The organism is Amycolatopsis sp. NPDC033938, assembly GCF_055575975.1.
Map to the genome: position 1 here is coordinate 486782 of NZ_JBVIRO010000002.1, position 57671 is coordinate 544452.

Annotated in this window: 42 protein-coding genes (2 of these 42 running past the window's edge); 24 read left to right on the forward strand and 18 right to left on the reverse strand. The window is 69.9% G+C overall.

Annotated features, from left to right (window positions below; genetic code table 11):
• Window positions 1-287, forward strand: the 3' portion of a protein-coding gene (locus ACZ5ZX_RS09070) for a SigB/SigF/SigG family RNA polymerase sigma factor (RefSeq protein WP_465501450.1). Its footprint begins 577 nt before the window's first position; only the last 287 of its 864 coding nucleotides appear in the window; its start codon lies beyond the left edge, outside the window; its stop codon occupies window positions 285-287.
• Between the two features lie 46 nt (window positions 288-333).
• Here the strand turns inward: ACZ5ZX_RS09070 and ACZ5ZX_RS09075 are convergent, their stop codons facing one another.
• Entirely contained in the window at window positions 334-771 is a 438-nt protein-coding gene (locus ACZ5ZX_RS09075) for a DUF6292 family protein (RefSeq protein WP_465501451.1), read from the reverse strand.
• A 66-nt stretch (window positions 772-837) separates the two neighbouring features.
• Window positions 838-1278, reverse strand: coding sequence for an Hsp20/alpha crystallin family protein (locus ACZ5ZX_RS09080; protein ID WP_465501452.1), 441 nt, complete (start codon window positions 1276-1278; stop codon window positions 838-840).
• A 106-nt stretch (window positions 1279-1384) separates the two neighbouring features.
• Here ACZ5ZX_RS09080 and ACZ5ZX_RS09085 point away from each other — a divergent pair, with 106 nt between their 5' ends.
• On the forward strand, window positions 1385-1999 hold the full coding sequence (locus ACZ5ZX_RS09085; protein WP_465501453.1) for an HSP18 transcriptional regulator: 615 nt from the start codon (window positions 1385-1387) through the stop codon (window positions 1997-1999).
• A gap of 121 nt (window positions 2000-2120) precedes the next feature.
• Window positions 2121-2957 (forward strand): DUF4097 family beta strand repeat-containing protein, encoded by an 837-nt coding sequence (locus ACZ5ZX_RS09090; protein ID WP_465501454.1) that lies wholly within the window; start codon window positions 2121-2123, stop codon window positions 2955-2957.
• A 218-nt stretch (window positions 2958-3175) separates the two neighbouring features.
• On the opposite strand, the gene ACZ5ZX_RS09095 is transcribed toward ACZ5ZX_RS09090, so the two are convergent.
• Both ACZ5ZX_RS09095 and ACZ5ZX_RS09100 read right to left on the reverse strand, forming a co-directional pair.
• On the reverse strand, window positions 3176-3301 hold the full coding sequence (locus ACZ5ZX_RS09095; RefSeq protein ID WP_007031507.1) for a hypothetical protein: 126 nt from the start codon (window positions 3299-3301) through the stop codon (window positions 3176-3178).
• An 80-nt stretch (window positions 3302-3381) separates the two neighbouring features.
• Window positions 3382-4131, reverse strand: coding sequence for a nucleotidyltransferase domain-containing protein (locus tag ACZ5ZX_RS09100; RefSeq protein ID WP_465501455.1), 750 nt, complete (start codon window positions 4129-4131; stop codon window positions 3382-3384).
• A gap of 109 nt (window positions 4132-4240) precedes the next feature.
• Here ACZ5ZX_RS09100 and ACZ5ZX_RS09105 point away from each other — a divergent pair, with 109 nt between their 5' ends.
• A complete protein-coding gene (locus tag ACZ5ZX_RS09105) occupies window positions 4241-4717 on the forward strand; it encodes a TspO/MBR family protein (protein ID WP_465501456.1) in 477 nt (158 codons plus the stop codon).
• Here ACZ5ZX_RS09105 and ACZ5ZX_RS09110 read toward each other — a convergent pair.
• Window positions 4710-6026, reverse strand: coding sequence for a type VII secretion protein EccE (locus ACZ5ZX_RS09110; protein ID WP_465501457.1), 1317 nt, complete (start codon window positions 6024-6026; stop codon window positions 4710-4712). The two genes, ACZ5ZX_RS09105 and ACZ5ZX_RS09110, sit on opposite strands and share 8 nt — an antisense overlap.
• Before the next feature lie 128 nt (window positions 6027-6154).
• On the opposite strand from ACZ5ZX_RS09110, the gene ACZ5ZX_RS09115 reads away from it, so the two are divergent.
• From ACZ5ZX_RS09115 to ACZ5ZX_RS09130, 4 genes are read left to right on the forward strand one after another with little or no spacing between them, the layout of a single operon-like run.
• Window positions 6155-8305: a fibronectin type III domain-containing protein gene (locus tag ACZ5ZX_RS09115; protein ID WP_465501458.1), complete on the forward strand. Its 2151-nt coding sequence runs from the start codon at window positions 6155-6157 to the stop codon at window positions 8303-8305.
• Window positions 8302-9255, forward strand: coding sequence for an AAA family ATPase (locus ACZ5ZX_RS09120; RefSeq protein WP_465501459.1), 954 nt, complete (start codon window positions 8302-8304; stop codon window positions 9253-9255). Before ACZ5ZX_RS09115 ends, ACZ5ZX_RS09120 begins: the two co-directional genes overlap by 4 nt.
• Window positions 9256-9257: 2 nt before the next feature.
• Complete coding sequence (locus ACZ5ZX_RS09125) at window positions 9258-10400, forward strand: DUF58 domain-containing protein (protein ID WP_465501460.1); 1143 nt, start codon at window positions 9258-9260, stop codon at window positions 10398-10400.
• On the forward strand, window positions 10397-12574 hold the full coding sequence (locus tag ACZ5ZX_RS09130) for a transglutaminase TgpA family protein (RefSeq protein ID WP_465501461.1): 2178 nt from the start codon (window positions 10397-10399) through the stop codon (window positions 12572-12574). Before ACZ5ZX_RS09125 ends, ACZ5ZX_RS09130 begins: the two co-directional genes overlap by 4 nt.
• 66 nt (window positions 12575-12640) lie before the next feature.
• Here ACZ5ZX_RS09130 and ACZ5ZX_RS09135 read toward each other — a convergent pair whose 3' ends face one another.
• Window positions 12641-14062 (reverse strand): serine/threonine protein kinase, encoded by a 1422-nt coding sequence (locus tag ACZ5ZX_RS09135; protein ID WP_465501462.1) that lies wholly within the window; start codon window positions 14060-14062, stop codon window positions 12641-12643.
• 102 nt (window positions 14063-14164) lie between these two features.
• Here ACZ5ZX_RS09135 and eccD point away from each other — a divergent pair, with 102 nt between their 5' ends.
• Together eccD and eccB are read left to right on the forward strand one after the other, a co-directional pair.
• Window positions 14165-15547 (forward strand): type VII secretion integral membrane protein EccD, encoded by a 1383-nt coding sequence (gene eccD, locus ACZ5ZX_RS09140; protein WP_465501463.1) that lies wholly within the window; start codon window positions 14165-14167, stop codon window positions 15545-15547.
• 4 nt (window positions 15548-15551) lie between these two features.
• Window positions 15552-16985 (forward strand): type VII secretion protein EccB, encoded by a 1434-nt coding sequence (eccB, locus tag ACZ5ZX_RS09145; protein WP_465501464.1) that lies wholly within the window; start codon window positions 15552-15554, stop codon window positions 16983-16985.
• Between the two features lie 690 nt (window positions 16986-17675).
• Here the strand turns inward: eccB and ACZ5ZX_RS09150 are convergent.
• The 5 genes from ACZ5ZX_RS09150 to eccCa all read right to left on the reverse strand — a co-directional run bounded on the left by ACZ5ZX_RS09150 (window position 17676) and on the right by eccCa (window position 25208).
• Window positions 17676-18890: a hypothetical protein gene (locus ACZ5ZX_RS09150; protein ID WP_465501465.1), complete on the reverse strand. Its 1215-nt coding sequence runs from the start codon at window positions 18888-18890 to the stop codon at window positions 17676-17678.
• A gap of 9 nt (window positions 18891-18899) precedes the next feature.
• Window positions 18900-19316 carry a hypothetical protein gene (locus tag ACZ5ZX_RS09155; RefSeq protein WP_465501466.1) on the reverse strand — a complete coding sequence of 139 codons (417 nt, stop codon included), beginning with the start codon at window positions 19314-19316 and terminating at the stop codon, window positions 18900-18902.
• A gap of 12 nt (window positions 19317-19328) precedes the next feature.
• The gene (locus tag ACZ5ZX_RS09160) at window positions 19329-20762 is read right to left on the reverse strand and encodes a hypothetical protein (protein ID WP_465501467.1); all 1434 of its coding nucleotides are present in this window, start codon (window positions 20760-20762) and stop codon (window positions 19329-19331) included.
• 11 nt (window positions 20763-20773) lie between these two features.
• Window positions 20774-21151 (reverse strand): hypothetical protein, encoded by a 378-nt coding sequence (locus ACZ5ZX_RS09165; RefSeq protein WP_465501468.1) that lies wholly within the window; start codon window positions 21149-21151, stop codon window positions 20774-20776.
• Window positions 21152-21236: 85 nt separating this feature from the next.
• The gene (gene eccCa / locus ACZ5ZX_RS09170) at window positions 21237-25208 is read right to left on the reverse strand and encodes a type VII secretion protein EccCa (RefSeq protein WP_465501469.1); all 3972 of its coding nucleotides are present in this window, start codon (window positions 25206-25208) and stop codon (window positions 21237-21239) included.
• A 129-nt stretch (window positions 25209-25337) separates the two neighbouring features.
• Between eccCa and ACZ5ZX_RS09175 the strand changes: the two genes are divergently transcribed.
• Both ACZ5ZX_RS09175 and ACZ5ZX_RS09180 read left to right on the forward strand, forming a co-directional pair.
• Window positions 25338-25667 (forward strand): hypothetical protein, encoded by a 330-nt coding sequence (locus ACZ5ZX_RS09175; protein WP_465501470.1) that lies wholly within the window; start codon window positions 25338-25340, stop codon window positions 25665-25667.
• Window positions 25668-25689: 22 nt separating this feature from the next.
• A complete protein-coding gene (locus tag ACZ5ZX_RS09180) occupies window positions 25690-25995 on the forward strand; it encodes a hypothetical protein (protein ID WP_465501471.1) in 306 nt (101 codons plus the stop codon).
• A gap of 74 nt (window positions 25996-26069) precedes the next feature.
• On the opposite strand, the gene mycP is transcribed toward ACZ5ZX_RS09180, so the two are convergent.
• Window positions 26070-27335: a type VII secretion-associated serine protease mycosin gene (gene mycP / locus ACZ5ZX_RS09185; RefSeq protein WP_465501637.1), complete on the reverse strand. Its 1266-nt coding sequence runs from the start codon at window positions 27333-27335 to the stop codon at window positions 26070-26072.
• Window positions 27336-27466: 131 nt separating this feature from the next.
• Here mycP and ACZ5ZX_RS09190 point away from each other — a divergent pair, with 131 nt between their 5' ends.
• Genes ACZ5ZX_RS09190 through ACZ5ZX_RS09205 form a run of 4 tightly spaced genes read left to right on the forward strand, consistent with a single transcriptional unit; the run spans window position 27467 to window position 42860 of the window.
• Window positions 27467-27838 (forward strand): YbaB/EbfC family nucleoid-associated protein, encoded by a 372-nt coding sequence (locus tag ACZ5ZX_RS09190; protein WP_465501472.1) that lies wholly within the window; start codon window positions 27467-27469, stop codon window positions 27836-27838.
• A complete protein-coding gene (locus tag ACZ5ZX_RS09195) occupies window positions 27835-28191 on the forward strand; it encodes a hypothetical protein (protein WP_465501473.1) in 357 nt (118 codons plus the stop codon). The genes ACZ5ZX_RS09190 and ACZ5ZX_RS09195 overlap by 4 nt, the downstream gene beginning before the upstream one ends.
• A 15-nt stretch (window positions 28192-28206) precedes the next feature.
• The gene (locus ACZ5ZX_RS09200; RefSeq protein ID WP_465501474.1) at window positions 28207-40665 is read left to right on the forward strand and encodes a toxin glutamine deamidase domain-containing protein; all 12459 of its coding nucleotides are present in this window, start codon (window positions 28207-28209) and stop codon (window positions 40663-40665) included.
• Window positions 40666-40688: 23 nt separating this feature from the next.
• Window positions 40689-42860, forward strand: a complete 2172-nt coding sequence (locus ACZ5ZX_RS09205; protein ID WP_465501475.1) for an ADP-ribosylglycohydrolase family protein — start codon at window positions 40689-40691, stop codon at window positions 42858-42860.
• A gap of 76 nt (window positions 42861-42936) precedes the next feature.
• Here the strand turns inward: ACZ5ZX_RS09205 and ACZ5ZX_RS09210 are convergent, their stop codons facing one another.
• From ACZ5ZX_RS09210 to ACZ5ZX_RS09225, 4 genes are read right to left on the reverse strand one after another with little or no spacing between them, the layout of a single operon-like run.
• Window positions 42937-43854 carry a DUF6177 family protein gene (locus ACZ5ZX_RS09210; RefSeq protein ID WP_465501476.1) on the reverse strand — a complete coding sequence of 306 codons (918 nt, stop codon included), beginning with the start codon at window positions 43852-43854 and terminating at the stop codon, window positions 42937-42939.
• Window positions 43839-44195, reverse strand: a complete 357-nt coding sequence (locus ACZ5ZX_RS09215) for a hypothetical protein (protein ID WP_465501477.1) — start codon at window positions 44193-44195, stop codon at window positions 43839-43841. Before ACZ5ZX_RS09215 ends, ACZ5ZX_RS09210 begins: the two co-directional genes overlap by 16 nt.
• 10 nt (window positions 44196-44205) lie before the next feature.
• Window positions 44206-45459: a sensor histidine kinase gene (locus ACZ5ZX_RS09220; protein ID WP_465501478.1), complete on the reverse strand. Its 1254-nt coding sequence runs from the start codon at window positions 45457-45459 to the stop codon at window positions 44206-44208.
• Window positions 45456-46121 (reverse strand): response regulator transcription factor, encoded by a 666-nt coding sequence (locus tag ACZ5ZX_RS09225; RefSeq protein ID WP_465501479.1) that lies wholly within the window; start codon window positions 46119-46121, stop codon window positions 45456-45458. The genes ACZ5ZX_RS09220 and ACZ5ZX_RS09225 overlap by 4 nt, the downstream gene beginning before the upstream one ends.
• Window positions 46122-46301: 180 nt before the next feature.
• Between ACZ5ZX_RS09225 and ACZ5ZX_RS09230 the strand changes: the two genes are divergently transcribed.
• The 4 genes from ACZ5ZX_RS09230 (at window position 46302) to ACZ5ZX_RS09245 (ending at window position 50406) form a co-directional block, all read left to right on the forward strand.
• On the forward strand, window positions 46302-46955 hold the full coding sequence (locus ACZ5ZX_RS09230) for a LuxR C-terminal-related transcriptional regulator (protein ID WP_465501480.1): 654 nt from the start codon (window positions 46302-46304) through the stop codon (window positions 46953-46955).
• Window positions 46955-48604: a right-handed parallel beta-helix repeat-containing protein gene (locus tag ACZ5ZX_RS09235; protein WP_465501481.1), complete on the forward strand. Its 1650-nt coding sequence runs from the start codon at window positions 46955-46957 to the stop codon at window positions 48602-48604. The genes ACZ5ZX_RS09230 and ACZ5ZX_RS09235 overlap by 1 nt, the downstream gene beginning before the upstream one ends.
• Window positions 48605-48711: 107 nt before the next feature.
• Window positions 48712-49374, forward strand: coding sequence for a winged helix-turn-helix domain-containing protein (locus ACZ5ZX_RS09240; RefSeq protein ID WP_465501482.1), 663 nt, complete (start codon window positions 48712-48714; stop codon window positions 49372-49374).
• Between the two features lie 639 nt (window positions 49375-50013).
• Window positions 50014-50406: a hypothetical protein gene (locus ACZ5ZX_RS09245; protein ID WP_465501483.1), complete on the forward strand. Its 393-nt coding sequence runs from the start codon at window positions 50014-50016 to the stop codon at window positions 50404-50406.
• 94 nt (window positions 50407-50500) lie between these two features.
• On the opposite strand, the gene ACZ5ZX_RS09250 is transcribed toward ACZ5ZX_RS09245, so the two are convergent.
• Window positions 50501-51202, reverse strand: coding sequence for an IclR family transcriptional regulator (locus ACZ5ZX_RS09250; protein ID WP_005158149.1), 702 nt, complete (start codon window positions 51200-51202; stop codon window positions 50501-50503).
• 79 nt (window positions 51203-51281) lie between these two features.
• On the opposite strand from ACZ5ZX_RS09250, the gene leuC reads away from it, so the two are divergent.
• From leuC to ACZ5ZX_RS09270, 4 genes are all read left to right on the forward strand, one after another.
• Entirely contained in the window at window positions 51282-52700 is a 1419-nt protein-coding gene (gene leuC / locus ACZ5ZX_RS09255; RefSeq protein ID WP_465501484.1) for a 3-isopropylmalate dehydratase large subunit, read from the forward strand.
• Window positions 52701-52741: 41 nt separating this feature from the next.
• A complete protein-coding gene (leuD, locus tag ACZ5ZX_RS09260) occupies window positions 52742-53344 on the forward strand; it encodes a 3-isopropylmalate dehydratase small subunit (RefSeq protein WP_465501485.1) in 603 nt (200 codons plus the stop codon).
• 253 nt (window positions 53345-53597) lie between these two features.
• The gene (locus tag ACZ5ZX_RS09265; protein ID WP_465501486.1) at window positions 53598-54266 is read left to right on the forward strand and encodes an HU family DNA-binding protein; all 669 of its coding nucleotides are present in this window, start codon (window positions 53598-53600) and stop codon (window positions 54264-54266) included.
• 175 nt (window positions 54267-54441) lie between these two features.
• Window positions 54442-57195 (forward strand): AfsR/SARP family transcriptional regulator, encoded by a 2754-nt coding sequence (locus ACZ5ZX_RS09270; protein ID WP_465501487.1) that lies wholly within the window; start codon window positions 54442-54444, stop codon window positions 57193-57195.
• Window positions 57196-57279: 84 nt separating this feature from the next.
• Here ACZ5ZX_RS09270 and ACZ5ZX_RS09275 read toward each other — a convergent pair whose 3' ends face one another.
• Window positions 57280-57671, reverse strand: the end of a protein-coding gene (locus ACZ5ZX_RS09275) for an NUDIX hydrolase (protein ID WP_465501488.1). 544 nt of this gene lie beyond the right edge of the window; 392 of the gene's 936 nt are visible here — the last part of the coding sequence; its start codon lies beyond the right edge, outside the window; the stop codon is at window positions 57280-57282.

Sequence of the window (57671 nt, forward strand, 5' to 3'; positions counted from 1 at the left end):
CGTCGCTGGACCGGCCCGTCAACGACGGCGAAGGTTCGGTTCCGCTGTCCGACGTGGTGGGGGAGCTGGATTCGCGCTTCGAACTCATCGAGGATCGCCACACCGTGGTCCCGCTGCTGAACCGGCTGCCGGAACGGGAGCGGGCGATCGTCACGATGCGCTTCTTCGACGGTCTGACCCAGTCGCAGATCGCCGAGCGGATCGGCATTTCCCAGATGCACGTCTCCCGGTTGCTCACGAAGACCCTGCACGAGCTGCGCCGTCGGCTCGACGGCTCCGAGGCTTGAGCCTCGCTTATCCACGCCCGCCCGCGAACAGGTCATCCGGCCACCTCTACACCGGGCATGCGCGCCTGTCGAGAACGGTTTGGAGGTCGGCCAGACCGGACGCCGTGCGCAGCGACGGCGGTGTGAGCTGACCGAGGCCGTGGTCGTCTTCGCGCAAGGCCTTGACGAACCTCGAGATCCGCGCGGGCGGCGGGACGACGGTCTTCCCGCCGAGGTAGCGGAGGATGATCAGGTCCTCGCCGGAGTGGGTCTCGATCGCCGCGGCCCAGCCGCGGATTTCGTCCCACAGCAGGGCGACGTCGCGGTCGGGGTGGCCGGGGAGCCGCTCGTCGAGCGCGACGTAGGCCGAGACGGGGCTGTCGTGGTCGACGGTGCAGGATTCGAGGCCGACACCGAGTGCGCCGGTGACTTCGGCGAGGTATCCCCACACGGCGTCGAGGGCGGGGTGGGGGTTGCGGACCGGCATGGTGAGCGTGGCGGTCAACGAGCTGCCCTTTCCTTCCTCGGCCGTCCGGTCCGGGGCGCGGCGGCCCCGGACCGGACGGCATGCTCAGGCCTGGATCTCCTTGCGGTCGGTGTCGGCGCCGGTGATCTCGATGCGCCGGGGCTTGGCCTTCTCGGCGATCGGGATGCGCAGGGTCAGCACACCTGCCTGGTAGTCGGCCGCGATGCGCTCGGTGTCGAGGGCGTCGCCGAGGAACAGCTGACGGGAGAACACACCCAGCGGGCGTTCGGAAACCTGCATCTGCACGTCTTTGCCGGGGGTCGGCCGCCGTTCCGCCTTGACCGTCAGGACGTTGCGTTCGATGTCCAGCTCGATCGCGTCGGCGGTGACGCCGGGAAGGTCGAAGCAGACGACGAACTCTTCCCCGTCGCGGTAGGCGTCCATCGGCATCGTGGCCGGCTTGGACCACGTTCCCGGGGTAGCGGCGCCGAACATCTGCTGGGTCAGGCGGTCCAGCTCACGGAACGGGTCGGTGCGCATCAACATCGGGTTCCACCTCCTGGAGTCACTGTCTCTGGTGTCAACACGCACTACTGTTCTAACATGTCATCGAAACGATGACAACCATCGAGTCGTCGATTGGATGACAACTATGGACGCAGACCCGGCACGGATGGTGCGCACCGTGCACGACGTCGTCGCCGACGCCCGATCCGGCCCCACGGAACCGGACCGGCTGCTGGCGGCCTTGACCACGTTGCGCGCGGTGCGCGAAGAACTGGCCGCGTGGGAGCCGGAGCTGATCGCGGCCGCCAGGGCGAGCGGGACCAGCTGGACCGCGATCGCGCCCGCGCTCGGAGTCGCCAGCCGTCAGGCGGCGGAGCGCCGTTTCCTGCGGTTGCGGCCGTCGGCGACCGGGGAGAACACGGGCGAGGCCCGGGTCGACGCCGAACGTGAGCGGCGGGCGGGCGATCGCGCGGTGGCGGAGTGGGCCCGGCGTAACTCGGCCATCCTGCGGCAACTGGCCGGGCAGGCGGGCGCGCTGGACGGGTTGAACGGCCGGGCCAGGGAGAGCGCCGACAGGCTCAGCACGGCACTCGGCGAGAACGACGTGACCGGTCTCCTGGCGCCGCTGGCCGATCTGCGCGCCCATCTTCCCCGCGAGCACACCGGCTTCGCCGAACGGCTCGGGGAAATCGGCGCGCATACCGATCAGGTCCGGCGGAACGCCGTCGACAGCCGGCGGGATCGCCAGTCCTCGCCGTGAGTCCCCGGTGTCAGTGTCGTGTCAGCCCGGTGTCAGTCCGGTCGGCGAATGTGGTCACAACGAACCGCCGCACAGGAATTCCTTGAGCGGCAAAGGGATCACACGACAAGGGGACACCGTCATGACCGTTTTCACCACGCCGGAACCGATCACCGCCACCCTGACCACCGCCGGGGCGCGGGTCCGCGTCGCCGCGAGCGAGCGATCGGACACGGTGGTGCACGTCGAGCCCGTCGACGGCACGAACAAGTCGAACGTGAAGGTCGCCGAGGGCACCAAGGTCGCCTTCTCCGACGGCGAACTTTCGATCAAGACGACCAAATCGGGCGACAAGAACGGTTCCGTCGCCATCACGATCGAGGTGCCAGCCGGTTCCAGGCTGATCCTGAACTCGGCGACCACCGACGTACACGCCGAGGGCCTGCTCGGCGACTGCGAGCTGAACACCTCGTCCGGCCGGATCCGGCTCGACCGCGTCTCCGCGCTGCGGGCGCACCTCGCCACCGGAGAGGTCGAGATCGGGCACATCGCCGGAACCGCCGACATCGAAGGCGGCTCGGCCGGGGTGCGGATCGGCGAGGTCGGCGGCGTCGTCAAGTACGAAGGCTCGACCGGAAAGGTCTGGATCGGCCACGCCTTCTCCGACGTCGAACTCGGCGGCTCCGGCGGCGGCTTCGACATCGATCACGCCGAGGGCGACGTCCTCGCCACCACAGGCGATTGCCCGATCCGGATCGGCAGGCTGACCCGCGGGCAGGCGAACCTGACGAACGCCGGAGGCGGCATCGAGGTCGGCGTCAGCGAAGGCAGCTCCGCCTTGGTGGACGCGAAGAGCACGAAGGGGACCGTGCGCAGCACCCTGCCCGTCCAGGACCACGGCCGGTTCGACGAGCAGGTGAAGATCCACGCCCGTACGCGGCTCGACGACATCGTGATCCACCCGGTCGCCGTTTCTTAAGGGCGGCTGGCGATCCCTACGCGCGTGAAGGCCCCCTTCCCTCGGCTCAGCCGAGGGAAGGGGGCCTTCACGCGCGTCCGGGCGGGACGGGTGTGACCCCGCGTCCATGAAGGAATTGGGACACTCAACGTCCCAATTCCTTCATGGACGTCGGCCTGCGCCCTGACGAAGAGGTGCGATGCCGGTAGGGGAGGGGCCTTCACGAACTTCCGTGGGACTTACTGGCAGGCTTCGCAGTCGGGGTCGTCGATGCGGCAAGCGGCGCCGTCGGTGAGCGGGAAGTCGAAGTCGTCGAGTGCGGGGACGGCCAGAGCGGTTTCTTCCGGCGTGGCGGTGGCGGACATGTCACTCCCTTGGGTAAGAACGGGTCTCATCTCTCTGTAGCGCTGAAGATCGCCGGTCATTCCGTGACGCGCGCCACAGCTCAGCTGACGGCCTGGAACAGCGCTTCCGCCTCGTCCACCGCTCGGGCGAGCACGCCGGGGTCAGGCCGCAGGCCTGCGACGATCGCGTCGATCTCGCGCAAACCCGCCCTTCGCAGCAGCCGTTTCTCGTTGGTGACCCATTCGCCGCGAGCCGCCAGTACCGCGTGCGCCGTTTCCATGGCGGCGGTGGCCAGCGCTCCCGCGACCTCCGTGGCCTGCCCTCGCGGGACGAAGGCGCCCCGGGCGTAGCGCAGTGTCAGTTCCGCTCGGCCCCGCCACATCGCCGGAGCCGTCGCGCGTAACGCGTCCGGGTAGCCGGGTCGCGGCAGGTCACCGCGCAGCACCCGGTTGACGGCGAGTTCGGCGACCACCAGGTAACTCGGGATACCCGCGAGGTGGAACATCAACGGCTCCCAGTGGAACCGGCCCTGCCGGGCTTCGGCGAGCTGGTGTTCGACGACGTCGAGGTCACGGTAGTGGACGTCGGCGTGCCTGCCGTCGATCGTCAGCCAGGCGCCGCCGTTGAACACCCCGCCACCCCAGGCGCCGATTTCGGAGACCTCGCCGTCCCAGCCGACGGCGCGCAGCTCCGCCGGGTCGAAGTCACCGCGGTAGTAGACGGCGAAATCCCAGTCGCTGCCGGGATCATGCGTGTTCTGTGCCCGTGAGCCGCCGAGGGTGACGGCGTGTACGGAGGGCAGCGCGGCCAGTCTGTCGGCCACGTGGGCAAGGAAGGTGTCGTCGCTCATCGCGAAAAGACCTTAGTGACGGCCACGGGGCGAACGCGACCAGTTTTGAGCGCGCGAGACCCTGTCCGCCGCCGTACGCTCGAAAACACGTCTGAGACGGGAGCCGAGGATGACCACGATCCCCCAGCGATTCCGCGCGCCACTGGCGTTCCTGCCGTTCCTGGCCGCGGTCGCGGTGGCCGCGCTCGTCGGCGGGCTGGCCGCGGCCGACGCGCGTACTGTCTACAGTGGACTTGACCTGCCGTCGTTCGCGCCGCCCGCTTGGCTGTTCGGTCCGGTGTGGACGGTCCTGTACGTCGGTATCGCGGTGTCCGGCTGGCTGTACTGGAAATCCGGCGGTGAGCGCCGGGGCCTGGTCTGGTACGTGGTGCAACTGGTCCTGAACGCCGTGTGGACCCCGCTGTTCTTCGCCGCCGGTGCGTACGGCCTCGCGGTGGCCGACATCGTCCTGCTCGACGTCGCCATCGTCGTCACCGCGCTCCACTTCCGCCGGTCTTCCCGGGTTTCGGCCGTGCTGCTGCTGCCTTATCTCGCTTGGACGTGCTACGCGACCGCGCTCAACGTCGCGATCGTCATCCTCAACTGACCCCGATCGGCAACGTGGCGGCCACCCCCCTGGCGTGCCTGCCGTCGAGCCGGTCCAGGGTGAGCCCGGCCCGGCGGGCGGCGAGTTCCAGGTCCCGCACCGCGTGGTCCACCGCGCGGTCCCCCGCGGCGGCGACCCGGATCGTCGCGCTGATCCGGGGTTCGGTCTCGGCGGCACCCCGGCGCGCGGTTACGGCGAGGGTCACCGCGGCACCCGGGGCGGCGGCGAGCAGGCGGCGCGACAGTTGTGCCGCGAGCACGGGTGACAACGAGGCCCAGCCCTCGATCCGGAACGTCGCCTGGCAGATCGGGCCGCTGTACCAGAACCGCCATTCCTCCCGGATCCGCGCCCGGCCCGCCGTGACGTGTGCCAGCGACGCGAGCGCGCCGAGGACCTCGTTCTCGGCGAGCGCCCGCACCGGCAGCCCGTCGCGACGGAGCTGCCGCCGCACGCGCCGGACCGTGTTCCCGAGTGCCTGCCGCACATCGGCGTCACGGTGGACGTCGACCGTGCGCAGCGCCTGCAGCGCGACCCAGCCGCGCGGTGGTCGCGAGCGGTCCGCGCCGGCGTGCTGGATGACCTGCGCGGCGGCGTCCAAAGCCTGTTCGCCGGGCGGCAGCAAGGTTTCCGGCGACGGCAGCTGCCGATCGCGAGCGGCGGATTTCGGTTGCAGCACCGCGGTGATCCCGTCGGCGCGGCTGACCATGAACACCGTCTCGCCGCCGATCTCGCCGGTGGTCCCTGCCGCTTCGGGCGACAACAGGCGCAGCAACGCCCGGCCGGCCTCGCCCGCGTTCCGGAGATCCCGGTCGCGGTCGCGCGTCAGGTATCCCGACGCCGAACCGAGCCATTCGTAGAGCCAGCGTCCGCGAATCCGCACCGCCGTCAGCGCCACGGTCACCACCGCCGCGGTGATCACCGCCGCCGCCAGCGGCCATGGCCGCCCCGCCACCAGGACGAGCGCGACGAGGACGAGTTGCCAGCAGACGATCTGCGGTACGCCGATACCGCCGAAGTGGCCGGGACGCCGTACCGGGGCGGGCGCGGGTGGATTCGGGTGCGGAGCCGGGGGTGGCGCGCCGTGCGCCGGAGCGGGAGCGGCCTGCCAGGGCGGCCGTTGCCCGGTCTGGCGAGCGGCCGTCAGCGCGGCGAGCGCGGCCTCACGCGCCGCGGCCCGTGCGTCGGGCGCGGCGTAGGCGAGCGGGTCCGGCAGGGTGACGGGCCGCGGTGCGGCCGGTGCCGGCCGGGGAAGCGGCGGGGGCGGCGCGGTGAACCGCCCGCCCGTCCTGGCCGCGCCGGGATCGGACATCGTCGAGCCTCCTCAAACAGTGTCCGCCTGAGCGTGCCGGGCGAACATGAGGTTTCGATGACACGCGCCGCCAAGGCCGGGACGGGCGGTTTCATCGAAATTTCATGGTCGGTCTCTAGCTTGATCGCGTGAACACCGAGGAGCAGGGCACGAAGCGGTTCAGCGTGGTGGCGCGGACCCGGGCGGCCGTGGCGCTGGTGGTCGCGGGCTGCCTGGCGCTGGTCGGCCTGGCCGTGACGGGACAGGCGTCGACCACGGACGGGCTGGAGTTCGTCCAGGTCGGTCACTGGGTCTACAACGACGCCGCCCAGTCGGCGTTCCACGTCGACGGCTCGACCAACCGCGTCGACGCGCGCGCGAGCGTGCCCGGCGCCGAACGCGACAGCCAGGTCGTGCAGGGGGACGATTCGGGTTACGTCGTCGAGCGGAACCGCATCACGGAGTTCGACAAGGCGACCTTGAGCGTGGAGGAGTCCACTCCGCCGCCCGCGCCGGAGACGCCGTTCGTGCTGGAGATCGCGGGCGGCCCGTACCTGGTCTACCGCAACGCCGGCCAGATCGTGCGGCTCGGCGACCCGACCGCGACGGTGCCCGCAGGGGGGCCACTGTCCCGGCCGGTCGCGACCGCCGACGGCACGGTGTGGGTGCACCGCGTCGACAACGGCTCCCTCTGCGAACTGCCGAAGGGCGCCGCCGTGCTGACCTGCACCGCGCATCTCCCGCAAGGACACACCGGCGGGCTCACACTGGTCGGTGACCGGCCCGTCGTGCTCGACACCACCGGCGACAGCCTCCACCGCGTCGGCCCGGGAGGGCTCGGGGAGGGCCTTCCCCTCGGCATCAAGCTTTCGCCCTCGGCGCAGGTGGCCAACAGCGCGGTCGGTGACCGGCTGGCCATCGCCGACCCGGAGCGCAACCAGCTCCACCTGATCGACATCAGCGGCCTCGACCAGGACCGCCCGTCCGCCAAACCGATTTCGGTCGAGCTGACCAAGGGCAGCCGGTTCAACGGCCCGCTCTCGTCGTCGAACGTCGTGGCCATGGTCGACGAAACCCGCGGCGAGGTGCTGACCTACGACGGCGGCGGCACGCTCAAGGCCACCACGAAGGTGCCCGGCCAGGGCACGCCACCGCGGTTGGCCAAGGGTGAGGACAACCGGATCTACGTCGACAGCTCCGACGGCTCGCACGTGCTGGTCGTCAACGGCGAGGACGGCAGGGTGCTCGACGTCGACGTCGACAAGGCCGCCAACAGCCAGACCGCGGGCGAGCCGACGGCCGATCCGGAGCCGCAGCCCGGCAACGAAGCACCGCCTCAGCAGCCGCAACAACCCCAGCAGCCCCAGCAGCCGCCGCCGAACACGAAGAAGGTGCTCCCGCCACCGGTGGCCAAGGCGACCCCGCCAGGAGCCCCGCGGAACGTGGGCGCGACCGCCGGGGACGGTTCGATCAAGGTCTCGTGGAGCCCGGCCGCCGACAACGGCGCGCGGGTCACCGGCTACCGGCTCACCTGGCCCGGCGGCTCCATGCGGGTCGGTGGATCGGCGCGTGCCGCCACCGTTTCCGGGCTGGCGAACGGAACCGCGTACGTGATCACCGTGGTCGCGGAGAATTCGGCCGGGATCGGAGCGGGTGCCAGCGCCAGGGCCACCCCGGTGCCGGCGGGCAAACCGGCAGGCGCCCCGGTGGTCACCGCGAACGCCGGTGCCGACGGGAAGGTTTCGGTGAGCTGGACCAAACCCGACCTCCGTGGCGGCACGCTGGTGCACTACCTGGTGAGCGCCACGGGCAAGGGAGAGCGCACGCTTTCGACCACGTCCACGGAATTCACCGGGATCACCGGGACGGCCACCGTCACGGTCCGCGCGGTCACGAAGTTCGGTTCGGGACCCACGCTCACCGGAGCCGCCGGCAGCAAGAAGGTCACCGTGGCGGTGGCCACGGGACCGCCGACGATCACCATCACCGGTGTACGGAGCAAGGACGGCTCGCTGCTCGTTTCCGTGAAAGCCGACGGCAAGGGCGGGTCCGCGACCTGTCAGGCGGAATTCTTGGGCACGAAGTCCGAGGCGACGGCCTGCTCCGGAGCCGCGACCCTGACCATCCAGAACGTCAACTGGATCGGCTCCATCCCGGTCTCGGCCACCATCAAGACCTCCGCGGGCACCGCGTCTGACAACTGGCAGGGAGTGCCGACGATGAACGGCGGCGCGCTGTTCTGGTTCGGCCCGCTAGCGTTGGTCGGCTTGCGCCGACGGAAGGACAAGGAAGTTCTGTGACACTCACACCCAGGGTCGCCTACGAGCAGATCGCCGAGAACGTGCAATCGGTGGTGCGCGGCAAGCCCGAAGTCGTCCGCCTCACCGTCGCGGCGCTCTTCGCCGAGGGGCATCTGCTGATGGAGGACGTGCCCGGTGTCGGGAAGACGACGATCGCGCGCTGCCTCGCCGCCAGCATCGGCGGCCGCTGGAACCGCATCCAGTTCACCCCCGACCTGCTGCCCGGCGACATCACCGGCGTGATGGTCTATCACCAGAACAACGAGCGGTTCCAGTTCCACCCCGGCGGGATCTTCGCCAACGTCGTGCTGGCCGACGAGATCAACCGCGGTACCCCGAAAACGCAGGCCGCGCTGCTGGAGGTGATGGCCGAGCGCCGGGTGACCGTCGATTCGGTCGGCCAGGCCGTGCCGCGGCCGTTCCTCGTGGTGGCCACGCAGAACCCGATCGAGCTCGAAGGCACCTACCGGCTGCCCGAAGCGCAGCTGGACCGCTTCCTCATGCGGATTTCCGTCGGCTACCCGGATCTCGAGTCCGAGATGCGGGTGGTGATGGGGGACTGCGCCGGGGTGACCCCGGACGAACTGAAGCCGGTGCTGAGCATCGGCGACGTCCAGCGGGTGATCGACGAGGTCCGGAAGTCCCATCTGGCACCGGAGATCGTCAACTACGCGGTCCGCCTCGCCGCGGCGAGCCGGTCGCATCCGGACGTCCGTTACGGCGCGAGCCCGCGCGGCAGTATCGCGCTGATCCGGGCGGCACAGGCACTCGGCGCCACCTACGGCCGCGATTTCGTCACCCCGGACGACGTCAAGGACGTCGCGCATCCGGTACTCGACCATCGTCTCGTGCTGACGCCCGACGCGGAACTCAACCAGCGGCGGACCGCCGAGATCGTCGACGAAATCCTGGGTGCGACAGCGGCTCCCATGGCCGCGATGGGGCGGTAGGCGTGCGGCTCACCCGCCGCGGCGTCATCGTGCTCGCCTTCGCCGCCGGGTTCTACGCCGTCGGCGAGCTGGCCGGGTACACCTTCTTCCGTGCCTTCGCGGGGATCGCGGCGGGCGCGGTGCTGATCGCCTTGGCCACCACCAGGTTCCGGCCGAAGGTGGAGATCGGCCGGACCGTCCAGCCGGACCGCGTCGAACGCGGGAAGCCCGCGCTGGCTTCGCTCGTCGTGCGCAACACGGGTCCGCGACGGCATGGCGGATTCGCCGCGGGGGACGGGATCGGTGCCGAAACGCATCGGCTGCGTGTCCGCCCGCTCGCCCCCGGTACGGAAGCGACGTACCACTACGAGCTGCCGACGACGGTTCGCGGAAAGCTGCGGGTCGGCCCGCTCGTGGTGCACCGGCCGGATCTGTTCGACCTCGCGCGCGGTGATCAGACCGTCGGCGGAACCGCGTGGTTGTGGGTCCACCCGCGACGGCACGCCGTGCGCCCGGCGCAGGCAGGCCATCCGCGGCATCACCACGAAGGCCCGATCACCGACCCACCGCTGCGTGGATCGGCCGATCTGCGCGCGGTACGCGAGTACGTGGTCGGCGACGAGGTCCGGCATCTGCACTGGAAGGCGAGCGCCCGGACCGGACGGCTCATGGTGCGCGAATACGCCGATCCGGCTCAGCCGCGATTCACCGCCGTGCTCGACACGCGGCGTTCGGCGATGAGCCCGGCCGTTTTCGAGGAGGCCGTGGAGGTGGCCGCATCGCTGTTCTACGCGTCGGCGTCCGCCGGGCAGCACTGCAGGTTCATCACCGCGACGGGCGCCGACACCCTGACCGACAGCGGGGTGCGCGCGGCGAGGACGTTGCTGGACGAACTCGCGCTCGTCACCCAGGACGCCGCCGACAACGCGCCGCTGCTGCCCTCGGCGCTGGCCGCGGCTCAACGCCCCGGTGGGGTGCTGGTCGTGATCACCGGCCCGGACGCCGACCTCGGCCACGCCGCGCGCTGGCAGCCCGACACGGTGGTCCGGCTCGGTGACCTCAGGCCGTCGGCCGGTTCCAGCGGTCTGATCATCGCGGTCGACGCCGCCGGTGCCGCAGCACAGTGGAACTCGACCAAGGGGAATTCCTTGGCGGGGACGGCATGAGCGCGGGATTCGACCGGCTCGCGGTCGCCGGGCTCCTCGGCGCGACCGCGGTCGCCGGGCTGCTGTTCGCGCCGGTGTTCGGCATCAAGTCGTTGCTCGTGCCGGTACTCGTGGTCGCCGTCGTCGGCTACGGCTGCGTCGAACTGACCGCGAAGCTCCCGAAACTGGCCCCCTACCGGCCTTTGCTCGTGGCGCTGCTCGGCATTCTCGGCTTGATCGAGACGGTGCTGACCTCGACCACGTTCGCCTTCCTGCCCACGGCGGCTTCGTTGCGGGGGGTGGCGCGCGGATTCACCGAGGGCTGGCAGCTCACCCTGCAGTCCACCTGGCCGGCGCGGCCGGTTCCGGAACAACTGCTGTTCGTCCCGCTGACGGTGCTGCTCGCCGTCGTACTCGGCGTGGAATTGGTGCTGCGCCTGAAGAAACCGCTGGTGGCGTTGGTGCCGAGCCTGGCGGTCGCCGGGCTCGCGCAGGCGTATCAGGCGTTGACCGGCGTCGTCGCGGTGGCGGCGGCACTGGGCTACGCGGTACCCGCCGGGCTTCTGCTGTGGACGAGCCGTCGCACCTCGGCGGTGCACAAGGCACCCGGCGGACCGCGGTTCTCGTGGCGGATGACGGGATCGGCGGTCTGGCCCGCACTGTCCACTGTGGTCGCCCTCGTCGTGGGGGCCGTCGCGCTCGCCGGACTCGATCCGGCCGGCCGCGATCCGCTGACGCTCAAGGACACCCAGGCCGCGCCGCCACCGCGGAGCAGGCTCGGCAATCCGCTCGACGAAATCGCCCAGCGGCTCACCCGGCCGGACGAGGAAGTGTTCCGCTACCGCAGCGACCTCCCTGTCGATCAGTGGCGGTTGGTCGTGCTGAACGGGTTCGACGGCGCGAACTGGCTGGCCGATTCCCGGTTCCGGCGGCTCGGCGCCGGCCTCGACGGCGCGCCGGACGGTGCGGTGGGCACCGCCGAACTGCGGGTGCGCGGGCTGCCGGGACCCTGGCTGCCGAGCCACGCGGATCTCACCGGTGTCGACGGCCTGACGCCGTTGGTGAACCAGGACGCGGGCACGTTGCTGATGGACTCGCCGTCGGCGGGTCCGGCGCGGAACTACCGGCTCAACTGGTCCTCGCCCGAGGTCGACCTCGGCGCGGGGGAGGTCGACGCGCGGGCTCCGGGTGGTCTCGACGGACTCGGTGCGGTGCCGCCGGAGGTCGAGCAGGTGGCCAAGGACGCCGTGCGTGGGCTGCGCCCGACGTTCCAGTCCGCGTTGCAGCTGGAGCGTTTCCTCAGCAAGAACTATCAGGTCGCGGTGGGCAAGGAGGAGCTGCCGACCGGGCACGGCTGGCCGCAGTTGCGGAATTTCCTGCTGGAGAGCAAACGGGGGACGAGCGAACAGTTCGCCGCCGCGTACGTGGTCTTGGCACGGATGAGCGGTATCCCGGCGCGGCTGGTCGTCGGGTTCCGCGGTTCGGCGGAGACCGACGGCGGGATGAACGTCGTCCGCAACCGCGATGTCCTGGCGTGGCCCGAAGTCGCGGTCGACGGCGCCGGCTGGGTGGCGCTCGACCCGACCGCCGGCGCGGGCAGGGCGGGGCAGGAGCAGGCCGGTCCCGGCAAGGCGGTCGCCAAAGCGAGGGCACAGCTGCCCGCCGAGCAGGAACTGCGGCCGCCGCAGCTGCCGCCGGGCACCCCGCCGGACGCGCCCGAAGACCAGAGCGCCGACGCCGGCGCGGCCTGGTGGTGGGTGGCGCTCGCCGCCGCGATCGTCCTTTTAGGACTCGGCTGGCTCGCCGGCGTCCCGATGGCCAAGGCCGTCCGCGCTCGCCGACGTCGCCGCCGGACCGGCGAGGAGGGCGTGCTCGGCGCCTGGGACGAGATCCGCGACCGGTTGCGCGCACACGGCGTGCCGTTCCGGATCGGGATGACCCCGCGCGATCTCGCGGAATCGGCGGGTTCGCTCGCCGGCGAAGGGATCCGCGAGCCGGTCGCCAGGCTGGCCAAGGTGCTGGACGTGACGCTGTGGTCCGGGGTCCCGGTCGGCGACGGCGCCGTCCGGCGGGCCTGGCAGGAGGTCGGCGAGGTGCGCAAGGGGCTGGCCACCAGACCGTTCGCGGCTCGGGTGCTGGCGGCACTCGAGCCGCGGACCCTGGTGCCGGTCAAAGGCAAGGGAACGCGCGAGTAAGTCCGTGAAGGCCTCCTTCCCTACTTTGAGGGTAGGGAAGGAGGCCTTCACGGACTTACCGACGTGTCAGGGATTGCAGCGGGCGCCGCGGATCGGGACCGGGTCGGTGGTGTAGACGTGACGGCCGTCGGTCGCCCTGAGCTGGAAGCAGTACCGGCGCGCCGGGTCGACCGGAACGTCCATGCCGCGCTGGCGGTGCGCGACGAGCTGTTTCGTCTCGAGCCGCTCGCCCGCCATGATCACGACGAAGTCCAGTTCCCCTTCCGCCGTCCAGGTCAGCTGGACGTGATCGCTCTGATCCTGCGGCGGGGCGAGCGCCAGCTTGACGTCCGGCGCCGGTGCGGAAGCCGGTGACGGCGGCGGGATCGCGGCCGCCAGCGGGACGGCCTGTCCGCCGATCTCCGCCGGGCCGAGGACCAAGGGCACCACGGCCAGTCCGGCGAGCAGCACTCCGGCGCCTGCCATCGCGACGGGCCGCCAGGGGATTTGGCGTTCCCGCTTGAGTGGGCCGCTGAACTCGCGGATCAGGGTCCGGCCACCCGCCGGTGGGGCCTGCACCACCCGCACGGGCTGGAGTTGAGGGGCCGGTGCGGCGGCGACCGGCCGGGAAACCTCGGCGAAGTCGTCGAATTCGACGTCGGCTTCCTCTTCTTCGCCTGGCAGGTCAGCGGATTCTCCGGTGACGACCTCGCCACCCGGCTGACGCAGCTTCGTGAACAGCCGGGCCAGCGACGCCACGTCCTGCGGCCGGTCGGCCGGTTCCTTGGCCAGCAACCGGAGGATGGTGCCGGAAAGTTCCCTCGGGACGCTCGGGTCCTGGATCGGTGCCACCGGTTCCCGCAGTACCTGAAGGATCCGTTCGCCTGGCTGCTGCCCGGTGTGCCGGGGGAACGGCGGCGCGCCGGTCAAGGCGGTGTAGAGCACCGCACCGAGTCCATAAAGGTCGGAGGCGGCGGAAAGCGTGTCGTCGCGCAGGGTTTCCGGCGCGGTGTACTCGACCGCGTGCATCGGGTCGCGCGGGAACCGCCGCCGCAGCGCCACCGAGAAATCGGCGAGCACGAACTCGCCGGAAGCGCGGTACAGCACGTTGTGCGGGCTGATCCCGCCGTGCAGGACGTCCGCTCCGTGCGCCGCGGCGAGCGCCGACGCGATCGCGGCGCCGAGGGCCAGCACGTCGGAAACCCCCAGCCGGGTACCGGAATCCAGCAGTCCGGCGAGTGAACCCGGGCACAGTTCGCGGCGGACACCGCTGCGGCCGTCGGGATAGGCCATGACGTCGTCGATCTGCAGGATCGACCGCGTCGACCGCACGGCGGCCAGCGCCTTGCGTTCGCGTTCGAGCCACGCCGAGGTCTCGCGGTCGAAGGAACCGGGGAACATCTTGATCGCGAAGTCGTTGCCCGTAGCGGGATCCCGCCCCGCGTAGACGGTCGCGACGGGGCCCTGCGCGAGCAGCCGCGGTCCGCCGACTCCTGTCTCGATGCTCATGGCTCCATTGTCGCGCAAGAAGGCCGCTTTCGGCGTACTTTCCCGGCGGCAGGTTCCTGCCGAAGCGGCCCGCCGGAGCGGTCGCTGGCAGACCCTTTTCCCATGCAGACTGCCGGCCTGGTCAGGGTCACCATCACCACTCCGCACCGGCGCGTCGACATGGCGCTGCCGGAACACGCGTCCGTCGCCGAAATCCTTCCGGGCCTGCTCGCGCGAGCGGGCGAAGGGATGGCGGACGACGGCGTCGCCGTCGGCGGCTGGCAGTTGCGCCGCGCCGACGGTACCGCTTTCGATCCGGACCGGACGCTGGGCGCGCACCGGGTCCGGGACGGGGAGATCCTCCATCTGACACCGCGCCGTGCCGAGTGGCCGGAGCCCGAGTACGACGATCTCGTGGACGCGATCGCCACCGGTTCCGGCCGCACCGGCAAGGCCTGGGGGCCGCGGCATACGCGGCAGGCCGGGCTGGCTGCCGGTGCGCTCGCGGTGCTCTTCGGTCTGGTCGCGGTGCTGCGCGCCGGTCCGCCCTGGACGACCCCGGCGGCGTGGGCGCTCGCCGTTTCCGCGCTGTTGCTGGCCGCGGGTGTACTGCTCGCGCGAGCGCTCCGCGACGCGGGCGCCGGTGCGGTACTCGCCGCCGTCGCGCTTCCGTTCGCCTTCACCGGTGGCGGTCTGCTGCTCGCGGGCGATGACCCCCTCGGCGCGCTGTCCGCCGGTCACCTGCTGCTGGCGAGCGCGGCGCTGCTGCTCGCGGCCGTCGTCGGCCACCTCGGGGTGACCGCCGCGCCGGAACTGTTCGCGGGCGCGGCGACGGTGGGCCTGCTCGGCGTGCTCGGCGGCTGGCTGGCCACGTTCGACGATCTGGCGGGCTATCGTTCGGCGGCCGTGATCGGCGGCGGCGTGCTCGTGCTCTCGACCACGTTCGCGCCGCTGGCCCTGCGGCTCGGCCGGGTGCCGATGCCGGTGCTGCCGCGCTCGACCGCCGACCTCGTCCGAGACGATCCCCAGCCACCGCTCGATCTGGTGCACGCCGCCGTGGCGAGGGCGGACGCGCTGCTCACCGGGATGCTGGGCGGTGCGGCCATCGTCGTCATGTACTGCCAGCTGCAGTTGATCCGCAGCGACAGCGAGGCCGCGGTCGCCCTCGTGGCCCTGCTCGCGGCCGGATTCCTGGTACGGGCGAGGTTGTATCCGATCCTGCGGCAACGGCTGCTGGTGCTGGTGACCGGGGTCTTCGGCGCCGGATGCCTGCTGGCCGGGCCGCTCATGGCGGACCGCTCGCTGCTGCTCGTCCTGGCGGGACCGCTGTCGCTGGCGGTGGCCGCCATCGTGGTCGCGTCCGGTGTCCTGCTGAGCACGCGCGCCGCGAACCCGTATCTCGGCCGGATCGCCGAGTACTTCGAAATCCTGGTGACGATCGCCATCGTGCCGGTGGCGTGTTCGGTGCTCGGCCTGTACGGCTACGTGCGCGGACTGGGGGGCTGAAACCATGGCGTCCAAAAGGGACCAACTGCAGGCGTACCAGTTCATGGTGCAGCGCGCGATTTCCGCGCTCGTCACCAGGGAGACCGATCCGGAGCAGCCGCCGTTCCGCCGTCCGTCCGGCGCCGCTTTCGCCAGTGTCGCGCTGGCGATCGTGGCGCTGGCGTGCGTCGGGGTGTACGGGATGATCGTGCCGGGCGGGAACAACGCCTGGCGCAAGGATTCCGCGGTGATCGTGGAAAAGGAGACCGGGACCCGCTACGTCTACCTCGGCGAGCGGCTGCATCCCGTCGCGAACTACGCGTCCGCGCTGCTTCTGCTCGGCGATCACGGCACCACGGAACGGGTTTCACGCGATTCACTCGCCGGAGTCCCGCGGGGGCCCCGGATCGGCATCGCCGACGCGCCGGACGCCTTGCCCGGACCCGAAAAACTGCTCACCGGCCCGTGGTCGCTGTGCTCCGCGCCCGCGAGCGATCTGGCAGGCAGCCGGATCGAGGAGTCGGTCCTGCTGGCGGGCGCCTCGCCGTCCGGCGGTGCGGAGCTGGGAGACCAGGCGTTGCTGGTGGAATCGACGTCGACCGGCGACCGGTTCGTCGTATGGCGCGGGCATCGGCACCGGATCAACGACTACGGCGCCGTCGGCACCGGTCTCGCGCTCACCGCCGAACCGTGGGCGCGCGTCGGCCGGGCGTGGCTCGACGTGCTCCCGGAAGGCGCGCCCATCGGCCCGCTTCCCGTCGCCGCGGCGGGTGAGGCGTCCACGGCGGTGCCGGGCCGGACCGACATCCGGAACGGGATGCTGCTGATGGTGCAGACCTCCGGCGATGGACGGCAGTACTACCTCGCCGAACGAGACGCCCTGCGGCCCATCACCGAACTGCAGTACGACGTCCAGCGCGCGAGCGCCCAGATGATGGCCGCCTATCCCGGCACCGAACCGAAAACCGTGCCGCTGCCGCCCTCGCTCGCGACCATGTCGCGGCAACTGGACCCGATCCAGGCCGATGCGGGCGCGGCGCCGCCCGCCCGGCCCGCGATCGCGCGCCTGCGCGACCAGGACGCCACCGTGTGCGCCACTTTCGGCGACAACGCCGCCGCGCCTTCGCTGACCGTCGATCCCGCACTGCCGCCCGCGGATCCGATGTCCACCACCGCCCGCCGGACCGCGTCCGGGACCCCGCTGGCGGACCGCGTCCACGTGCCACCGGGCAGCGCGATCGTCGTCGAGGCGATGCCTTCGTCTTCGGCACCCGCCGGGACGCTCACCGTGGTGACCGACATGGGGCGCCGCTATCCGCTGGCTTCGCCGGACGTACTGAAGATGCTCGGGTACCCCTCGGCGCGTCCCGTCCGGCTTCCTGCCGGGTTGGTGGCGCGGTTGCCTGAGGGACCGAGCCTGGACCCCGCCGCCGCGCGGCGCCAGACCCTGGGTGGCTGAGGACCTGGGCAGCGTCCGAAAGCCGTGAAGGCCTCCTTCCCTACCTTGAGAGCAGGGTCCCGGCAAAGTCGAGGTAGAGCTTGATCAACGGAAGATCAGGGACACTCAACGTCCCTGATCTTCCGTTGATCAAGGGCGAGCCGAGGTAGGGCAGGCCTGATTCTGGATGCCGCGGGGCTACAGGTGCGGTTTCGGAGGAATGGCGTGAGTGGCGATTCGGGTGAGGGCCACTGGTGTCTTGGGTACCTGCCATCGGGCGACACGCGTGATCCGACGGAGGGCACGCGTGAGTGAACGGAGAACACGCGTGTCGAAACCTGCCGCTCCCGCGTGTCATCCATCCAGTCACACGTGTCCTCCGTCTGATCACACGCGCCATCCATCCAGCCACGCGAAACCACCGACTCGGCCCGAGTCGTGAGTGGCGATTCGGGCTAGAACACGAAACGCCACTCACGACCCCCTCGCGAAACCGTGCAAGATGCCCAAATCGGGCATTTTTGTCTCGGAAAGTGTCCCTTATGGACAGTCCGGACCCGGGTGAGGCCCCTTGCGTTGGCCCGCTCCCGCTGTGTCCACCACGACGCGTTCGTCTTGTCCCGCTCTAGAGGTGCAGCCAACCAGCACTTATGCGACTTTGCCGGAACCCTACCTTGAGAGTAGGGAAGGAGGCCTTCACGGCGTTGGGGCTCAGCGGGAGTTCGGTCGCCAGAGGTCTTCGTCGAGCATCTGCACCGAGCCCGACTCCGACTCAGCGGACTGGCGACCCCTCGCGAGGGTGAACCCGGCATCCGGATTGCCGTTGGCGGCCCGGCCGCGCAACTTCGCCGGAACGCCGTCGCTCTTCCCGGACGACGCCCTGCGGGTCGATCCGTTGCGTCCCGTCGGCTGTTCGCGCGAGCCGGGTCGCAGCGTGCCCGCCGTGGCCTGCCCGCCACCGCCGTGGGGCGACATCATCGGCGGGACCCCCGTCCCGGCGGCCTTCGCTCCCGCCTGGGTCGCCGCACCAGGCTGGATTTCCGATGCCAGGCTGGGCGCCCGCTTCCCCGCGACCGGCTTCGCACCCGTCGGCATACCGCCGAAGCCCCCTGCCGCGCCGATGCCTCCGAGGAGGCCCGACGGCATCGGTGGAACACCGGAACCGCCAGGCAACCCGCCGAGCGAGGGGAGTGAGCCGGCTGTGGAGGGAAGAGGAGCGAGCCCGGCCAGCGATATCCCGGAGGACGGGTCTTGCCCGTTCACCCCGTTCAGGCCCTCGAGAGCCGGGAGTTCGGAGCCCGTTCCACCGCCCAGGGAACCCGCCGTCTCGGCGAGGCTCTGCAATTCGGTGAGCGCGGTCATCCCGGCCTCGGCGGCGGCGAGGAAATCGGTCGGGGAGTTCCCCTCCGTCGACCCGGTTTCCTGCGATGTCACCAGGTCGGCGGGGGACTCAATGCCCGCGGCCGCGCAAACGGTGAGCATCGAGGTGTCGAAGTGCCCGCCCAGTTCGGTCATTTTCATACCTGACGCCTGCTGGAGAGCGAAGGCCGCCGGTGCGCCGAACGGGGTGAGCATGGCGACGCGGTAGTCCGCGTAGAAACCTGCCACCGCCGCCGCGGTCGTCGTGACGTGGGAAGCGAGCGTCGTCAGCGTCTCCGCGGGTTTGGCCAGATCGATCCGGTCACCCCAGAACTTCAGCTCGGCGAGGGTCCGCTGAGCCTGCTCTTCGTGCAGCCGCCCGGCTTCATCTGTCCAATAAGGAGTGAGTTCGCGGACACGGGTGCTGAGCTCCGCCGTGGTCGTGTCGATCCAGCGGCGCACGTCAGTCCACATGTTCGCCGCCTCGAGCAGAGACCGGGCCTTGCCTGCCTCGGCGCGAGCCATCTCGAAATGCATCTCGATGGGAAGAAGCTGATAGGGAATCATCGTCGGCTCCTAGACACTCGCCTGCGAGCCGTCGGCTCCAGGTGCCTCAGTGGGTTCGTTCGTGGACTTCGGGGCCTGGCTTATGGAGCTCGATGCCTGTTGCAGCAGGCTCAACCCCTGTTGTGCGATCTTGAAGGACGACGAGGCCAGTGTCAGCGCGCTCGCCGCGTCGGCGGCCGTGTAGCCACCGGCGATGGCCTTGACCTTCGTCGAATCCGTCGCGAGATCCGTGGTGATCTTCGTCAGGAAGGCTGTCATCTCGGCGGTCGCGGCCATGTCCAGCAGGGACATCGCGATCCCCTCGAACAATCCGGTCGCGTTCAGGCCGTTCCCCAGCCTGCCGAGCGAACCGGGCATGTCCGGTGCTTTGAGCTGTCCCGAGTAGGCGGCCATCGCTTCGGTATCACCGTCGACGTAATCGGGCATGAGCCCCCTCCTTTACTGTCCGGTGCGGTATTTCGGTTCGTCGTGCCCGGTCGGGCCGACCTGCCACAGTTCCTCGTCAAGCAACTGGACGGTGTTCTCGCCGTCCCAGCGCCGTTCGGCGGCGGGTGGCGGCGTGACGGCGTTGGCCCGCCCTGTCCGGCCCCTCAGCGACACACCCGGCGTGCTGTCGGGTTTCCGTGATCGGACGGCGTTGACCTGTTCGGCGGCTCCCGGCCGGATCCCGCTCGACGAATTCGCGCCACCTGCGTGCGGCGAGTGCATCGCGGGCATCATCCCCGGACTCGCCATCCCGCCCGGCGCCGCGCGTGACGCGCCTGCGGCCCCTGCCGTCGTTCCGACGCCGGGAAGTGGTGCTCCCGGCATCGAAGCACCAAGGCCTGCCGTGCCGGACATCGGCACCGAGCCTGGCGCCGACGGAACGCCGCCGCCCCCGCCACCGATTCCGGCCGCGCCCGCGTCGAGACCCGCCAGACTGGGAAGTCCCGAAGAATCACTCGGCAGGCCAACGGAACCCAGGGGATCGGGCAAGGGGGCCAGCGGGGACAACTTGCCTGGTTCGAGACGGCCGAGTTCACCGCCGATATCCGTGCCGCCGACCTGTTGCAGTAGCCCGCTCGCCGCCTCCAATGCCTGGGAACCGCTGTCCAGCAGTGAGGACGCGGCGTTCATGAGGGACTGCGGGGTTTCCTTGTTCTCAGGGGTTTCCGGCGTGGCGGGGGTTTCGGGTTCGACCGGAGTCGCGGGTTCGGCGGGAGTCCCTGCGCCCGCCCCGGTTCCGTTCGTGCCGGTTCCCGTAGGGCCGATGCCGTCGCCGGTCGAGGACGGGGTGTCCGTGGGCATGGCCCGCGGGCCGGTCCACGCCGCGCCGTGCGCGTTGGTAAGCACCAGGGCTTTCATGGTGAAGTATTCGCCGTCGAGCGCGGTGAGCTGGGCGACCATCCTCTCGCGGTAGAGCGGTTCGTTCTGGCCTTTCAGCTTGGGGTCGGCGTCGTATTTCTGATGGAAATCATCGTGGAGCAGCTTCACGTTGTTGTACGTGGTCCGGATGTTCCCTGCCAGCACGCGCAAGGAGCCGGCCACACCCGAGCGAACGATTCCGCTGCCGTAACCGACGAACGATACTTCCTGTCCGTTGGCGACGCCCTTGATCGGCCGTGAGCCGCTGATGACCTCCGTGGTCGCCTGGGTCCATGTACGCAACGATTCGAGGTCCTTTTCGGCCCGTCCGACGAAGAGATCACCCGCGTCGTCAGGCCATTCATCGCGGAGAGCCTGTAGTTCACCCCGGAATCGGGCGATCTTGTCGTCGATCCATTCGCGCCCCTTGTCCCACATCGTGGCCGCGTCTTCGAGCCTGGTGCTGTGCGGGAGTTCCGCTTCGATCTTCCGGAACAGGTCGTCGACCGACAAGCCTTCGTACGCCATGTGAACACTCCCTACTTCGAACCGTCCATCGGCGGCAGCAACTCACGCGCGATTTCGGGAAGTCCGGTCGTCTGCCTGACGGCGATTCCATCGAGGATCTTCTTCTTGGCGTCTTCGCTGGCCTCGCAGTATTCTTTGCCGCGTTCGCGGACGAAATAAGCGTAGGCGGTGAGCCCGTACTTGACATCCGTGATGAACTTCTGGAGCTCCTTGGTCATCACGGTGTCCATGTTGACCAGGTCGTCGCAGTAGTCCAGGCCATTGGCGCACGGCGGGTCCACGGCACGCCGTAGCGCGGAATCGACGGGTTCGGCCGCGATCGCCTGAACCCGTTGTGAGAACACCTCCATCGCCGCCGTATCGGCATCGGTCAGATCGCCGAGTCCCATTTTCCACTCCCGAATTCGAGGCTTTGTCGAAAAGGCAATCACTTCCCCTGCCGCGGCGGGCCGCCGCGACAGGAACCGGCAGGTCCTACGCCGTCGGTGGCAGCCAGCCAAGCTGGACCAGGCCCTTGGTGCCGCGCCGGTCGATCAGCCAGCCCCGGCCAGGCGGCAGCACCTGCGCCCGCATCCCGCCGAGCAACGGGCCTTCGTCCCGGTCCCCGGACATCATCAGACCGGGTGCCCCGACTTCCCTGACCCGGCCGAAGAACGGTTCGAAGATCCCCCGGCCGGCACCACCCGTCCGGCGGGCGAGCACCAGGTGCAGTCCGACGTCCGAGCCGTGCGCGACCAGATTCAGCAGAGGGAGCAGCGGATGTTCCTTGTGCGTGGCCACCATGTCGTAGTCGTCGACGAGCACGAAGATCTCCGGGCCCTGCCACCAGTCGCGCGCCCGCAGTTGCTCCGGCGTGATGTCGGGGCCGGGCAGCCGTTGTTCGAAGATCCCCGCCAGTTCGGTCATGAGACCGCGGCTGTGCGTGTCGCTGGTGCCGTAGGCGAGCAGGTGTTCGTCCCCGACTTCGCCGAGCAGACCCCGCCGGTGGTCGATGAGCACGATCTTCGCCTGCTCCGGAGTGTAGGCGCCGGTGATCCGTCGGGCGAGCAAGCGCAGGAACGCGGTCTTGCCGGACTCCGTGTCGGCCAGCAGGAGGAAATGCGGGTCCGCGGCGAAGTCGAGCCGGAACGGCGAGAGGTCCTTTTCATGGATCCCGACGGTGAGCCCGGCGTTCGCGCCGGTGAGTTCGTCGGTCTCGGGGAGTTCCTCGTACCCCAAGACAGGGGGCAGGAGGCGGACCGAGGGCGCGGGTTCACCCGGCCAGGCCTCGCGGATCGCCTCGACCAAGGCCGCCAGGCCATCGGCGAGGTCGTCCGGATCGGCCTTACCGTCGATCCGGGGCAGGGCGATCAGCATCTGGTGCCCCTGCGTCGCGAGCCCACGGCCCGGCGCGCCGGAGGGCACGCTCATCGCGGCGCGGCGGTCGATGGCCGAGTCGATCGGGTCGCCGATCTTCAGTTCGAGCCTGCTGGCGAACAGGTCCCGCACGTTCATCCGCAGATCGAACGAGCGGGTGCACGTGGCCACCACGTGCACGCCGAAGGACAGGCCGCGCGCGGTGACGTCGTTCACGATGTCCTCCAGTTCCGGGAAGTCGTTGCGCAGCGTCAGCCAGCCGTCGACGATCAGGAACACGTCGCCGTGCGGGTCTTCGGGGAACTTGCCCTCGGCCCGGAGCCGCCGATAGGTGACGATGCCGTCGATCCGCTGTTCGGCGAACATCCGTTCCCGCTCGGACAGCAGGGCGGCCACCTCGGCGACCGTGCGGCGGACCGCGCCGGTGTCGAGCCGTCCGGACACGCCGGAGACGTGAGGCAGGCCGCTGATCGAAGCGAGCGTGCCGCCACCGAAGTCCAGGCAGTAGAACTGCACCTCACGCGGGGTGTGGGTGAGGGCGAGGCTGGTGATCAGGGTGCGCAGGGCGGTACTCTTGCCGGTCTGCGGCGAACCGAGCACCATCAAGTGGCCCGCTGCCCCGGAAAGGTCGAGGACCAGCGGATCGCGCCGCTGCTCGAACGGCCGGTCGACGATGCCGAGTGTCGGCCGGAGCGCGCCCGCCTGCTCGGGTGAGCCCGCGGTCAGCCCGCGCCGGGGGTGGACGAGCAGACCGGGCAGCAGCCCGTCGAGGGTCGGCGATTCGTCCAGCGGCGGCAGCCAAACCTGGTGCGCGGGAGTGCCCTGGCCTTCCAGCCGGTCGACCAGGATGTCGAGGAGCGTCTCGCCGACGGCCGTGTCATCTTCCTCCGGGGTGGCTTCCACCTCTTCGTCGAAGCCGACCTCTGGAGCGACATACGACGTCGTGTACTCGTGCAGTTCCAGCTGTTCCCGTCCGGTCGACGGCATCGGAACCCCGGTGTCGCGCTGGTAGACGCCGGACACGTAGGCGGCGCGGAACCGATCCATCGGCTCGGTGCCGACCTTGAGGAAGCCGTGCCCCGGTGCTCGGGGCAGATGGAACGCGTCGGCGACGCCGAGTACCGCACGACTGTCCATTTCGGAGAAGGTCCGCAAGCCGACGCGATAGGACAGATGGGCCTCAAGGCCGCGCAGCCTGCCCTCGTCGAGCCGTTGCGAGGCGAGCAGCAGGTGTACCCCCAGCGAACGGCCCACGCGGCCGATCTGGACGAACATGTCGATGAAATCGGGCTTGGCGGACAGCAGTTCCGAGAATTCGTCGCAGATCACCAGCAGGGTCGGCACTTCGGGCAGCGGAGCTCCGGCGGCCCGCGCCTTCTCGTAGTCGCGCAACGAGGCGAAACTCCCCGCCGCGCGCAACAATTCCTGGCGGCGGATGAGCTCACCGTTGATCGCGTCGGTCATCCTGTCGACCAGATGCAGTTCGTCGGCCAGGTTGGTGATCACCGCGCTGGTGTGCGGGAGCGCGTCCAGCCGGGCGAAGGTGGCTCCACCCTTGAAGTCGACCAGTGCGAAGTTCAGCGAGTTCGGCGGGTGCGTGACCGCCAGCGCCAGCACCAGCGTCCGCAACAGCTCGGATTTACCGGAACCGGTGGCGCCGATAAGGAGCCCGTGCGGCCCCATCCCTTCCTGGGCCGACTCCTTCAGGTCGATTTCGATCGGGGTGCCGTCCTCCTGGATACCGAGTTTCACCCGCAGCCGGTCCCGGTTCGGCCGGGGCAGCCAGGTGTCGGCCGGGTCGAAGTCGTAGGGGTCCCCGAGTTGCAGCAGTTCGGCAAGGCCCAGTTCCGAGGTCAGTGGGGCTTCGCCCCGTAGGCCCGCCGTCAGGCGAAGGGGAGCCAGTTGCCTGGCCAGGCCTTCCGTCGCTACTTCGCCGAGCGTATCCGCCTGCCCGAGCGGGGCTTCGCCGTCGATGGTTTCGCTGACCAGCGCGCCGTCGGTGTCCACCGCCAGCACCACCGAGGTCCGGTCCAGTGCGCGCGGCGGCATCGTGGTGAGGTCGACCACTGTCACCCCTTCGACGCCACCGCCGGTCATCAGGTGGTCTGAGCCCGCGACCGATCCGCCGTCCAGCACGACGACCACGTGCGGACCGGGAACGCGAACGTCCACCTCCGGGTCGAAGCGTGGACGTTTGACAAGTTCCTCCTCCAGCATCGCTTCCAGACCCTGGATGCCGGCCGCGACCAGGCGCAGCGGGCCGAGCGCGTCGGTACGTTCCGGATGCAGCGCGTGCGGCAGCCATTTGACCCAGTCCCAGTCGGCGCGCCGGTCTTCGCCGACGCAGACCGCGACGCGCAGGTCGTCGGGCGAGTGCAAGGTGACCAGCTGCGCCAGCAGCGCACGCAGGACGCCGAGTGACGCTGTGCGGTCGCCGCGAAGGAAGATCCGGCTGAAGCCGTTGACCGCGATCGCGATCGGCAACCTGCCCACCGTGGTGTAGGTGGTGATGAACCGGCGCAACGCCAGCGCCGACAACGGTTCCAGCTCTTCGAGCGGTTTGGTGTCGGGCGCGATCAGGGCGAGCGTCGGAGCCTGCGGGCCTCGACCGATCCGGGCGACGCCGAAGTCCTGGTCGTTCTTGCGCCGCTCCCACAGCCGATAACTCGAAGCCAACGACCACAACGTGGCGGGATCCGGATGCAGGTACTCCATCGCCTCGCGCTGCCGTCGCACCGAACGCCGCAGCCGCAACCGATGCTGAGACAGATGGCGCAGGTACTTTCGCCGCGCGTAGGCCATTTCCCGTTTGCTCGGACCACCGCCTTGCAGGAGTCCGGTGACGACCATGCCGAGCATGCCGACGCCCATCAGACCGTAGATGACGAACCGGAGCTGCCCGGTCATGCTGCCGGAGTACATCAGCAGCATCGCCGCCATCATCGCCACCATCGGCAGCACCATGAAGATCTGCGTCCACTGCCGCGCGGGCGGCGGCGGGATCTCCGGCGGTGGCTGCAGGATCAGCTCGCCGGCAGGCATTTCCGGAGCGGGCCGACGGCTCGGCCGTTTCACCATGATTGTCGCCACGTCACCGATAGTCCGCGAAGACCGGCCCCGTCCGGTGGTGATGGCAGGAACTTGCCGCGGACCGGAATACGGCGGTAAGGCGACCTAGCCTCTGGGAAGAGTGCGAGAGCACGGAAAGGAGAACCGAGCATGTCGTATTGGGATTTGATCGACGACAACACCGCCGCGTTGCGCGCCCAGTCGTCGCGTTTCTCGGAATTCGGCCAGACCATGGCCGACGGCTCCAAGCGGGTCGCGAACGCGGTCGACGAGGGAGCGGCCGCGTGCAGCGGGACATTCGTACCCGCCATGTGTGACGTCGATTCGTCGCGGCGCGGGGAGACCGGTGTCCACGTCGGGCAGACGACCGACACTTCGGACGGGATGATGACCGCGGCGGGCATCATCGTCGACCACGACTCGGAAGCGTCGCGGTTGGCTCAGGGATCGGCGACCTACGGCCTCGCGGCCAGGATGTAATCCGGAAAGGAGACTGGTAACAGTGCAGAATTCCCAAACCGTCACCGCGCACCGGGAAACCGGTGAAATGATGGTGGACGCTCTCACCAGCGACGCGAACCACCAGATCGACAACGTCAGCCAGCAGCGGAACGAATTCGGCTTCCTGTACGACTCGGAGGTTCGTTCGGGGTACGGTCACGAGCTGATGCAGCAGGTGCAGGGTGACATGGCGAAGGCCAGCGAAACCTTCCACACCCAGATCGGGCAGGCGCGCGGTACGCGTGACGCGTTCGAAACCGTGCTCGACGCCCCTCGTCAAGCGGCGCAGTTGCTCAGGGGTCTCTGAACAAGCGTCCACTGAGGACTGAAGGTCCCGGCGAGCTCGGCTCGCCGGGACCTTTCGCGTGACCGGCCGGACGGTCAGTGCTCGGAGAGCAGGAACATCTGCTCCGGCGGTTCCACCGTGGCCGGTTCGGCGGGCAGCGGTGCGGCCCGGCCGGGCCGCCAGCGACGCCGCCTTCCGCGCACCACGAGGGCCACTCCCAGCGCGGCGACCAGGATTCCGGCGATCGCGGCGGCGGTCAGCCATTTCGCGGCCGTCCCGGTTTCCCTGAGCCGGTCGGCCCGGTCGAGGGCCGCCTGGTCGACCGGGCCCGGAACATACACCGGCAGGGCGGCGGGTTTCGCCGGGTCGAGTCCGTCGGTCACCGCGCGGTAGGGGTCGGCCAGTCCCGCGCCGTACGCGTCGCTCGCCCGGCCGCCCCGTGCCGGGTTCGCCGTCGCCTTCAGCCGCTGGACGACTTGCGCGGCGGACAATTCCGGCCACGCGGACCGCACCAGCGCGGCCGTCGCGGAGACGAACGGCGCGGCGAAACTGGTTCCGTCGACGTAGGCGTGGCCCGCCACGCGGGTCGTCGCGAGCACCTTCGCACCCGGTGCCATGATCCCGACGTACGGGCCGATCTGCGAAGCGGGCATCCGGGCACCGTCGATGTCCACCGCGCCCACCCCGAGCACGCCGGGGTAGCCTGCCGGAAAGGACGGAAGTCCGGAGTTGGCGTCCCGCTGGGAGTTGCCCGCGGCGGCGACCACCACCGCGTCCTTCCCGACGGCGTACGCGACCGCGTCGCGGATGACCGCGAAGTCGCTCAGCCCTGCCAGGGAAAGGTTGATCACCTTGGCGTTCTGGTCGGCCGCGTACCGGATTCCGTTGGCCACCACCTGAGGGTCGATCCGCAGTGAATCGCCCTGGTCGCTCAGATCCCGGTCGGTGATCCGGACCGGGAGGATCTCCGCGTCCGGGGCGATCCCGTGGAAACCGATGCCCGGAACCGGATCGGCGGCGATGAGACCGGCCACCCCGGTGCCGTGCGAGACACAGTCGAACGACCCCGGCAGTCCACCCGGCAGGTAGAAATCCCTGCCCTGGCGTACTTTCCCCGGTCTGCTGAGCTGAGGGTGGTCGGCGTCGACCCCGGAGTCCACCACCGCCACCACGATCCCGGCGCCACGGCTCCACGGCCACACCCGTTCCGGGGAGAGCTGGCGCTGCGCCCAGGGTTCCGCCTGGACCTCCGCATGCGCCGGCTCCGGATCACGGCAGGCCCCCGCGGGCGGGGCCGCGTACGCCGGTGCCGAGACGGTGCCGCAGTGGAGAGCGGCCAGCGCCGTCACGGCGGCGAGCATCCGATGTCTTTTCACCCTGGCGATCATCGGACGACGACCGGCGTCCCGGTGCCGGCTGGCCGCAACCTGCCACGGCGCTGTCACCGCGTTCTGACGGCCGCAGACTTGCCTGGAGACAGGTGGGAGGCACCGTGGAGACGTCCGTCAACAGGTACGACGATTACCGGCGAATGGCCGAGGAACTCCGTGCCGCTCAAGACCGGATCGCGGGACTACGGGTCACCGCCGAATCCGACGACGGGTTGATCAGCGCGACCGTCGGTGGCTACGGCGAACTGGTGGAGCTGCGCCTGGATCCACGCGTCTACCGCGTCCCCGACTCCGCCGAACTGTCGCGGTCCATAACGGACACGATCCACCGCGCCCATGAACGCGCCCAGGCGCAGTGTGCCGCGCTCGTCGCGGGCCACCTGCCGGACAAGCCCGACTCCGGTGTGGCCGATCTGCGGTTCGGGCCCGCTTTGCACGTACTCGACCGGCAGATCGCGGGGGAGCACCGATGACCTGGCTGAGCCTGAACGGTGACGACGTCGCGGACATGGACCCGGACGCGACGAACACCTTCATGGGGAACCTGCGTGGCGCTTCCGCGGATCTCCGTGACGCCTGGACCCGCGACAACAATCGGATCGTCGCCGCCACGCGGGTCGGGGGAGGGCTGCTGGGCAAGACGTTCCATGAACTGCTGACGGACGAGAAGACGGGGGAATTCGCGCCGGAGAAGGCCAGGTCGGCCGTGGGCACGGTTCCCGGCTTCTATGCCAATGTCGCGGAAATCGGCGGATTGCTGGTGCCGGTCTATCTCGCCCATGACGCAGAGGCCGCCAGGGCCATCTGGGCGTCGGTCAACCGCTGATCGGCGCTCGCGGTCATGGAGGACAAAGCCCCGCCGTCGGGTGATTTCTGGAACCTGATCCTGTCGGAAGGCGGCGGGACCGTAGACGACTACTACCCCCCGGACAGCGCGGTCCACGCGCAGGAGAGGGCCGTGGGGTTCAAGGACGCCGGACGGCATGTGCAGCAGGCCGTGACGAGCACGAACGACATCGTGACCCGCCTGCACAGCACCGCGTGGCGGGACAGGGGCGGCGCGAGCATGCGCGACCTCGTCCAGAACAACAACAACGGCGAGAACGGCATCCACCAGATCGCCGTCGGTCTGGACTCCATCGGCGGTGCGTACGAGTCGTACGCGAACCTCCTGGTCGACGTCAAGGACAAGATCCACGACACCTATGACCGCAACCACCTGATCTACATCGCGCTGGGCTGCAATCTTCCAGGGGTGCGGGGCTACTACCGGCGGAAGCTGGCGGAAGGGGTGGCCAAGGACATCAAGGACATGATCAGCGAAACCGCGGCGAACATGCGGAACCCCAAGGAGGCGGATCCGACACCGCACGACGGATTCTGGGGTGGTCTTTGGGATTCGGCCGTGGTGCAGTTCCAGGCGTTCATCGGGCTCGCCGGATTCGGCGAGGGCGGCTGGTCGCTCTACAACATCGAGAAGTCCTGGGGAAACCTGGGCATGCTGGTCGGCGGAGCGGTGTTGTACGGCCTGGACCCGGAGCTGGGAGAGTTCCTGGACGACAAGCTGTTCAAGGGCGTGCTCGGTGACACGCTCGTCGAATTCGGCAAGAACTTCGTCGACCACGGTGCCTGGGGAAAAGACTGGTGGCATGTCGCCGGCTACACCACCGGCAACGTCATCGGCCTGATCGGCACCCGCGGCGCCGGGGCGGGTATCGCCCGCGGTGCGCGCGCACTGGGGAAAGGCGCGAAAGCGGCCGACCTCACCGGATTCCCGAAGGGTCTCCACAAGGTCGGGGAAATCCTCGGCAAGGCGAATCTCACGGGTGCGGCCAAGTACGGCTTGGGCAAGGCCGCTCACGTCGTCGACGGCCTCCGCCCTCTCCACCGGGGCGAAGAGGGCGCGCCCAAGGTGCCCCACGGCAACGACGCCACGCCTGCGACACGGCCGGTCGAACCGGGGCCATCGGGTGCCGGCCCCGAACCACCGAAGCAGGGACCACCGCGCGACGGAGAGCCATCGCTCCCCACCCCGCGCGAAAAGGAGTCGCTCCGGCAGGGCATCGAAAAGAACTTCGTCGACGCGCACAAGCGTACTGGCGGCGAATTCGTTCCTTCTCCCCACGATCTCGTGCGGCCGCCCGAAGTCACGCCCACTCCGTCGCACGGTGGAACGCCTGCCGAACACGGCGCCGCCCCGAATCGGCACGGTGGACCCGATCCTGCACAGCAAGCGGATCGCCAGCCGTCCGCGGCCGAGCCGAAGGCGCCGTCGGAGTCCCACCGTGGCGCCGACGCTTCCCCGTCCCGTGACGGCCTCGAAGGCCAGGCCGGGCACGCGCAGCCAAGCGCGGACGCGCCACCGCACGGACTCCGGGATCAGCTCGGCCCCGGGCAAACCGGCCTGTTCGACAAGGCGTGGCAGGAGTCCGCTCAGTCCGGCTACCCGCCGAGGGTGCGGGAGGAATTCGCTTTCTGGCGGGCGACGGGGCACGTTTCGCCCAACCTCGGCCACGGCATCCGCATGGAGATCATCGACTCGATCCGCAAGGCGGACGTCGATCCCCCGCCGTCGAAGCTGTCTCGGGACTCCGTCACGAAGGAAGATGTCCGCGACGGCGCCATCGGGCGTGACGCCGCGGACATGGCCCGGAACGACCTGAAGAACCTCGGACGCGAGGGACCGGCGCCCGCGAAGGTCCTTGATGGACTCCGCGACCGCGGAACCGGACAGCCAGGAGAGACCCGCGCCGGTAAGCACGGGGAAGACGGGCCGGTCGATCGCCGGAATCCGGCCGCCGAAGAGGCAGGCCGCGGCTCGAAAGACGGTACCGCCGGTGACCGGGATGGGACGAGAGGCGAGCGGCACGGAGAGGACGGCGGTCCAGCCGATCGCGTCAAGGACGACGAACTGGCTCTCCGAGAACGGCGTGAGCGGTTCGAAACGCCGATCGACCAGTTCGCGAAGAAGCACATGCCGGAGGAGTACGCCAAACGTCACGGGGAAGACGGCCCCGGCGACGTCGTGGGGCCGGGTGGTGGCAAACCGATAGAACCACCACCGCGACCGACTGGCGGCACTGGTGGGTCGGCGGCCGCGCCGCGTCCGTCGACGGTCGGCCTCCTCGATGACGCCGCCCCTGCGGCCGCGCACGAAGGCGCGCCCGCACGGGGCGCCGCCGAGCACGCGGGATCGGGCACCGTGAAGCCCAAGCCGTTGCCTCAGGGGCCTGTCGCCGGGCTTCACGAAGCCGAACCCATGAGTGTCAGGGAGCGCGCCGCGAAGCAGGAAGACGCGGTGGACCTTGCTCGGCCGGAAGAACTGAAATTCTGGCGAGAGGAGCGGCTACCGGAAGGGGATTCGGCCCGTCTTCCCGCTGAGCCACCGGTTTCGCCGCCTCCACGCCCGCCGGGGCGGATCGCCCCGGAGCCGGATGCCCCGTCGCGGCAGCACGCTCGCGGGGCCGACGGTCCGGCCGCGGGTCCGCTGTCGCGCGCCACCGACGAGACGGTGACTCCGCGCGAGGCCGTCCGGACGCGCCCTCCCGCGGCGTTTCCCTCGGTGCGGCAACCCGACGTCGTACCCCGCCCTCCCGACGGATTCCCGGCGGTGCGGCCCGCGGAGTTCCCCGAGCCGAAGCATCTGGACCACCGGCTCACCCGTCCACTGGACCCCGCGCCGCTTCCCGGACTGCCCACCGTTCCCGCGACTTACCTGCCGCCTGGCGACTTTCCCCGCCCCGCACCGGGGAGGCCGCCTGCTCCCGATCTTCCCCTCCACCGGCCGCCGCGGCCCGAAAAGCCGACGCCGATCGAGCTTCCCGCGCGTCCGGAGCGTGAGCCCGTCGCACCGGGTGTTCCGCGGCCGTCGGTTCCCGGGTGGCCCGACGGGTTCCCGCTCCGGATCGACCGGCCGGGTCCACTCGCGCCGGAAATCCCCGCCTGGCCCGGCCTGGACGACGGCGGCGTCGACCCGGAAGCCGATCCCCTCGCCGAAGTCCCGCCCGAGGTACTGGAACAGCTGACCGACGCGGAGCGTGAGGCGCTGCGGAACCTGGCCGCCGGACTCGGCTGGAACGCCGCGCAGGTGCTGCACCGCGTTCTCGACGAGATCATCGACCGGCTCATCCTGCATCCCCGGCCCGGTGAGCCGCGCCGGATGATCTCCCGTGACGCCGATCTGGCCGAAAAGCTGAAGTTCCTGGAGGAGTACGAAGAGCGCGAATGGCTCGGCGAGCGGCTGGGCGAGCTGACCGGCACGCGGCCCGAGAAACCGAGGACGGCCCGGCCGGAACGTGGCGGTGGGGGGATCCTCCCGCGGCAGACCATGCCGATTTCGCTGGGCCCGTGGGGATTCGCCGACGCCGAGGAGCGGACTCGGCGAGAGATCGAAGCTCTCCTGCGGTTCGCGGCGTATCTGGCCGATCCGGTGAAGAACCCGCTCAGCGACGGCGAACGGGCGGCGCTCCGCGAGATCCAGCGGATACACGGGGAAGATCCCGCGCTGGACGCCTTGTACGAGCTCATCCTGGAGAATCCCGACTGGCTCGCCGGCGCGGAGATCGAGGGCGAACCGAGGCCCCTGCTGGACGAACGGGGCGAGCCGACCGGAATGGTGGAAGTAGCCGGCAGACTGGCCGGGCTCACCGGCTTGCGGATCCTGATCATCCCGGCGCGCGACCTTCGCGAGGGGCACGCGGCCCGCCACGAAGCGGTGGACCGGGCCAGGGTCTGGCTCGACGAAGCACCGGATGGCGTGCGGAACAGCGTCGTGCTCGACGGCAGGCCCCCGGCGGGCAAGGATCCCGAAACGACGTCGCTGTCCCAAGAGCTGATGGACCTCGGTTTCGACGCGGTGTTCCAGCATCGCGAGTTCCATGGGAGGGAAGCGGAGGCGGCTCCGTACTCGGTGCTGGACTCCCTGCCGCATACGACGAATTCCTTCCCGGAGAAGGCGACGGCGATCGCCGGTCGCCCGATGCGTTCTCCGGGACTGGCCAAGGCACTGAGCGAGGAAGCGGCGGCGAGGGCGAGGCAGTTCGTCGAGCGGCACTCACCTGAGCGAGCGCTCGCGGGCGATCTACGCGGGCTCGACACCGGCCAACTCGCCGACGCACTGCTCGTGGGCGCCGAGATCGTCCACGTCGTGCGCCCGGACCTGGACGCACACGGCAGGCCGACCGGTTTCCCGTGGGTCGTCGTCCGGCTCGCCGACGGCAGCCTCGCACGGGTCACGGTGGCCGACGCCGCTCATCAGGATCTGCCGCGGCGGGCACGGGAAGATCTCGCGAACCGGCCCTTCGGCAAACGCGATTTCCTGGTGATCAACGGTGCGGCGGCCTGGAATGACCAGCCTGGCCTGACGGAGATCGCCCGGCAGCTGACGGAAGGGCCGGGACGACGGTTCGCCGGCGTGCTGTATCGCCAGAACTGGGAAGGGCCGCGAACGCCGGGGAAGGACTCGCCGTTCACCCTCCTGACGCCGAACCCCCGGCTCAAGGGCAAGCTGCTCGCCGCTGCTGCCCGCGAGCCGATGGCGCCGGAACCGGAGAACGAGCCCCCGGCGCCGAAAGAGAGCACGGAAGCCGAATGGCTGGCCGAGTTCCGCGCACTGGCCGACGGTATGGCCGGGCTGTACGAGCGACTCGCCGGCGAGGCGGGGCCGTCGGTCGCCCCTGACGATGTCTTCGCGGTGTTCAGGGAGAACAACCCGGAATTGTTCGCCTATCTCAAGGAAGCCGGTACGGCGGCCGGTGTCGACGCGGGCAGGCTGGCCGATCTGCTGGGTGAGGGCATCGAGCGGCCGGCGTGGTCCGCGGCGGCACGGGAGAACCATCTGGACAACGTGGCGCTCGGGATCGGGCGTGGCTGGGATCTGACCGGCCCGGAACGCGAATACCTGGCGGCGATGGACGCCTACGCGCCCGAACTCCCGGTCTTCCGCCGCGAATTCGGCGCTCTCCTCGACCGGGTCCGGCAGACCATGCCCGAGAACCTCGAACCGCTGCTCAGGGATCTCGGCGACGAGGCGTACTCCATCGACGAGAAGATGCTCGTCGCGGAAAAGTACTTCACCGTCTTCCTCGATGCCGGAGACAAGCCCGGTTCGCATCCCCCGGACGAACTGCCGAGGCAGCTCGAAGAGGCCGCCCCGAAGGTGTCGGCACTGCTGGAACAGGAAGCGGCGCTGGGCACGCTTTCGCACGAGGTGGTCCAGCGGCGGATGGCGTCGTGGGCGGGTTTCGTCGTGCAGGCAGCCGAGCTGCGGGACGCGATCACCACCGCGGAACGCACCCAGGATGTGCGGCCGGTGCTGGACTCTTTGCGCGTCCTCGGTGATTCCCTGCGCACCTACGCCAGGGAGCACGCGGATTCTCCTGTGCCGGCCTGGGCGGAGGTCGCCGCGTTCGATCTCCTCGATCCGCACCGCATGCGCTTCCTGCGGCCATCGGTGACCGGGAACGGCCGGTTCGACGTGGTGACACGAGCGATCACACGCCACTGGCTCGAAGTGATGTTCGGTCCGGAAGGAGTGGATTTCGCGCACGGCCTCACCGAAACGGCGGTGCCTTGGACCGGCCGGTCGATCGCGAGCCATCCGAGGCGAGACGAGATCCTGGCGGAGATCGGTGAGGACAAGCTCTTCGGCCAGCTGAAGCGGCGTGCGGTGGCACTGCCCGAACTGGGACTGAGCCTGATCCGGCCGGAGGTCGGCCTTGGCGAGCTCGTGACCACTCTGGTGCACGAGTGTGTGGTCCACGGAATGCAGGAGCCGAAGCCGGTCAACCTGTACCGGGGCCTCGCCGGGGAGTGGTTCGAGACCCTGATCCACGCTTCGCACGAATTCCAGGGGCGCAGCGGCGAACTCCTGGTGGTCGAGGCGTTGCGAGCCGGGGCCGAGGGTTCGGTCGTGCCAAGGGAACTGCGCGTCGACGTCGTTCCGCGTTCGCTGCGGGTGCCGTCGGCCGAATGGGACGCCTTCTGGATGAGCCGGGTCATCGGCATCGAGTCCGGTCGTCTCGGCGAAGCGGCCCGGACCGCGTTGTTCGGGCAGCAGCGGGAGATCGGTTTCGGCCACGAAAGCGACGCCGTCCGGATCCGGCGGGCCGTCACCGATCCGCTCCACCCGCGGATCGAGACCCCTGCCGTCCAGGAGTTCAAGGCCGATCCGGTCGCGTTCGCGGCCAAGTACCCGCCACCCGCACCGGCGATCCAGCCCGGAATGCCGTCACCTCCGCCACGGCCGTCCGTCGGTCCGGGGGACCTGATGTGGCCGGATCCGATGATCGGCGGGCACCACGCTTTCGACTTCGGTGCCCCGTGGCAACCGGGAAAGCGGCCACGGCATCCCCAGCGGCAAGCACCGCACCCCCGGCACGGGGGAGCGCCCCTCCCGCCGGGGCTACCCGCCGAGCTGACGGGTTTTTGGCTGGCGTTGCGGCCGGTGGACCGCCGTGCGCTCGCGGATCTCGCCGCGGAGGTGGGACCGAGGGCCGGGCTTCCCGTGCTGAAGAACTTCAGCACGTTGCTGGCACGAAAGAACGGTTTCCCCGAGAAGGCGGGGGAGGCACTGGCCCACTGGCTGGCGCAGGTCGCTCCTCCGGCGGGTCTCCCGCCGGAGTGGGCTCCGGTCTGGCACGCGCTTCCGGCCACCGTGCAACACGCCTTCTCGGAGTTGATCGCGGCCGTCGGCGCGGCCGCGGCCACGGGCGAACTGATCGAGCGGGTCGCCGGCTTGACCACCCACCAGGGCGGGATCCTCGAACAAATCGTGGACCTGCGAGGACATCCGGAGCGGATCGGCGTCCTCGCCCGGCAGCTGACCGCGGCGATCGGCTCGTTGCCGCCGGCCGAACCGGCCGTACTTCCGGCCGGCCGGCCTGCTCCCGCGCCCGTCGCTGCCGGCCCGGTGCCGATCGAGGCGGGCAAGCCGGTGCAGGGGAAGACCTCTCCCGAGAAGGTCCAGCAGGCGTTGTGGCACGCGTTCCCCGAAGCGGTGAAAGCCGTCGGGATGACGATCGTCAGCTCGGACCCTCGGTCGATCATGGTCGCCGATCCGCGGGGACGCACGATCGGCGTCGTCCTCGACCTCGCCGATCTCGAGGACGCGGCGGGCCAGTGGTCGGTACCGAACCGCCACCCGGAGCACAGCCCGATGCTGGGCACCATCAGGATCGCCGCGTCGACCCGGATGCCGCTCGACGTCGCCCTCCGCGTGGCCGTGCACGGACTCATCGCCGGGTACACGAACCTGACGGACGAACCCACCGCCGACGCGAGCGCGAGATTCCTGAGCCCGGACGGGAATCTGGACGCCCTGCCGCGGCCGACCGCCGCCGACCGTGGTTATCTGGCCCAGCTCCTCATCCTCGGACGTGCCTTCGACGGCGTGAAGTGGAACCTCCCGCGGCGATACCGCCTCCGGACGGAGATCCGGGATGTGATCGGCAAACTCGGCCTCGATCCGAACCAGGCTTACCAGGGGCACCGCCTCGCCGCGTTGGGGAGCGAACCCGTCACCGCGCTGATCAAGCGTCACCTCCCGCCCAAGGTCACGGACGGCTACCTCGCGACGCGGACCCATGTCGCCACGGGCCTCATCACCGGTTTCCTGCCGTCCGGTAGCGCGGCGGTGGTCTTCGCGGCCTCGGGCTCACCGGCCAGCGGCGTCGCGTGGGGCGTTTTCGGCCTGGTCAACGCCGTCTATGGCGGCTTCCTCGCCCGTCAGTGGGAGATCAACAAGGACGCGCAGGTCGCGGAGGTACGGAAATACGACGCCAAGGCCCGCGAGATCGACGCCGTCGCGGCGCCCGCCGAGCGGGTGCGTGCACTGCTGGAAGTCCTGGGCTGGGCCCCGGAAGAAGGCCCCGAAGCCCCGGCGGGCAAACAGGCGATGGGTCCCCGGCCCGACCTCGCCCAGCCCCTGCGCAAACACTGGGCACGGTTCAGCGTCCCGCCGTTGACGGCCCTCGGCGCGGGCACCGCGGCCGCCGTGCCCTTCGAAATCTGGGCGGGCACGGGAATCGGGCTGCCCTCTTGGCTCAGCCTCACCGTGTACGCGGTCGGCGCCGCGGTCTTCCTGCCCCTCGCCGAGCGCGCCCGCACCCGCGTCCAGAAAGGGGTGGAACTCAAGGAGATCGACAAGCGGGCCAGGGGACTGGACAAGGCCGAGGCGGACGTCTACGCGGCCATGGGGCAGCGGCTCGGCCTGGAGCGGCCGCCCGAGCCGGACGAAGTCCCCGACCCGCACGACGTCGGCCGGTCCGTGCCCGAACTGGGCATCATGGCCAATCTGCCGGACTTCTCCCAGTACGTCAGCGAGATCCTGCGGCGAGGGCTGCGGCCCACCGCGTCGGGCACGATCGACAACACCGCGCTGCTGTCCCAGCATCTGACGCTGTTCCAGGCGCTCGGCGCCTATGGAGCCGGGAAGAGCCTGCTCATGCTGCCGATCGCGATCTGGCAGCTGAACAAACTGGACCAGCTCGAGCTCGGGTACACAGTGGACAGAAAGTTCTTCGACGAGCGGGACATCCGGCGGCTGATGAGGCCGGACGTGTTCGCGGAGCGCATGGCGTTGCTCGAGCAGGTCGAAAAGATGATCGCCCCGCGGCGACCCGGCCTGCTGCGGCGGTTCCGCGAGGCGCTTCCCTTCCTCGGGCAGCCGCGGCCGGAACCGGTGCGCTCGGTCGTCCCGGGCGCACCGGCGATCGAGACCCGGCCGACGTTCGCACCGCGCGCCGAGTTCATGAAGACCTATACGAGGGTTTCGATCGTCAGCACCGGGGTGACCGTCGGTTTCGTGGAGGCGTTCGGGGTCACCCAATCGCTGGCGCTGGCCGCGCTGACGGCGGGTCTGTACGGCCCGGTGATCGGCTGGCGCAAATGGTGGCACCGGAAACAAGAACTGGCACTGAGCGACAAGGACATCGCCGAGACCAACAAGGGGAAGGCGGCCGAACGCGTCGCGGCGCAGATGGCCGCGTCGGCTTTCGTGGACTCCCAGGTGATCCTGTCCGCCGCGACAGTGATGGCCGAGCTGGAGCGGCCCGGCCGGTCGGTCGCGCGACCGGCCGGACCGGTGGGGACCGCCGCCCCGGAGTTCACCGCGATCAGAATCGACGCGCACAAGTATCCGTACGGGAACTGGGCGAGCGCATACCAAGCCGTCCTCCAGGACCTGCAGAATTCCCTCGGCGCGGAGGCGACGCGACTGGACTTGAACCAAACGCAATGGGATTGGGGCGCCTACTGGACGCTCGGTGACCGGCGGCTGGCGATCGTGAAACTCGTCGTCCTCGCCAAACGAGCGGCCACGTACCTCGCCGACTATCACCGGACCGGGAACGGCCTGCCGGTCTGGGAAGCCAACGCCGACCTGAGCAACGCCGTCGACTGGTATCTCTGGCTGTCCTCGCCCGAGTGGCCGAAGGAACTGGATCCGGCGCCGGACGCTCCTCGTCGTCCTGGCGACGATCCGGAGGTAAAGCAGGCCGAAGAAGCGGCCATCAGGCATCTGCGGTACCGCGCTCCGCAGGTCCGGCGGAGCGCGATCGGGGGCCCCGGAGGCTGGCAGGGCTCGTCCGCGCGAGCAGGCGGCCCGGCTCGCCGCCTTCCGGCGATCCACGACATCGCGCGGTACATCCGGGAGCACCACCCCGAACTGCCCCTCACGAACCCGAACTACCACGCGCCCGGCGCGTACCTGGACGGCTACCGGACCAACTGCACGCGCGCCGTCGTCTACTACGTGCGAAGGCTGCGCGGCGAGGACGTGACAGCCCCACCGCTGCGTCCGGCGGATTCCGCCGCGCTGGGCACACTGGAGTACGTCTCGGATCGGCTCGGCGGGACTTGGGAGCACGGTCATGGCACGAGTTACGACAGTGTCATCGCCGCGATGCTGCGCCGTCCTTCCGGCGCGATGGCCGCGCTGGCGATGGAATATCGCCTGGCGGACGGACGGCTGAAACGGCACGTCGCGCTGGTGACCAACGACGCGGGCAGGATCGTCTTCCTCGACCCGCAGGACGGCTGGTTGCTGAGCCTGCCGAAAGAGCCGGTCGCGCTGGCTCTGTTGCCCTTCACCGATGTGGAGCTGCCTCCCGCCGGTGCGCCGGCGGGCGCCCGGCGACCGAGCGGAGATCTCCATCTGCCGGAGCCTCAGGCTGCCGTGGTCCCGCCGGAGAGGAACGGATATCACGGCAAGGACGACGAAGTGCGGCTCGGCTCGGCAGAGGTGGAAGCCGTCCAGGCGCGAGAGCCTGGCCATGCCGCCTACCGGGACAACGGGAATCCGGCGGGTTCCGCGCCGCACGAGGTTTCAGCGTTGTTCCGGACCACGCGGCGCAACCTACTGCCCGCGATGCACGCGAAGACCGTGATCGGCCGTTGGACCGCCGCCGTTTCCTACCTGCTCTCGAAGTATCCCCGGCTTCCCGGCACCAACCCGCACTACTACTCGCCGGACGCCCTCGACGAGGGCTACCTCACCAACTGCACCCGCGCCGTCGTCTACTACGTACGGCGCCTGCGCGGCGAGGAGGTGACGGCGCCGCCGGTGCCGCTGGACCGGTTGCCGGAGATGTCGAGCCTGGAATACATCTCGGATCGGCTCGGCGGGACCTGGGACCACGGTCACGGCACGAGTTACGACAGCGTCATCGCCGCGATGACGGATCGGCCGGTAGGGGCGCTGGCCGTCATCCACGTGACCTCGACCGAGCGCGGCGGTTCGGTCCGGGACCATGTCGCGCTGGTGAGCCGGGACGAGAACGGCGTCGTGTTCCTGGAGCCGCACAACGGCTGGCTGATGCGCTTGCCGAAGCGGGTGACCGGAATCGGCCTGCTGACCTTCACCGACGCGGAGCTGCCCCCGCGCGGAGACTCCGCGATCTTCACGGCGGCGACCGCCGAGGTGGCGCGGCGTGGCGCGGAGGAGATCCTGCGCGAGAGCGTGCTGGCGTCTCCTCCCGGTCCGATCGACCTGACCGACGCGCAGTGGGCGGCCGTCCGGGCCGCGCGCGAGAATGCCGACGGCATCCCGGACGGTCTCCCCGCCGCCGAGTTCCGGCGCCAGGACCAGGAACGGGTGAACGAGCTCGCCGATTGGCTGGCGGAAGCCGCCGGTGGCACCCCGGGTCACGGTGACGGTGAGGCAGCCGCCGCGTTCGTCGTGTTCGACAAGGTCTCTTGGGTTTATCAGGCCTTGAACGTCATGCGGGAACGGCTGGACACCGATTCCCTGGAGATCGTGGGCCTCGAAGACCGCTTTTTCCGGCCGCGGCACGACGGCTACCGCGATCTCCGGCTGGTCTTGCGGCTGCCGAGCGGGCATCTCGCGGAACTCCAGTTGCGGCTCAAGGCGATCGAGGAGGTCGCGGAAACCGCGCGTGTGCTCGACGAAACCGTCGGCTCGCTCATCGGCCGGGCCGAAGAACGGACGCGGCCGTTGTCTCGTGACGAGGAAGCCCTGGAGGTGGTGCTCCTGCGGCGCCGGTCCGAATTGTTCGACGAGGCGACGAAACGTGGCCTGCCCTCGCCTCCGCCGCCGGGACCGGAAACGTTCGGGGACGCGGCCGAGGCCGCGATGGCGGCGGCCGAACCGCTCGGCTGTGTGGAGTTCGGCGATGGCCGCCAGAGCTCCAACGCCACCTACCACCTGACCTACGCCGACCATCCGCGGACGATCTACAAACCGGCTTCGGGAGAGACCCGCGCGCTGGGATCGCACCTTCCCGAAGCGGGACAGGGATTCCGTGAGAACGCCATGTACCGGCTCGCGCGGGCCGTCGGCTCGGACGCCGTCCCACCGACCGCCTATATCGACGGCCCGCTGGGACCCGGTTCCAGCCAGGTGTGGCGAGGAGACGCCGGTCCCGCGCTGGAGGTGTCCGCCTATCCGCGTGAGCAGCAACAGCTGATCGCCTTCCTGGACTACGTCGCGGCCAGCTTGGACAGAAGCCCGAGCGACTGCCTGACCGGTCCGGACGGGGAAGCGATCGTGATCGACAACGGCCAGTCCTTTCCGGACTACGCCGATCCGCTGGTGGGGATCCGGTCCGGTTTCGTGGCCGCCTGGTTCGATGAGTCGTTCGACGACCAGGTGCTCGCGGCGATCCGGGCGATCGACCCGGCTTGGCTGGTCCGGATGCTCCGCGCGACCGGAATCGGTGACGAGGCGGCCGAGGGCGCGCGGGACCGGCTGGAAGAGATCCAGCGGCTGGGCCGGATCGCCGGGCAGGCCTGGCCGGCCCGCATCTGGGATCACGAGTGGAAACTGGTGAGGGAGTTCAAGTGAGGGATACGGCGGGAGGACTGATCGTGCGGGCTTCCGAAGCGATCGCCAAGGTCGAACAGTGGCTGAGGGCGGGGAATCCGGTCGACCTGACCGCCGGGGAGCACGCGGTGCGGGTCGACCACGAGAATCTGCTGCGAATCCCGGAGGGCTGGTTCGTGCCCTATGACGCGGTTCGCGCGCTGGACGGCGGTGAACGGCTCGCGGCGCTCGTCCCCAAACCCGCGCTGATCGTGCGTGAGGACGGGAGCCTGCGCCATCCGGACCCCGGCCCCGACGGCACCGGGCCGAGTATCGCGGTGGCCGTCGCCGGTCATGACGACTGGCAGGAGATCCTGGAACCGGAGTTCGCGCGGAGCGGGGTGGCGCATCTGGGTGTCCCGGCGAGCGCGATCATGGCCTGGCGCAAGCGAGGCCCAGGCGGCGGGGAGATCCGGGTCAACCCGGATTACCGGCTCGGTCCCGAACGGCTCGGGCATCCGGCCATGGAAACCACTGCGGAGCAGTTGCTCGGTTGCTTGGAGACGGGGCGGTTCGACCGGGCGCGATACCTGGTCGGCCTGCTGTCCGCAGAGCTCTACTACCCCGTCGACCACCGGAGTGAGGAACCACTTCCCGCGCTGTGGCGAGAGAACAGGCGCATGCTGACGGTGTTCAGCTCTCGCAGGCGGCTGCCGCCCGGCACCACGAAATGGGTACGAGCGGACGTGCTGTCCGTCGCCGCGGAGTTCCCAGGAACCGGGCTGGCGATCAATCCGGGCGCCTTCCCGTCGGACGTCGTCACCGCCGGTGAACTCGTGAAGACCCGCGAGCAGTGGCCGAATTTCCGGGCGGTCGTCCGGGCCGTGGAGGTTTCGCCCGAATACTCGGTGGAGGTGACGAAAGCGGCGGACGAGATCCGGGCGGGACTCGGCCTTACCGAACCCGTCCCCGGGCTGCCGGAAGCAGCGGGCAAGGCCAGGGCCGCCGGGTTCGAATTGTCCATAGAGGACTGTGTGCGGTTCGTCCGTGGCCGGGCCTGGGAGCAGCGCAACCGGGTGGCGCCCACCGGTGTCGACTCGCCGGACGATGACGTCTCCGGTCAGCGGTGGCCGTCCGACTTGCGGGCCAACGGCCTTACCGCGGGATACGACGCGGCAGGGCGGATCCGGCCGCATGCGGCGACTTCCGGCAAGTTCTTCCGGCAGGACGCCGACGGCACGGATTTCGCCTGGCACCGCGTCGTCGGCGCCTTCGCCGGGTTCGCGCTCGGGGAGTCTCTGGGTTCGGCCGTGGACACCCTGAGCCTTCCGGAGATCCGCGCGCGGTACGGCGAGGACGGGATCCTCGAACCCACCGGGACGATCGGTCCGCTGACCCGGCAATTGCTGTTCCACACCGAGGGCTTGGTGCGAGGGCTGTCCGCCCCGTTCGGCGGCGCGGCCCCCGGCGGGCTGATGGCGCTGGGCGCGCTGTCCGTGCAGCGCTGGCAGGACGCCCAGCGGGGAGAACGCGACGGCTGGCTCTCCCACGTCCCGGACCTGTGCGTGCCCGGCGAGGCCGCGCCGTCGACCGCCGACGACGTCGCCTTTCTCGTACCGGGATTGGCCGCGGCGCTCTGCGGCGGCGGCCCGGAATCCGATGTGGACACCGCGGCACGGGTGGGCCGCCTGCTGGCGGCAGGCGGCGGCGCCGACGGCCCCACCGCCGAAGCGGCAGGGGTCATCGCCGCGCTGTTCGGCCGGTTGTTCCGCCGCGAGGAACCATCGCCGCCACACACCCTGCTCCAGGAGATCGTCCAGCGCGGACCCGCGCCCGGCCCGGTGACGGCCGTCCTGGCCAATGCTGTGCGTGCGCGAAAGGAACTGGTCCGCACCGATTCCGAAGAGCTGGACAGGGTCGGCAGTGGTGACACCGCCGTCGACGCGTTGGGCCGGGCCATGATCGCGGTGACGCGCCGGTTCTTCGATCCTCAGTGGGCGCTGCAGGCCGCGGTAGATCATTCCGGGAGGAGTGCGATCACGGGTGCGATCGCCGGTGCGGTGGTCGGCGCGCGGACCGGGATTCCCGGCCTGCCGCCCGGATGGCTCGACCGGCTCGCGGCGGCCGACCTGGTGGAATCCGTCGCCGGGGACGCGTTCTGGCACTTCTCGGCGCAGCCCCCGTCGGCGGATCGGCGCTATGCCGTGGAATGGGCCCGGCGGTATCCGCGCACCTAGGCCCGGCTACCCAGTGCCCCCAAGGTGGCATTGGCGGCACTGAGTGGCTTTCACGGCACAGAGCCGTACTTACCACTCACGAGACGGCGAAGTGGCGAAGGATCTCGTCGAGTTCCTCGAACGGGGACCGGCGGCCGGAGTCGAGCCGGAACCAGGCGGCCTCGCGGCCTTCGAGGCCGAGCATCTTCACTTCGGCGTCCGGAGGGGGCTCCTTCGCGCCGTCCGTCTCGTGTCCGATGAGGATGCCGTAGGGCGTGGCGGGCAGCGTCGGTGTGCTCCGCCGTAGGCCGCCTCGCCTGCCGGGGTGTGCGGCGACCAGCATCCGCCGCACGAGGGGGGCGAGTGCGACGGCGAGGGTCTCGATGGCCTCCTGCCGTACCGTTCCGGCGGCCGGTCCGGCGAGCTCGATCTCTTCGAGCAGGCCGCCGTCCACCGCGGACACCCGGAGCCGCCCCGTGATCCCCTGGCCGACGACGACAAGTCCGCTCGGTTCGGGCGCGCGGTCCCGGCAGAACGCGGTGAGCTCGGCCGCCGACCAGGGTTCGGTCGCCGGCTCGGCGACACCCCAGCCGGTCGGCTCGGCACCGGTGAGCACCGACACGACCGCCTGGACGATCTCGCCGAGCCGGAGCGGCCGGTCTGCCGGGTGCGGGGCGGTGATCTGTACCTCCACTTCTCCCGAACCCACCGTGGTGTCGGGAGGCGAAGGTGACGCGCCCGCCTCGCGCACGAACCGGCCACCGTGCCAGGTGAGCGGGATTCCGCTGATGCCCTCGCGATACCGCCCTCGGCCGTCGCGCACCACCCACTCGCTCCCGATCTCCGAGAGCAGCTTTTCGAGCGGATAGGTGATTCCGCTGTCTTCGGCGGTGACCACCTGGAGCGTCCGCCCGGACTCGACGGCCGTCCAAGCGGCGTCGATCAACCGGGGGGAGGCGGCGACCACGGTGCGGAACTGCTCGAAGACCAGCGCTTCCCTCAGCGGTTCGACCATGACAACCCTCCGGTCCCGGCGACCAGCGCCGTGGTGAACGTCCTGGCGGCGGCCTCCGCTTCGGGATCGCCATCGGGAGCATGGACTTCCACCCACCACACCGGATGCGGCACCTCGACCTCGTCGCCGATACCGAGCACCCGCTGTGCTTCGCCTTCGACCCGGACCAGCTGGACATCCTCGACGGTGACCAGGAGCCTCCCGTCGGGATGGAGAAGCCGGATGAGCGGCGGCTCGTCCCGCAAGTCGGCGCGCAGCTCCTCACCGGCCGCCGCCAAGGCCGGAAGGACGGTGTCCGGGCCGGGTTCCTCACCGCATAGGCCGATGATCTCGAAGGTCACGTTCCTCGCCTCAGTTCGTGCTGATCGGGAGCCTCAGTTCGAAGATCGCGCCGCCCTCGTCGGCGTTGTACACCGCTAGCGTGCCGCCGTGCGCCTGCGCGACCCACCGAACGATGGACAGCCCGAGCCCGGAAGACCCGCCGGTGCTGGCGAACCGGTCGAAGGCGTCGTCCGCCATGGTGGTGTCGATGCCAGGACCGTGGTCCGCGACGGTCACGGTGCCGCCGGCCACGGTCAGGTGCACGAACGCCTTCGCGCCCGGTTGGCGGCCGTAGCGCACGGCGTTGTCGAGCAGGTTGCCGATCGCCCGTTGCAGCAGCGCGGGGTCGGCGTTGACCTTCGTGGGTGCGGCGGTGACGGTGACTTCGGCGTTGTCGGTCGCGTTGTCCTCGACCACGCCGACCACCAGCTGGTCGAGCCAGATCGGCTGGATGCTCAGCTGCTCCACGCCCGCGGCGAGCCGGGCGCGGACGAGCAGGTCGTCGATGATGCCGCCCATTCTCGCGGCGAGACGGACGGTTCGCGGCAGGAGTTCGGCCGACTGGGCCGGGTTGGCCATCGCGGTTTCGGCGAGCGCGCGCAGGGCGGCGACCGGGGTGCGGAGGTCGTGCGCGGTTTCGGCGAGCAGGACCTCTTGCTGCTGCAAGGCCGCGGCCGCCGGCCGGATCGAGCGGCCGGACAGCAGGTGTCCCGCGAAACCGAGTACCGCGATCAGCAGCACGGTGCCGCCGATCACCAGCAGCGTGAACCGGGTGTGGGCGTCGTCTTCCGCCGCCGTGGACTGCACCGCCACGACGGCGGCGAACGGCTTGCCGTTCTTGTCCCGCAACGGTTCCGCGCGAACCTTGACCAGTTGTCCGTCGGCCGCCTTTTGGTGTCCCTGCACCAGTTTGCCGCTCCGTACCGCTTCGGTGGCGAGACCGTTCAACAGCTGCGGGTTCATCGGGACGCAGGTCGCGCGCGAAAGGTGCGGCTGGAACGCGGGCGCGCCGCCGGGCAGGATCGCGAACTGCGGGCAGCGATCGTTCAGCACGTCGGTGTTGACCAGGTCGAAGCCCACGGTGCCGTCGTAGGCGACCAGTCTGCTGACCGACGACGTGAGCTGGGTCAGTGTGGCGTCGATCCGTTCCTCGCCCTGATCGCCGTCCTCGTCGATGAGCAGCCACGCGAAGACGACCAGCCCCAGCGTGTTCATCACGGTGAACAACGCGGTCAGCAGCCAGCGCAGCCTGCGCAGCCGATCGGCCGAGGAGTGCGTGTTCATCGGGCACCCAGCCGGTAGCCGAGTCCCCGGACGGCGTGGATCAGTTCGGGCTCCTTCAGTTTGCGGCGCAACCGCTTCACCACCACGTCGACCACATTGGACATCGGATCGGCTTGCGCGTCCCAGCAGTGCTCGATCAGATCCGCCCGCTGCACCGGCAGCCCCGCCCTGGTCAGCAGGTATTCGAGCACCGCGTACTCCTTGTTGGTCAAGGTGAGCAGCACGCCCGCCCGGCGCACCTCACGCCGCGCGCAGTCCATCACCAGGTCTTCGTGCTGCAGCACCGAGGGCCGGTCGAACGCGGAGCGGTGACACAGATTGGTCACCCGCTCGGTCAGTTCGGCCATCACGAACGGCTTCACGAGGTAGTCGTCGCCACCGTGTTCGAACCCCGCCACCCGATCGGCGAGCGCGTCGCGGGCGGTGAGGAACAGCACCGGCGCCCGCCAGCCCAGCTGCCGTCGCATGTGGACGTATTCGATCGCGTCGCCGTCCGGCAGCATCCGGTCGAACACCACGCAGTCGTGGTGCGTTCCGCGCAGCAACCTGTCCGCGGTCGCGATGTCGGCCGCGTCGTCTACGGCGAAGCCGGCCGCGCGCAGCTGCGTGACCAGCGCGAGCCGCAGATTCTCGTCGTCTTCGACGACCATCACCCGTGTCATCAAAACCTCATGTTCGGACGGCGAAAGTAGACGCGTGCAGTTCCACCGGCCCGTCTCGCCGGTCTCGGTGCCCCTGAACGCTAACGCGTCGGGTGCCCGCCGCCGCCCGGAAGGCGGGGAACTGGCATGAACAGGACGTCGTCGGCGGCACCGCGCCGGGGGAAGAGGGAGGTACCTGCGATGACCGTGCAGACCGGCCAGCTCAGCCTGGTCACGGGAACGGGCCAGGGCAACGACCGGGCTGGGCTCGGCGAGTTGCTCGCGGAAGCGACCGGTGAAGTGCTCGTGATGAGCACGGGAACGGACACCGCGTTCCAGCGGATCGCGCTCGCGAACGTGCGCCCCGGCGTTCGGCACAAAGTGCTCTTCCCCGACTCCGCGCGGATGTCCGGCGCGCTCAACCGGCTGTCGCGGGCCGGTGCCGAGGTGCGGACCGACGCCGAGGTCCCGATGGACGCGCTGGTGATCGACCGGACCTCGGTCGTCCTTCCCGCGGAGGGCAGGCAGGCCGGTTCCGCGGTGTTCCGGCTGCCCGGCGTGGTCACCGCGACGGTCGGCCTCTTCGAGCGGATCTGGCAGGCCGCCGCGCCGCTCGTCCCGCTGGAGGACCCGGAGTCCGACAACGCTTCGATACTGACCGGCCGCGAGCAGGAGTTGCTGACCTTGCTCTTGTCCGGCACGACCGACGAATCCGCCGCCGCGCGGCTCGGCATCTCGGTGCGCACGGTGCGGCGGATGGTCGCCGACATCATGAACCGGCTCGGCGCCAGGAGCCGGTTCCAGGCTGGCGCCAAGGCCGTCGACCGCGGCTGGCTCCTGGCCAAGGCGGGCTGATGACCACGTCGACCCCAGGCCGCGTCCTGCTGGTGGCACCCCGGCCCGGCGCGTATCCGACCATCGGCGACGCCTTGTCGGACGCCTCGGACGGCGCCGTCGTCACCATCGCGAGCGGTGAGTACGCCGAGACCGTCGAACTGAACGGTCTGCGGGTGACCCTGGCCGCGGCCGACGGCGCGACCGTCGTCGTCGACGGCAGGGGCGCCGACCGGCCCGTTTTCCGCGCCACCGGTGGATCGCTTGTCCTGAAAGGGATCGAAATCCTGGCTGGCGGCGCGTCCGCGATCGAGACCGAGGCCACCGAATTGACCGTCCAGCGTTGCAGCGTCTCCGGCGGTCGCGGGCCGGCGATGGCGATCCGCGGCACGACGGCGTTCACCGTGACCGGTAGCGTGATTTCGGGCGGGGAGCAGGGGATCCTCGTCGACGGCGCGCCCGGCAGGATCGAGGACACCACCGTCGAAGACGTGCTGGGAGACGGGATCACCCTTGGGCAGGGCGCCGACCCCGTCGTGACCGGGTGCACGGTGACCGGCTGCGGGCTGCGCGGCTTTTACGTCTACCAGTACGCCCGGCCGGTCATCGAAGGCTGCGTGATCTCGCACACCGGTTACGAAGGCATCGCCGTGGCGCACCACGGTGCGCCGGTGCTCAAGCGGTGCATGGTCACCGACACCCGTGGCTCCGGGATCGCGTTCGCTTCCGGCTGCGGTGGCGAGATCTCCGCGTGCCGGGTCGCCAACACCGCGGAACCGGGGATCTCGATCGCCGAGGGAGCGACGCCGACACTCTCCGAGGCCGCGGATCCGGGCGCCGTCGGCGACAACGCGCTGGACGAGATGCTCGCCGAACTCGACGGGATGATCGGCCTTCCCGGGGTGAAGGAAGAGGTCCGCGCACTGGTCGACGAGTTGCAGGTCAACGAATGGCGCCGCCGGGCCGGACTGCCGATCGGCGCCACCGGTCACCACCTGATCTTCGCGGGCGCGCCCGGCACCGGGAAGACGACGGTCGCCCGGATCTACGGGAAACTGCTGAAGGCGTTGGGAGTCCTGCCGCACGGCCAGTTCCGCGAGGTGTCCCGCCGCGATCTCGTAGGGCAGTACATCGGGCACACCGCCGAGAAGACCGCGACCGTGTTCGAAGAGGCCAAAGGCGGCGTCCTGTTCATCGACGAGGCGTACACGCTCACCCGGCTCGCCGGTTCCGGCGGCGACTTCGGCCAGGAGGCGATCGACACCCTGGTGCCGTTGATGGAGGAGCATCGTGACGAGGTGGCGGTGATCGTGGCCGGGTACACCGGTGAGATGGTCGACTTCCTCGCCGCCAACCCGGGTCTCGCCTCCCGGTTCGGCAAGACGATCGAGTTCGAGGACTACAGTCCCGACGAACTGCTCGCCATCTTCGGACGGATGGCGTCGGCGGGGGACTACGAACTCGATCCCGGCGCCGCGCCGGTGCTGACCGAGCACTTCCGGCTCATCTCCGGGGACGTCAACTTCGGCAACGCGCGGGACGCGCGCCGGTTGTTCGAGAAGGTACGCAAGGCGCAATCGCAACGATTGCGGCTGCTGGGCCGGATGCCCGCCGTCGAGGAACTGCGCGGACTGCAAGTGGCCGACGTGATGGCGGCCACCGCACGCTGACGCTCTGCGGGACGTCGATCGCGGACACGGGTTCACCGATAGAGACTGACGCCCTGCCGAACGTTGATCGCGGACACGGGTTCACCACAGGGTCTAAGGTTCGGCGTGTGCGGGTGCTGGTGACCGAGGACGACGAGAATTTGCGGGTGGCGCTGGAATTCGCCCTGCGCGGCGACGGGTTCGCGGTGGACACCGCCGCCGACCTGCCCGGCGCGGACGAGGCGCTGATGGTGAACGCCTACGACTGCGCGGTGTTCGACCGGATGCTGCCGTCGGGTGACGCGCTGGCCTACGTGCGCGGCAGGCGAGGTGGCGGATGGCAGTTGCCCGTGTTGTTCCTCACCGCGCGGGACAGCGTGGCCGACCGCGTCGACGGCCTGCGCGTCGGCGGAGGTGACTACCTCGTGAAGCCGTTCGCCATGCCGGAACTGATCGCGCGGGTGCGCAGCCTGTGCCGCCGCGACATGTCCGGGCAGGCGGTGATCCTGCGGTGCGCCGACGTCGAACTCGACACCGGCAGGCACCAGATCTCACGGGCGGGCGTGCTGCTCACCGTGACCCGCAAGGAGTATCTGGTCATGGAACGGCTGCTGGCCGCGTCGGGGCGGCCGGTCTCGCGCCGGGAACTCATCCGGTACGCGTGGGACGAGATGGCGGACCCGGCGTCGAACGTGCTGGACGTCGTCATCGCGCGGCTGCGACGGAAACTCAAGGATCCGCCGTTGATCCACACCGTACGGGGGTCGGGGTACCGCTTGGCGCCTGTGTGACACGCGGGTAGCCGGTCCACCGGTCGTGATCGGCACGATCAAGGTGTGAGACCAGGCGACGATGCCCGCGGAACCCCCACCCTCGCGCAGATCAGACGTAGGTACAAAGGCGGGCCTCTTTGAAGGACTCAGAGTCCCTCCCTCCCTCGGGCAAGCACCACCAGGCGCAGTGACACCACCAGCCACAGCCGCGGTCCGTGAAGGCCTCCTTCCCTACCCTGAAAGTAGGGAAGGAGAACCCGCATTTGTGTACCTACGCCTGACCGGGACGAGGGTGGTTCCGCGGGCATCGTCGCCCGGTCTCACCTCTTGATCAACGGAGGATTCGGGACACTCAACGTCCCGGATCTTCCGTTGATCAAGCTCGTGCCCGCTCACGACCGGTGGACCGGCGATCGAGCGGGGAAGATTCCGGACGCTCAACGTCCGGAATCTTCCCCACCCGGACCGGCCCAGCAAACCCGCACAAGCCCCACACCAGTGGGTAAGCAAAGGCGAGCCCCTCAACGAGGCCTTCACGGACATCAATCCCTGGAACCGGTGTCACCGCCCTGACCGTGACCGGCCGCGCTCCGCCTTCCGTCCCGGATGTGCCATGCTCGACAGCGCACGAGGCGGCGAAACCGAGAGGTGACGAGGGTGTCCATCTGGGCAGGCGTGATCAATTTCGTCCGGGCGCGGTACGAGGTGCTCGAAGAGCGGGACGGCTGGCTCCGGTTCCGGGCCGACACCGAGGACGGCCGCGGCCAGCAGGTGTCCTTGCACCACTTGCCCGACCACGACGGCGCGGAGTGGGTGGAGATCTCGTCTCCGGTCGGCTGGGCGGACAAGATCGACCTGCGGCGCCTGCTCGAACTGGCGGGCGGTGATTCGGTCGGCGGCGCGGCCGTGGTGGACGGTGTCGCACTGCTCAAGCACACGATTCCGTTGATCGACCTGAACCTGGTCAACGAGTTCGAACATCCGCTGAAGGCCCTCGTCGCCCGTGCCGACGCGTTCGAACACGAGCTGACCAAGGCCGACGAGTTCTGATAGGACGGTCGTCCTTCGCGTGAAGGCCCCCTTCCCTCGGCTGGTCATTCAAAACCAGGGCCGAGGGAAGGGGGCCTTCACGCGGTTCAAGGAGTCACAGGCGCTCCTGCAGCGCGTCCGCGGCGGCGAGCAGGTCCGCGGCCCAGCGCGCCCCCGGTTTACGCCCTATGCGTTCGATGGGCCCGGAAACCGACACCGCGGCGACCACGGTGCCCGTCGAATCCCGGACCGGAGCCGAGACACTCGCCACACCCGGTTCCCGTTCCGCCACGCTCTGGGCCCAGCCGCGGCGGCGGACTTCGAGCAGCGTGCGCTCGCCGTAGACCGCCTCGGAGAGGATCGTCCGCTGCGTATGCGGATCCGACCACGCGGCGAGGACCTTCGCGCCGGAGCCCGCGGTCATCGGCAGCCGTGAGCCGATCGGCACCGTGTCGCGGAGACCGCTCGGCGGCTCCGCGGTCGAGACACAGACGCGCTGGACGCCGTCGCGGCGGTAGAGCTGAACGCTTTCCCCGGTGATGTCGCGCAATTTCGGCAGTACCGAACTCGCCGCGTCGAGCAGCGGGTCGGTCGAACCGCCCGCCAGTTCCGCGAGCGCGGTACCCGGCCGCCACCGCCCGTCGGGCCCGCGGCGCAACAGACGATGCACCTCGAGGCCGACCGCGAGCCGGTGCGCCGTCGCGCGCGGCAAACCGGTCCGCGTGCACAGTTCCGCCAGGCCACAAGGATCTTCGGCCACGGCCTGAAGCACGGCCACGGCCTTGTCGAGTACTCCGATACCGCTATGCTGTCCCACAAGCCGATACTATCTTCCCGAAGTTTGAGATGTCCAGATGGTGGGAAGTACCGATTTCACCGCATGTGAGGAGCCGGAAATGCCCCGGACACTGGCCGAGAAAGTGTGGGAGTCGCACCTGGTGCGGCGCGGCGAGGGGGCCGAGCCCGACCTGCTCTACATCGACCTCCACCTGCTGCACGAGGTCACCAGCCCGCAGGCGTTCGACGGACTCCGCCTGGCAGGCCGGAAACTGCGCCGTCCCGACCTCACCATCGCGACCGAGGACCACAACGTCCCGACGATCGACATCGAGCTGCCGATCGCGGATCCCGTGTCCCGTACCCAGGTCGACACCCTTCGCAACAACTGCAAGGAGTTCGGCGTCCGGCTGCATCCGATGGGCGACGCCGAACAGGGCATCGTGCACGTCATCGGCCCGCAGCTGGGCCTGACCCAGCCGGGGATGACCGTGGTGTGCGGCGACAGTCACACCTCGACGCACGGCGCGTTCGGCGCGATGGCCTTCGGGATCGGGACCTCCGAGGTCGAACACGTGATGGCGACCCAGACCCTGCCGCTCCGTCCATTCAAGACGATGGCGATCACCGTCGACGGGGAGCTGCGTCCCGGCGTCACGGCGAAGGACGTCATCCTCGCGGTGATCGCGAAGATCGGCACCGGCGGCGGGCAGGGCTACGTCCTCGAATACCGGGGCAAGGCCATCGAGAACCTGTCGATGGAAGCCCGGATGACGGTGTGCAACATGTCGATCGAAGCGGGCGCGCGCGCCGGGCTCATCGCGCCGGACGAGACGACGTTCGCCTACCTGAAGGGCCGTCCGCACGCGCCGCAGGGCGCGGACTGGGACGCCGCCGTCGAGAACTGGCGTGAACTCCGCACGGACGACGACGCCGTCTTCGACGCCGAGGTGCACCTGAACGCCGACGAGCTCACGCCTTTCGTGACCTGGGGCACGAACCCGGGCCAGGGGCTCCCGCTGGGCGCCGAAGTGCCCGACCCGGAGAAGATCGGCGACGAGAACGAGCGCGTCGCCGCCGAGAAGGCCCTGTCCTATATGGACCTCAAGCCGGGCACACCGCTGCGCGAGATCGCGGTGGACACCGTCTTCCTCGGCTCCTGCACGAACGGCCGGATCGAGGATCTGAGGGCCGCCGCGGACGTCCTGCGCGGGCACAAGGTCGCCGAGTCGGTCCGGATGCTCGTGGTCCCCGGCTCGATGCGGGTCCGGAAGGCGGCCGAAGCCGAAGGCCTGGACCGGATCTTCACCGACGCGGGCGCGGAATGGCGCCAGGCGGGCTGCTCGATGTGCCTCGGCATGAACCCGGACCAGCTCAAGCCGGGTGAGCGCAGCGCGTCGACCTCGAACCGCAACTTCGAAGGCAGGCAGGGCAAGGGCGGCCGGACGCATCTGGTCTCCCCGCTCGTGGCCGCCGCGACGGCCGTGCGGGGAACCCTGTCCAGCCCCGAAGACCTGCTGCCCGCCACCGCCAGCTGACATCGCTGACATCGCCGACATCGCTGAGGAGTTTCATCACCATGGACGCGTTCACCCACCACACCGGCGTCGGGGTCCCGCTGCGCAGGTCCAACGTGGACACTGACCAGATCATCCCGGCGGTCTACCTCAAGCGCGTGAGCCGCACCGGCTTCGAGGACGGGCTCTTCGCCGCCTGGCGCTCCGACGAGTCGTTCATCCTCAACCAAGAGCCCTTCAAAAGCGGGTCGGTCCTGGTCGCGGGCCCGGACTTCGGCACCGGTTCCTCCCGTGAGCACGCCGTCTGGGCCCTGATGGACTACGGCTTCCGGGTCGTGATCTCTTCCCGGTTCGCGGACATCTTCCGTGGGAACTCGGGCAAACAGGGCCTGGTCGCCGCTCAGGTCGAGCAGGCGGACGTCGAACTGCTCTGGAAGCTGCTCGAAAACGAGCCTGGGACGGAGGTCACGGTGGACCTCGAGTCGAAGACGGTACGAGCCAAGGACTTCACCGCGCCCTTCCAGATCGACGACTACACCCGCTGGCGGCTCCTCGAAGGGCTCGACGACATCGCCCTGACACTCCGCCACGCGGATGAGATCGACACTTTCGAGTCCCAGCGCCCCTCCTGGAAGCCGGTGACCCTCCCGGCGGCCGCTTCCTAAGGCCCGTCGAAGGGGGCGGATTCCCTTGCTGAGCAGGGAATCCGCACCCCGGCCGAGGCTCTCCAAGACAGCCCCGAAACCACACCGAACGGCACCTCAAGAGGCCCTGGAGGGGTCCCTCAAGAGGCGGAACCGCCCCCGAGACAAGGGAAATTTCCGCGCGTCGTTTGGAATTTGTGCTGCATTGGTAATACCGTGTGCGCTAAGTCGGCCGACGGGGCCGTGTACAAGTAGTTCTTCTTGGAGGACTGGAATGGCCAACAAGGCCCAGCTGATCGAGGCGCTGTCGGAGCGCCTGGGCGACAAGAAGGTCGCGTCGGAGGCCGTCGATGGCCTTGTCGACATCATCATCCGGACGGTCAACAAGGGCGAGAAGGTGAACATCACCGGCTTCGGTGTGTTCGAGAAGCGCGCCCGCGCCGCCCGCACCGCGCGGAACCCGCGCACCGGTGAGACCGTTCGCGTCAAGAAGACCAACGTGCCCGCCTTCCGCGCGGGTACGACCTTCAAGGACGTCATCAGCGGTTCGAAGAAGCTGCCGAAGGCCACCGCTGTGAAGCGTGCGACCGCCGGCACCACCACCCGGACCGCCGCCACCCGCGCGACGACGACCCGGACGGCCGCCAGCCGCCCGGCCGCGACGCGTTCCACCACCACGCGGACCCGCGCCGCCGCGACCACGACGCGCGCCGCCGCGAAGCCGGCCGCCAAGGCGACCGCGACCAAGGCAGCGGCCAAGACGACCGCCACCAAGGCGGCGCCGAAGACCGCGGCGAAGGCCACGACGACTCGCGCCACCACGGCCAAGAAGGCGACCGCCACCAAGGCCGCCGCGAAGCCGGCCGCCAAGGCGACGACCGCCAAGGCTCCCGCGAAGAAGGCTCCGGCCAAGCGGACTTCGGCGGCCGCGAAGAAGAAGTAAGCTCCCTCTCCACGAGTGAGCCAACGGCAGGGCCCCGCGCACGGCGCGGGGCCCTGCCGCTGTTTTCATGGTCTTCGCCACGGAATGTCGGGGAACCCCGTTCGGCGGCCGGCTCGCTGTGCCACGCTTCTCGCGGGGGACGGGACGGGGGAACACAGTACTGGCAGGACTGGGGGTGGCCATCATCGAAATCCGGCTTCTCGGCCCGTTCCGGGTGATCGTGGACGGGGTACCGCTTTCGCTCGGCAGTGCCCGTCAACGCGCACTGCTGGCCACCTTGGCCCTGTCGTGCGGCCGTCTGGTTTCCATCGACACGCTCGCGCGCGGCGTCTGGGGACCCGAACCCCCGGAACGGATCCGCGGCAGCCTGCAGACGAATGTGATGCGCTTGCGGCGGTTGCTCGGCGAAGGTGTCGTCGTGACCGAACCGGACGGTTACCGTCTCAGTTCCGCACCAGCCGGGGTCGACGCGCTGCGATTCCTGAGCCTGCTCGACGAGGCCGCCGGAAAAGACCCGGCCGAGGAACGGAAACTGCTGGCGGAGGCGATCGCGCTCTGGGGCGGGACACCGCTGGAAGGCGTCGGTTCCCCCACCCTCGCCGAGGAATGGGGCCCGCTGCTCACCGAGCGGTATCTGTGCGCCGTCGAAAGGCGGATCGACCTGGATACGCCGGTAGCGGCCGACGCCGATCTCGTCGCCGAATTGACCGATCTGGTCGGCAGGCATCCGCTCCGGGAATCGTTATGGGAAAGACTCGTGCGGATTCTCGCCCGCTCGGGCAGACGGGCCGAAGCACTGGCCGGATACGCCCGGCTGCGATCGCTTCTCGTCGAGGAACTCGGTGTCGAACCGGGTGCGGAACTGCGGCGGCTGCACGCCGGACTGCTCGCCGCGGACGTGCGCGCGGAGCCCGCGGCACCGGCGCTCCCGGTACCGCGCCAGCTTCCCTTCGACGTCACGGGTTTCACCGGACGCGAAACCGAACTGGCCCGGTTGGACGGATTCCTCGACCAGGACCGGCCGACACGGATCGTGGTCATCGAAGGGACGGCGGGGGTCGGAAAGACCGCCCTCGCCGTCCATTGGTCGCATCGGCTCCGGGAAAGATTCCCCGACGGGCAACTCTTCGTAGACCTGCGCGGGCATTCCGCCGGTACGCCGGTCACCCCGATGGACGCACTGTCGGAGTTCCTGCAGGCGGTGGGTATGCCCGCCGACGTACTGCCCTCCACAGTGGAGCAACGGTCGGCCGCGCTGCGCGGCAGACTCGCCGAGACCAGGATGCTGCTGCTGCTGGACAACGCGCGTGACGCCGACCAGATCCGGCCGCTGCTGCCCGGCTCGGGCAATCTGGTCGTGGTCACCAGCAGGAACCAGTTGCGGGGCCTGGTCGCCAGGGAAGGGGCGCGGCGGATGCCGTTGCGTTCCTTGGACGAGCACGCGGCCAAGGCCCTGCTCGCCGAAAGCGTCGGCCACGCCCGGCTCGACGCCGAACCCGGCGCGGTGGCGGAACTCACGCAGCTGTGCGGTGGCTTGCCGTTGGCACTGGCGCTGGCCGGAGAGCGCGCGTCCCGGTTTTCGGGAACCTCACTGGCCTGGATCGTCGACGAACTGCGGGATCAGCGCGTCCGGCTCGACACCCTCCGGGATCCGCAGGACGCGGGCACGGATCTGCGAGCGGCGTTTTCGTGGTCCTACAAAGCGTTGCGCCCGGAGGCCGCGCGGCTGTTCAGGCTGCTCGGGCTGTTCCCGGGGGTGTCGATCCGGATCACCACCGCGGCCGTCGCGGCGGGGACCGGTGTCCTCGAAGCACGGGAACTGATCGACCAGCTGGCGTCGGCGCATTTGCTGAACCAGCCCCGTACCGACCGGTTCCGGTTCCACGACCTGTTGCGGGTCTACGCCGCGGAACTCGCCGAAGACGATCTCCCCGGTGAACGCGAAGCCGCGCTGCGGCGGCTGATCGACTGGTACACCGCCGCCGTCGCCTCGGCGAACGAACTCGTCCGGCCGGATCTGCTCACTTCGGACGTCACGCTGGAACCGGTCGACGGGCCGCGGCTCGATTTCGCCGACCGCGCCGAAGCGATGGCTTGGTATGTCGAGGAACGCCAGGCGCTCGCCGCGCTGGTCCGGAGCGCCGCCGACCATGGCTGGGCCACCCGCGCCTGGAAACTCACGTGGCTGCTGCGCGCCTTCTACGCCGAACGGCACGATCAGGAGGACTGGGTCAGCACCGGCAAGCTCGCCGTCGAGGCCACCCGGGCGGCAGGCGATCCGCTGGGCCTGCAGTACGCGGCCAACAACCTCGGGTCCGCCTACCTGCGGGCACTTCGTCCCGACGAGGGGCTGGAGATGTTGGAAGAGGCAAGGAAGGCGTCCGCGGAGACCGGGGGCTCCGAGGTCACCGTCGCGATCCTGTCGAATCTGTCGGGGGCCTACTACCTCCGCTCCCAATTCGAGAAGAGCGAAGAGGTCGCCGCCGAGGCCGCGCGCCTCGCCGCCGCCACCGGGCAGCGCACCTTCGTCCCGCACGCGCTCCTCAACATCAGCGCGAGCCGGATCGGGATGGGCGCCTTCGACGGCGCGGTCGAAGCCGCGCTGGAAGCGAGGCAGGCGTTCGCCGATCTCGGCGACCGGTACCACGCGGCACTCGCCCTCTCCAACTCAGGCGAAGCACTCGCGGGCGCGAAACGGTTCGAAGAAGCGGAGGCGAGTGGTTCCGAAGCGCTGGCCGAACTCCACGGCCTCGGCGCCGAATACGGGACCATCGACACGCTCATCACGCTGACGAAGATCATGCTGAGTACGGGCCGGACCGCGGAGGCCGAGGCATACGGAGCCGAGGCGCTGGCCGTATGCCAGCGCCTCGGTGATCCCCGTGCCGACGAAGTACGGACGTTGCTGTCCGTTCCACCCCCAGGCTGAACGGCGAGTACCGCGTCCGCCCCCCGCTGGACACGGGTGGAGTAAACCAGGGGGCGCTGTCAGTTCGCTGTCACCGCGGGGGACTCAGGGATGCGCGGGCGCGGGCGTGGGCAGAGGCGACGCGAAGTAGTCCGCCGCCACCAGCACCGGCCCGTCTTCTTCGGTCGGCGACCGGAAGGACAGCACCCAGAACGAGCCCTTCTTCGACGGCACCACCCCGCCACGCGCGGCGTGCAGGTCGACGCCGTCGCGGTCGGCCAGCGCGCTCACCACGTCCGGGATCACGCCGCCCTGGCTGGAGATCACCGGTGTCCCGCCGTCGCCCGCGATGGCCAGCAGCCGTGCGACGCCGAGCACCGGGTCCGGCCAGTAGCCCTCTTCCGACAGCAGCGGCTCGTGCCGGATCTCGACCTCGAGGTCTTCGGCGAGCCCGTTCACCGTCTGGACGCACCGCAGCCGCGGCGCCGAGAGCACCC

What these genes read in the sequence shown, in the direction of transcription:
- ACZ5ZX_RS09080 (WP_465501452.1), bottom strand. Translation starts at nt 1,278, where the DNA reads ATGTTGATGCGCACCGACCCGTTCCGTGAGCTGGACCGCCTGACCCAG.
- ACZ5ZX_RS09085 (WP_465501453.1), top strand. Translation starts at nt 1,385, where the DNA reads ATGGACGCAGACCCGGCACGGATGGTGCGCACCGTGCACGACGTCGTC.
- ACZ5ZX_RS09090 (WP_465501454.1), top strand. Translation starts at nt 2,121, where the DNA reads ATGACCGTTTTCACCACGCCGGAACCGATCACCGCCACCCTGACCACC.
- ACZ5ZX_RS09095 (WP_007031507.1), bottom strand. Translation starts at nt 3,301, where the DNA reads ATGTCCGCCACCGCCACGCCGGAAGAAACCGCTCTGGCCGTCCCCGCA.
- ACZ5ZX_RS09100 (WP_465501455.1), bottom strand. Translation starts at nt 4,131, where the DNA reads ATGAGCGACGACACCTTCCTTGCCCACGTGGCCGACAGACTGGCCGCG.
- ACZ5ZX_RS09105 (WP_465501456.1), top strand. Translation starts at nt 4,241, where the DNA reads ATGACCACGATCCCCCAGCGATTCCGCGCGCCACTGGCGTTCCTGCCG.
- ACZ5ZX_RS09110 (WP_465501457.1), bottom strand. Translation starts at nt 6,026, where the DNA reads ATGTCCGATCCCGGCGCGGCCAGGACGGGCGGGCGGTTCACCGCGCCG.
- ACZ5ZX_RS09130 (WP_465501461.1), top strand. Translation starts at nt 10,397, where the DNA reads ATGAGCGCGGGATTCGACCGGCTCGCGGTCGCCGGGCTCCTCGGCGCG.
- ACZ5ZX_RS09135 (WP_465501462.1), bottom strand. Translation starts at nt 14,062, where the DNA reads ATGAGCATCGAGACAGGAGTCGGCGGACCGCGGCTGCTCGCGCAGGGC.
- eccD (WP_465501463.1), top strand. Translation starts at nt 14,165, where the DNA reads ATGCAGACTGCCGGCCTGGTCAGGGTCACCATCACCACTCCGCACCGG.
- eccB (WP_465501464.1), top strand. Translation starts at nt 15,552, where the DNA reads ATGGCGTCCAAAAGGGACCAACTGCAGGCGTACCAGTTCATGGTGCAG.
- ACZ5ZX_RS09150 (WP_465501465.1), bottom strand. Translation starts at nt 18,890, where the DNA reads ATGATTCCCTATCAGCTTCTTCCCATCGAGATGCATTTCGAGATGGCT.
- ACZ5ZX_RS09155 (WP_465501466.1), bottom strand. Translation starts at nt 19,316, where the DNA reads ATGCCCGATTACGTCGACGGTGATACCGAAGCGATGGCCGCCTACTCG.
- ACZ5ZX_RS09160 (WP_465501467.1), bottom strand. Translation starts at nt 20,762, where the DNA reads ATGGCGTACGAAGGCTTGTCGGTCGACGACCTGTTCCGGAAGATCGAA.
- ACZ5ZX_RS09165 (WP_465501468.1), bottom strand. Translation starts at nt 21,151, where the DNA reads ATGGGACTCGGCGATCTGACCGATGCCGATACGGCGGCGATGGAGGTG.
- ACZ5ZX_RS09175 (WP_465501470.1), top strand. Translation starts at nt 25,338, where the DNA reads ATGTCGTATTGGGATTTGATCGACGACAACACCGCCGCGTTGCGCGCC.
- mycP (WP_465501637.1), bottom strand. Translation starts at nt 27,335, where the DNA reads ATGCTCGCCGCCGTGACGGCGCTGGCCGCTCTCCACTGCGGCACCGTC.
- ACZ5ZX_RS09195 (WP_465501473.1), top strand. Translation starts at nt 27,835, where the DNA reads ATGACCTGGCTGAGCCTGAACGGTGACGACGTCGCGGACATGGACCCG.
- ACZ5ZX_RS09200 (WP_465501474.1), top strand. Translation starts at nt 28,207, where the DNA reads ATGGAGGACAAAGCCCCGCCGTCGGGTGATTTCTGGAACCTGATCCTG.
- ACZ5ZX_RS09210 (WP_465501476.1), bottom strand. Translation starts at nt 43,854, where the DNA reads ATGGTCGAACCGCTGAGGGAAGCGCTGGTCTTCGAGCAGTTCCGCACC.
- ACZ5ZX_RS09220 (WP_465501478.1), bottom strand. Translation starts at nt 45,459, where the DNA reads ATGAACACGCACTCCTCGGCCGATCGGCTGCGCAGGCTGCGCTGGCTG.
- ACZ5ZX_RS09225 (WP_465501479.1), bottom strand. Translation starts at nt 46,121, where the DNA reads ATGACACGGGTGATGGTCGTCGAAGACGACGAGAATCTGCGGCTCGCG.
- ACZ5ZX_RS09230 (WP_465501480.1), top strand. Translation starts at nt 46,302, where the DNA reads ATGACCGTGCAGACCGGCCAGCTCAGCCTGGTCACGGGAACGGGCCAG.
- ACZ5ZX_RS09235 (WP_465501481.1), top strand. Translation starts at nt 46,955, where the DNA reads ATGACCACGTCGACCCCAGGCCGCGTCCTGCTGGTGGCACCCCGGCCC.
- leuC (WP_465501484.1), top strand. Translation starts at nt 51,282, where the DNA reads ATGCCCCGGACACTGGCCGAGAAAGTGTGGGAGTCGCACCTGGTGCGG.
- leuD (WP_465501485.1), top strand. Translation starts at nt 52,742, where the DNA reads ATGGACGCGTTCACCCACCACACCGGCGTCGGGGTCCCGCTGCGCAGG.
- ACZ5ZX_RS09265 (WP_465501486.1), top strand. Translation starts at nt 53,598, where the DNA reads ATGGCCAACAAGGCCCAGCTGATCGAGGCGCTGTCGGAGCGCCTGGGC.